Raw genomic sequence first — 57215 nt, forward strand, 5'->3', positions numbered from 1 at the left:
GTTCTTCTGGTACTCGACCCGGACGCCGCGCGCCAGGTTGGTGATCTTGGTGACCTTGCTGCCCGTGCGGATCTTCCCGTGCCCGATGGCCTTGGCCAGCGCGCGCGGGATCTGGTCCATGCCGCCGACCGGCTGGAACATCAGCATGGCCTGGCTGTAGCCGAACTCGAAGGAGAAGCGCAGCCCGACACCGCTGGCCAGGACCTCCGACAGCGACGGCACCGGGCCGAGGACCGTTCCGGACGTGTGCCCGGCGCCGGGGTTCACCGAGTAGCCGCGGCGCCCGTCGGTGCCCTCGTAGGCGAACCCGCCGGCCCGTCCCTTGATCGCCCCGAACGAGGTCAGGAACGAGATCAGCCGTTCCTTGTCGGTCGCGGTGAGCCGCTGGTCCAGCGCGCCCTGGTCGGTCGCCTTGGCCAGCAGTTCGGAGATGTAGCCGTACACGTCGGCCTTCGCGGTGCGCCACCGCACCGGGGCGGTCATGCCGGCCGACTCGTTGTAGATGTAGGCGTCGGCGTTGGAGTTGGTGAACACCTCCAGGGGCACGCCGAGCTCGCGGCAGTAGTCCATGGTGGTCATCCACTGCGCGATGCGCGCGGGCCCGGCGTTCATGTACTGGCCCTTGGAGAACCCGATGTGCTGGGTGGCGCCGCCGATCTCGGTCAGCTTGTCGCCGCCGCGCAGGGTGCGGTTGCGCCCGCCGACCCGGTCCTGCGCCTCCAGGATCGTCACGTCGTACCCGGCCTTGCCGAGCTCGTAGGCGGCGGTCAGTCCCGCGATGCCCGCGCCCAGCACGACGACCTTCGCCGCACCCCGGCCGCGCAGCGAGAAGTCCGACGGGCGCGGAGGCTGGAAGGGGGTCTTGGTCGCCGCCTCGGCGCTGGGCGCCAGGCCGAGCGCGCCCATGGTGGCGAACATCGCGCCGGCCCCTCCGGTGGCTCCGACCCGCGCGAGGAAGCTCCTGCGGCTGAACCCGGGCTCGTCCGATGCATTTCCGATCGCCAAGGAACACCTCCATTGATCTTGACGACCGGGAGTCTGAGATCACTACATTTCGGACACGGGATCGCCGGGTAAGGGTTGTGTTTCACAGCAGAACGTGGCGTTAGATAGTTGTTTCAACGTCCTCACAACGGATGTCCGGAACGCCCGATTTCGATAGGATGCTCGCCTCCGGCAGGCGCCCCGCCGCCGGTCACGGCCGGAAACCGTTCCGTCGCCCACCGCCTTGGACGCGCCGACGGCGGGTTAAGGCCACCGGCGCCGTGTGAAAACGGCGTTAAATGCGCAACGTGACCGTTCCGTCGCAGGTCAGCCTGGGGATAGCGTCATGGACTGTGCTGATCACTCCACACGAGCAGGAACGCCTGCTGATCCATGTGGCCGCCGGCGTGGCCCGCGATCGGCGGGCCCGCGGGCTGCGCCTCAACCATCCCGAGGCGACCGCGATCATCGCGGTGCACATCCTGGAGGGCGCCCGCGACGGGCGCACCGTGGCCGAGCTGATGGAGTCCGGCCGCACCGTCCTCACCCGTGACGACGTCATGGAGGGCGTCCCGGAACTCCTGGACTCGGTGCAGATCGAGGCGACGTTCCCCGACGGCACCAAGCTCGTCACCGTCCACAGGCCGATCCCATGATCCCCGGGGAGATCGTCGTCGGCGTGGAGCCGGTCGAGCTGAACCCCGGGCGTCCCCGGGTCACGGTCACGGTCGTGAACACCGGCGACCGGCCGATCCAGGTCGGCTCGCACTACCACTTCGCCGTGGCCAACCCCGCGCTGGACTTCGACCGTGACGCGGCGCGCGGCCACCGCCTCGACATCCCCGCCGGTACGGCCGTGCGGTTCGAGCCCGGCATCACCCGCGACGTCGACCTCGTCCCCCTGGCGGGCGCCCGAGTAGTCCCCGGCCTCCGCCTGAAAGGAGCCCCCGGTGAACCCGCGCCTGAGAGGAGCCCTCAGTGAACACTGAGCGGGCGGGCGGTGTCTGGACTGAGGAGCGCAGGGAGCGAGGAACGAGCGACCGAAGCGACGAGGGAAGACACCGCCCAAAACGCCCGCGAAGCGCCGAGCGAAGGCGAGGCAATGGACACTGAGCGCAGGAAGCGAGGAACGAGCGACCGAAGCGACGAAGGAAGACACCGCCCAAAACGCCCGCGAAGCGCCGAGCGAAGGCGAGGCAATGGACACTGAGCGCAGGAAGCGAGGAACGAGCGACCGAAGCGACGAAGGAAGACACCGCCTGAAGCGCCCGCGAAGCGCCGAGCGAAGGCGAGGCAATGGACACTGAGGCGAGGAGTACTCGGCTGTCGCGGGGGCGGTACGCCGCGTTGTACGGGCCCACTGTGGGGGATCGTGTGCGGCTGGCCGACACGGATCTGTTCATCGAGGTCACCGAGGATCGCAGTCGCGGGCCGGCGGGTGCCGGGGACGAGGCGGTGTTCGGGGGCGGCAAGGTGATCCGGGAGTCGATGGGCCAGGCGCGTGCGACGCGTGCCGAGGGTGCGCTCGATCTGGTCATCACCGGTGCGGTGGTGCTGGATCACTGGGGGATCGTCAAGGCCGACGTCGGTGTCAGGGACGGGCGGATCGTCGCGCTCGGCAAGGCGGGTAATCCGGACACGATGGACGGTGTCCATCCGGACCTGGTGATCGGGCCGTCCACCGAGGTGCTGGCGGGCAACGGCAAGATCCTGACGGCGGGCGCGGTGGATTCGCACGTCCATTTCATCTGCCCGCAACTGGTGGACACGGCGCTCGGCGCGGGGGTGACCACGCTGATCGGCGGCGGCACGGGCCCGGCGGAGGGGACGAAGGCGACCACCGTCGCGGGCACCTGGTACCTGCAGCGCATGCTGGAGGCGATGGACGGCCACCCGGTGAACGTGGCGCTGCTCGGCAAGGGCAACACCGTGTCGGAGGACGCCCTCTGGGAGCAGTTGCGCGCGGGGGCGTCGGGGTTCAAGCTGCACGAGGACTGGGGGTCCACGCCCGCCGCGATCGACGCTTGTCTGCGCGTGGCGGACGCGTCGGGCGTGCAGGTGGCGCTGCACAGCGACACCCTGAACGAGGCCGGGTACGTGGAGTCGACGCTGGAGGCCATCGGCGGCCGGTCGATCCACGCGTACCACACCGAGGGCGCCGGGGGCGGGCACGCGCCGGACATCATCACGGTGGCCTCGCACCCGAACGTGCTGCCGTCGTCCACCAACCCGACGAGGCCGCACACGGTGAACACGCTCGACGAGCACCTCGACATGCTGATGGTGTGCCATCACCTCAACCCGTCGGTGCCCGAGGATCTGGCGTTCGCCGAGTCCAGGATCAGGCCGACCACGATGGCGGCGGAGGACGTGCTGCACGACCTGGGCGCGATCTCGATGATCGGGTCGGACTCGCAGGCGATGGGGCGGATCGGCGAGACGGTGATCCGCACGTGGCAGACCGCGCACGCGATGAAGCGGCGCCGGGGCGACCTGGAGGGACCGGCCGACAACCTGCGCGCCCGCCGCTACGTCGCCAAGTACACGATCAACCCGGCGATCGCGCACGGTCTCGACGGCGAGGTCGGCTCGGTGGAGCCGGGCAAGCTGGCCGACCTGGTGCTGTGGGATCCGGCGTTCTTCGGGGTCCGGCCGCACGTGGTGGTGAAGGGCGGGATGATCGCGTGGGCGGCGATGGGGGACGCGAACGCGTCGATCCCGACGCCGCAGCCGGTGCTTCCGCGCCCGATGTTCGGCGCCGCCCCGCCGGTCGCCGCCGGGACGTCGCTGCACTTCGTGTCGCGGGCCGCGATCGAGGATGGGCTGGGCGGGAGGCTGGCGGTGCGGCGGGCGCTGGTGCCGGTCAAGGACACCCGCGGGCTCGGGAAGGACGCGATGCCGCTGAACGACGCGCTGCCGACGATCGAGGTGGATCCCGACACGTTCACCGTCGTGGTCGACGGCGAGGAGATCGAGCCCGCGCCGGCCGGTGAGCTGCCCATGGCCCAGCGCTACTTCCTCTTCTGACATGGAGTTGCCCGCCCGGCTGCTGCTGCTCGCCGACTCGCGGCTTCCGGCGGGCGGGCACGCGCACTCGGGCGGGCTGGAACCGGCCGTGACGGCGGGCGAGGTGAGGGACGTCGCGGGGCTGGCCGATTTCCTCCGGGGACGCCTGGCGACGGCGGGCCTGGTGTCGGCCGCCCTGGCCGCCGCCGCGTGCGCCCATGCCCGCGCCCCTGGCTGGGCGTGGGAACGGCTGGACGCGGAAGCGGACGCACGCACCCCTTCGCCCGCCCAGCGCAAGGCGTCCCGCGCGCAAGGCAGATCGCTTCTGCGCGTGGCGCGGCGCACCTGGCCACATCCGGCCCTGGACACCCTCGCCAACGCGTGCCGTGAGCCACCGCACCAGCCCCTCGTCCAGGGCGTGGCGACCGCGGCGGCGGGCGGCACGCCCGCGCAGGCCGCCGCCATCAGCGCGTACGGGGCGGTCACCGGCGCGGCATCGGCGGGCGTACGGCTGCTGGGTCTCGACCCGCTGGCCGTCCACGGGGTCCTGGCCGACCTCGCCCCGTCCATCGACGCCGTGGCGGGCCGGGCGTCGCGGCGGCCCGATGACTGGGCGGGGCTGCCGGCGCTCTCCGCGCCCGCCCTCGACCGGTTCGCCGAACTGCATCTGGGCGCCGACCTGCGCCTGTTCGAGTCCTGACGGAGGTTCACCATGGGGGCACACCATCACCACGACCCGCACCGGGAGGCGCCCGCGCGGGGCCGCGCGCTGCGGCTGGGCATCGGCGGTCCGGTCGGCAGCGGCAAGACGGCGCTGACCGCCGCGCTGTGCCGGGCGCTGCGCGACGAGTTCGAGCTGGCCGTGGTGACCAACGACATCTACACCACCGAGGACGCCGACTTCCTGCGCCGCGAGGCCGTGCTGGCCGCCGACCGGATCACCGCGGTGCGGACGGGCGCCTGCCCGCACACCGCCATCCGGGACGACATCTCCGCGAACCTCGACGCGGTGGAGGAGCTGGAGGAGCGGCACGGCCGGACGCTGGACCTGGTCATCGTCGAGAGCGGCGGCGACAACCTCACCGCGCTGTTCAGCCGGGGCCTGGCCGACGCGCAGATCTTCGTGCTGGACGTGGCGGGCGGCGACGACGTCCCGCGCAAGGGCGGCCTGGGCGTCGCGGCGGCCGACCTGCTGGTGGTCAACAAGACCGACCTGGCGCCGCTGGTCGGCAGCGACCTGGAGGTGATGGCGCGGGACGCCGCCCGTGTCCGCGACGGCGGGCCGGTGGCGTTCACCTCGTTGCGCGAGCGTCCCGACGCCCCCGAGGTGACCGGCTGGCTTCGTGGCGTGCTGCGCGAGTGGGCGGGCCACCAGACGGTGACCACATGACCCGGACCGCCTCCACCAGGGGTTACACCGCTCGGGCCGCGGTCACCGCCGAGCGCTCCCCGTCCGGCGGGACGCGGCTGACCCGGCTTCGCTCGGACGGGCCGCTGGCGTTGCGCGCCACGTCCGGCGGTGTGCATCTGGTGGGTGCGGCGGCGGGCCCGCTCGGCGGCGACGATCTCGAACTGGAACTCATCGTGCGGGCCGGTGCGCGCCTTTCGCTGCGCTCGGCCGCCACCTCGCTCGCGCTGCCCGGCGACGGCCCGTCCCGGATGACCGTACGGGCCGAAGTGGGCGCCGGTGGGCATCTGGACTACGCGCCCGAGCCGACGGTGGCCGCGGCCCGCTGCGACCATCGCGCCACGGCCCACATCACGCTCGCGCACGGGGCGACGCTGCGCTGGCGGGAGGAGCTGATCCTGGGACGCCACGGCGAAGAGCCGGGCCGTCATAGCAGCCGCATGGACGTCACCCTCGGCGGGACTCCCCTGCTCCGGCACGAGCTGTGCCTCGACGACCCTCACATCTACCGGGGCCGCGCCGTCCTCGGGGACGCCCGTGCCGTCGGAAGCGTCCTGCTGGTAGGCGGCGACCTCCCCCGCTCCGCGCGGACGGGGGAAGGACTGGCCGTGCTGCCCCTCGCCGGCCCCGGCGTGCTCATCACCGCGACGGCGCCCGACTCCGCCGTCCTCAGACGACGTCTCGCGGCGGTATGACCCGTTCGGTCACAATATGGCGGTGGATTTCGACGGGGTGGGCTGGCCTGGGGAGCTGCGGCCGTACCAGGAGAAGGCGCTGGGCAAGCTCGCCGACGCCTGGAACGAGGGCCGGTCCAGGGCCTGGGTGATGCTTCCGCCCGGCACCGGGAAGACCCTGGTGGGCCTGGAGGCGGCGCGCAGGCTCGGCCGGCGCACGGTGGTCCTCGTCCCCAACACCGCGATCCAGAACCAGTGGGTGGAGCACTGGCGGCGCTGCGGCGGCGAGGCGGGCACCGACCGCGACCTGCGGCACGCGGTCACCGTCCTGACCTACCAGTCCCTGGCGGTGTTCGACCCGGACGCCGAGACCGACGAGGAGGGGCGCACCAAGCAGCGCCAAGGCGGGCTGGTGCGGCTCCTGCACGACAACGGCCGCGCCCTGGTCACCGCGCTGCACGACGCGGGGCCGCTGACGCTGATCCTGGACGAGTGCCACCACCTGCTGGACGTCTGGGGACGCCTGCTCGCCGAGATCCTGAAGGAACTGCCCGACGCGCGCGTGATCGGCCTGACCGCCACCCCGCCGGAGTCGCTGACCCCCGACGAGTCCAAGCTGGTGGACGAGCTGTTCGGGGTCCCGATCCTCGGGGCGTCCATCCCGGCGATGGTGCGGCAGGGCTACCTCGCACCGTTCGCCGAGCTGGCCTGGCTGACCACGCCGACCGCCGTGGAGGCCGCCTACGTCGCCGGGGAGGCCGAGCGGTTCGCCGAGCTGACCGCGGGCCTGCTCGAACCCGGCTTCACCACGACCGGCCTGCTGGAATGGCTGGACGCCCGGATGGTCGACCGCACGTTCGTCCGCGGGCGCGACGGCGGCACGGCGGAGAGGAACACGGCGGAGGGCGGCACGGTGTCCTGGGCGCGGGTCGAGACGGCCGAGCCGAGGATCGCCGCCGCCGCGCTGCGGTTCCACCACGCCGGGCTGCTGGCGTTGCCGCCGGGCGCCCGGCTGCGCGAGGAACACCGGCACCCTCCGACCGCCGAGGACTGGGTGGCGCTGCTCAACGACTACGTCGTCCACTGCCTGCAACGCAGCGAGAAGGAGAAGGACCAGCGCGCGCTGGACGCCATCAAGCGCGCGCTGCCGGCCGTCGGCTACCAGCTGACCCGGCGCGGCATCCGGGCCGCCCGGTCGCCCGTGGACCGGGTGCTGGCGCGCAGCGCCGCCAAGACCCACGGGGCGGTGGAGATCGCCGCCTTGGAGGCGTCCGCGCTGGGCGCCCGGCTGCGCTGCCTGGTGCTGTGCGACCACGAACGCGCGGGCGCGACACTGCCCGCGCGGCTGCGCGACGTCCTGGACGAGGAGGCGGGGTCGGCGTGGCTGATGCTGCGCAGCCTGGTCGCCGATCCGCGCACCCGCGCGCTGTCCCCCATGCTGGTCACGGGACGCACGGTCGCCGCCGCCGAGGAGACCGCGCAGGCCTTCGTGCTGGAGCATCACGAGCGGGGGCTGGAGGTGGAGCCGGCGGGCGGCGGGATCGCGCTGATCACCGGGTCGTGGTCGTCGCGGGTGTGGGTCCGGCTGATCACGGCGTTCTTCGAGTCCGGCGGCTGCCAGGTCCTGGTGGGCACCCGGGGGCTGCTCGGCGAGGGCTGGGACGCCCGCGGCATCAACACGCTGATCGACCTGACCACGGCGACCACGCCCACCGCCGTCGTCCAGACGCGCGGGCGCGCGCTGCGGCTGGACCCGTCGTGGCCGGAGAAGTCCGCCAACACCTGGACGGTGGTGTGCGTGTCCGGCGAGCACCCCAAGGGAACGGCCGACTGGGACCGGTTCGTCCGCAAGCACAACGGCTACCTTGCGGCCGCGCCGAACGGCGAGATCGTGTCGGGCGTGGCGCATGTCGAGGCGTCGTTCTCCCCGTACGCGCCGCCCGACCCCGTCCCCGGCGAGGCGGTGCCGTACGCGCGGCTCAACCAGGCGATGCTCGAACGCGCCGAGAACAGAGCGGCGACGCGCGAGGCGTGGAGGCTCGGGACGCCGTTCCGTGACGAGCTCGTGCACACCCTGCGGATCCGTCCCGCCCGTTCCGCGGCGCTCGCCATCGGCGCGCCCGTCTCCACGATCGAGCCGGTGAAGCCGGAGGCCGTACCGGCGGCCGGCCTCACCACCGCCCGTCCCGAGCCGCTGCCCGAGCTGCGCCGGCCGAGGCGGCGGAGGGTGCCCGCCTTCCTCGCGGTCACGCTGCCGGTGACGGCGTGCTCCGCGCTCGCCACCCTGCCCTTCGGCGTCCAGGCGCCGCTGACCGCCGGGCTCATCGCCCTCGCCCTGCTCACATCCCTGGAGGGCCGGCGGCAGGCCCGCGGCCTGCGCGAGATCGTGGACTCCGTGCGGGCCAGGGACCGGGCGATCGAAGAGGCCGCGGACGCTATCGAGGCGCTGGCAGGCGAGCCGCCCATCACCTCCTTCGCCTACGCGGTCGCCGACGCGCTCCGCGCGGCCGGCCTGTCCCGGCGCGGCGCCGAGGGCGTCGCCGTGCATCCCGAGCCGGACGGCACGTACCGCTTCTCGCTCGCCGACGTGGACGCCGCCACCTCCGAACGGTTCGCGACGGCGCTGGACGAGGTCCTCGGGCCGATGGCCACGCCCCGCTACGTCGTGCCGCGCTATGTCGTCAACCCCAGGAGCGGCGGCGAACGGCTGGAGCGCGCCCGGCGCTGGACGGCGGGGTACGGGGAGGCCGACGGGGTCGTCTACCATTCCGTCCCGTCCGTCTTCGGCCAGAACCGGCGGCGGACCGACGCGTTCACCGAGGCGTGGAACACCTGGGTGTCCGGCGGAGAACCCCTGTTCACGCAGTCGCCCGAGGGTGAGGGCGTGCTCGCCACCCACCGCGGCGAGGATCCGCTGGAGGCCACGACCGTTCTCCGCGTGGCCTGGGACTGATCACCTGCCGTTCTTCGTTGGACAACGCTCTGGACAAACGGGCGGGAGCACGGTGAGATCAGTGGCCACAGTCACCCCGCCCCACCCAAGGTGGCCCCCGATGACGGATGTCGTACTCGATGGCGTGAGCAAGGTCTATCCCGGCGACCAGCACGCGGTGCGCGACGTGCATCTGCACATCCGCGAGGGCGAGCTGTTCGTGCTGCTCGGACCGTCCGGCTGCGGCAAGTCCACCATCCTCCGGATGATCGCGGGGCTGGAGGAGGTGAGCGAGGGCACGCTCTGGCTGAACGGCGGCGTCGCCAACGACCTGTCGCCGCGCGACCGCAACGTCGCGATGGTGTTCCAGGAGGGCGCCCTGTACCCGCACCGCACCGTCGGGGGCAACATGATGTTCCCGCTGGAGGTGTCGGGCAGCGACCGCGCCGAGGCGCGCGCGAAGGTGACCGAGCTGACCCGCGCGCTGGGCATCAGCTCGATGATCGACCGGATGCCGGGGACGCTGTCGGGCGGGCAGCGGCAGCGCGCCGCGATCGGCCGGGCGCTGATCCGCGAGCCGTCGCTGTTCCTGATGGACGAGCCGCTGTCGTCGCTGGACGCCGGGCTGCGCACCGAGCTGCGGCTGGAGATCGCCGCGCTGGTCCGCTCCACCGGCACCACCACGGTGTACGTCACGCACGACCAGGTCGAGGCGATGACGATGGCGGACAGGATCGCGGTGCTGCGCGACGGCGTGCTGGAGGACGTGGGCACCCCCGAGCAGATCTACCAGGACCCGGCCACGGTGTTCGTGGCGGCGTTCCTCAGCTCCCCGCCGATCAACCTGCTGCACGGCACCGCGTGGGCCGTCCAGGACCTCGGCGTCGTGCTCGAACTGGGCCCGCAGCGGCTGACCGTGCCGTGGAGCGATCCGCGCTCGCCGTCGCTGATCAGCCTGCACGGCCGCACGGTGCTCTGCGGGATCCGGCCGGACGCGCTGACCCCCGTCCGTGAGGGCACGCCGGGGCGGACGCTGACCGGCCGGGTGCGCGTCCTGGAGTTCCATGGGCACGACTGGCTCGCCTACGCGGAGGCGGGCATCCCGACGGTGGACGCCAACTCGGTCGGCGCGCGGCACAAGGTCGCCACGGTCGGCGCGGAACGTGCCGTCCCCGGCGGGCTCGGCGCCTTCGGGGGGCGGCTGCGGGGCCTGTTCGGGCGGGACGGGTCGCGCCTGGAGCCGCCGCCGGAGGAGGAGCACGAGGGCCACCACCGCCGCTCCGACCTGATCTTCACCAGCGGGACGTGGCGCCCGGACCGCGGCGAGGAGGTCCGGCTGGAGGTGGACCTGGACCGGATGCTGATCTTCCGGGAGGACGGCGTCCGGATCACCCCGCCGCGGCGGTGACCTCCACGGCCGCGTCCCCGTCCGCCATCTCCCCGGCGCAGTCCCCGTTCGCCGCGCTCGCGGCGCAGCCCGCGCCGCCGGTTCCGGCGAGCCCCTGGTAGAGGTCGATCTTCCAGCGGATGTGCCCCTGCTGCGTGCGCAGCCGCGCGATCTGCTCCTCCACCCTGCGGTCGTGCTCCCGCAGCAGCGCCAGCCGGTCGCGCAGCGTCCCGTCGCCGCCGCGCACCAGCTCGGCGTACCGCCGCATCTCGGCGATCGGCATTCCGGTGTCGCGCAGGCAGCGCAGCATGTGCAGCCACGCCAGGTCGTCCTCGCTGAACAGGCGGCGGCCGGAGGCGCTGCGCGCGATGCCCTCCAGCAGCCCGATCTTCTCGTAGTAGCGCAACGTGTCGATGCTGAAACCGCTCTTCTCGGCGGCCTGCCCAGGGGAATAGAAGGTCACGGCTCCTAGAGTGGCACCTGGAGCGCGCTCCAGGTCAAGGGCGCGGGCTTGACCTGGAGCGCGCTCCAGGTCGCAGAGTAGGGCACGACGCGACCGGATCACACGAAGGATCGTGCATGCGCATCGGACTACAGATTCCCAGCTTCACCTTTCCCGGCGGGACCGAGAAGATCGGCCCCACGTTCACCCGGATGGTCCGCGAGGCCGACCAGGGCGGCCTCGACTCCCTCTGGGTGATGGACCACTTCTTCCAGATCGGCGTGGTCGGCCGGCCCGAGGAGCCCATGCTGGAGGGCTACTCCGCGCTGTCCTACGCGGCGGCGATCACCGAGCGGATCACCCTCGGCACCCTGGTCACCGGGACCGTGTACCGGCACCCCGGGATCCTGGTGAAGACCGTGACGACGCTGGACGTGCTGTCGGGCGGGCGGGCCTGGCTCTCCATCGGCGCCGCCTGGAACGACGAGGAGTCGCGCGGCCTCGGCATCCCGTTCCCGCCGACGGCCGAGCGCTTCGAGCGCCTTGAGGAGACGCTGAAGATCGCTCTCCAGATGTGGAAGGGCGACGAGACCCCGTTCGAGGGCGCGCACTACCGGCTGGAACGCCCGCTCAACTCCCCGCCCGCGCTGCGGCGCCCGCACCCCCCGATCCTGATCGGCGGCGGTGGGGAGAAGAAGACGCTGCGGCTCGTCGCCAAGTACGCCGACGCCTGCAACCTCTTCGACGGCGACGAGCTGCCCCGGAAGCTGGAGGTGCTGCGCGAGCACTGCGAGCGCGAGGGACGCGACTACGCCGACATCCAGAAGACCGCGCTGTCGTTCATGGCGCCCGGCGACCCGTCGGTGGACCGCGCCGTGGACATCGCCGGGCGGCTGGCCGAGGCCGGCATCGAGCACGTCATCTTCTCCCAGGGCACCGGCCAGGACCTGCCGGGCCTGCTGAGCGAGGCCCGCCCCCAGATCGAGAAGATCATTCCCGCCGGCCGGTAGGGCCGCGGCACGGCCCGGCGTACCGCTACAGCTCCGCGGCCAGGGCGCGCATCCGGTTGATCTCGGCCTGGCGGCCAGACCCAGCCCGACTACTTCGATTTCGACTGATCGGGTGAGAGCAGAGGCCCCGGTGGGACGTCCACCGGGGCCTCCGCCTTCCGTCACACCGTGGTCGGTAACACCGTGGCGGGTCACACCGTGACCGGGGTGAACACCCACTTCCTGTACGACCAGTAGCGGAACGCCGAGGCCAGGCCGAGCCCGACCAGCAGCCCGATGTTGTAGGACAGGCCGCCGTGCAGGCCGAGGGTGTAGAAGGTGAAGCCGGTGCAGAGCGCCTGGATGCCGGTCCCGACGCCGTTCAGCCCGAAGAAGATGACGAACTCCTTGCCGGAGCCGTCGCTGTCGCGGTGCCGGAACGTCCAGTGCCGGTTGAGCAGGTAGGAGGTCACGGTCGACACCATCGTGGGGACGACCACGCTGGTGACCGGGCCCCCGTCCAGCCAGTGCCGCATCAGGTTGGCCCCCGCGATGGTGATCACGGTGCCGATGAAGCCCACGAACCCGAAGGTCGCAAGCTCGCGCACGAACCTCGGGAGGCGCCGGGACGCCCCGGACACCGGGACGGGCGACGCCGGGGCGGGCTCCGCCGGCTCGGCCTGCCCGGCCGTGGCGGGCTCGCCCGGGGCCGGCGGGACCGCTGCCGGCCGCTGCAAGGTGCTCACCCGCCCAGACCTTACCCGAACGTGAAAAACGGCAGACCCACCGGCCGATCTTTTACCCGCCCGCGCCCGAGCCGTGACGCCCGGGTTCAGCGGCCCGCCGTCGCGGTCGCCGCGGCCAGCAGCACGATGAGCCCGGCCAGGCCCACCGGGACCACCAGCGCCCAGGTGAGCCCCACGGCGCCGGCGATGAACCCGATGATCGGCGGCCCGGCCAGCAGGCCGGTGTAGCCGACCCCGACCACGCGGGACAGCCCGGTCGCGGCGGGCACGCCCGGCAGATTGCCCGCGGCGCTGAAGGTGATCGGGGCGACCGGCGCGACGCCCAGCCCGAACAGCGTGCACCCCAGAACGGCCATGGCGGGGTTCCCGGCCGCGAGCCCGGCCCCGAGCCCGAGTACGGCGGTCAGGGCGCCGGTCCGCAGCACGGCGACCGGCCCGAACCGCGCCACGAGCCGGTCGCCCGCCAGCCGGCCCACCGCCATCGCCACCGAGAACCCGGCGAAGCCGAGCCCCGCGACGCCGGGGTCGGCGCGCAGCGTCTCGCGCAGGTAGACGGCGCTCCAGTCGGCCATCGCGCCCTCGCCGACGAACGAGCACAACCCGATCACGCCCAGCAGCGCCAGCGCCCAGCGTCCCGCCCGTGCCCGCGAGGCGGCCTCCGGACGCTCGCCACCCGGGTCCGCGCCGGTCTGCGGGGTGTCCGCCTTCGCCCGCGGGCTGTCGGGCGGTGCGTCGGCGGACGGGCCGAGTAACCCGCGGCAGCCGGCGAACAGCAGCACCAGCAGCAGGACCGCCCAGACGCTCAGGTGAACCTCGACCGGGACGTCCAGATGCGCCGCGGCCGATCCGGCGAGGGCCGCGCCGAGCGTCCCGAGGCTGTACGAGGCGTGCAGCCCCGACATCAGCGGACGCGCGTACCGGCGCTCCACGATCACGCCTTGCGCGTTCATCCCCACGTCCATGAGCCCCAGCGTGGCGCCGATGAGGAAGAGCGAGCCGGTCAGGACGCCGAGGTTCCAGGACGCGCCCAGCGCCACCAGCGACAGCGCCGCCGCCGCGCCCGTCGCCAGCGTGACGGCGCGGCTGCCGAACCGCGCGACCGCCCACCCGGCCGACCGCACCGCCAGGACCACCCCGACCGGCGCCCCCAGCAGGGCGAGGCCCAGCGCGCCCTCGCTCAGCCCCAGTTCCTGCTTGATCTGCGGGATCCGTGCCACCCAGGCCGCCGTGATGAGACCGTGGATCAGGAACGCCACCGTCACCGCGACCCGCGCCCGGCGGGGCGCGTCGACCGTCTGCGTCACCACCCGGCCGACTCTACGCGGCCTACCGGGACAAGATCACCTGCTTTTTTAACCGGATTTCCCGGATTAGCCGGGCGCCGGACCGGCGCGGATCAGTGGACCAGATCGGCCAGCGGCACCTTCGGGTCGGCCAGCCGCGCCGCGTCCACCCGTTCGCCCGCCTTGATCAACGCCTGGATGTCGGAGGTCACGTCCCACACGTTCACGTTCATCCCCGCCGCGACCCGCCCGCCGGACAGCCAGAACGCCAGGTACTCGCCGCTCTCGGGCTCGCCGCGGAACACCACGTCGTCGTACTCCCCCGGGGTCGGCAGCCCCGACAGCTCCATGCCCAGCTCATACTGGTCGGTAAAGAAGTAGGGAAGCCGCTCGTAGCTGACGGCCTGCCCCAGCATCGACCGGGCCGCCGCCGGTCCCCCGTTGAGCGCGTTCGCCCAGTGCTCCACCCGGATCCGCTTGCCCAGCAGCGGGTGGTAGGCGCTGGCCACGTCGCCGGCCGCGAAGACGTCCGGGTCGGACGTGCGCAGCGACTGGTCCACCAGCACGCCGTCGGACACCTCCAGGCCCGCCGCCTCGGCCAGCTCGGTGTTGGGCCGGACTCCGATCCCCACGATCACCACGTCGGCGGGGATCTCCGCGCCGCCCGACGTCACCACCGCGGACACCTGTCCCGCGCCCCAGAACCCCGCCACCCCCTGGTCGAGCCGCAGGTTCACGCCGTGCGCCCGGTGCAGGTCGGCGAACAGCCCGCCCACCTCGGGGCCCAGCGAGGAGTGCAGCGGCGTCGGATCCGGCTCGATCACCGTCACCTCGTTGTTGTAGGCGCGGGCCGCCGCGGCCGTCTCCAGGCCGATCCATCCGGCACCGGCCACCACGATCCGCCGTCCGCCCGGCTCCAGCAGCTCCCGCAGCCGCGCCGAGTCCTCCATCGAGCGCAGGTAGTGGATCCCCTGGAGCTCCGAGCCGGGCACCGTCAGCCTGCGCGGGGACGCGCCGGTGGTCAGCAGCAGCTTGTCGTAGGACAGGCGGTCCCCGTCGTCCAGGTCCACCCGGTGCCCGATCCGGTCGATCGCGGTGGCGCGGACGCCGAGCCGCAGCTCGATCCCGTTCCGTTCGTACCAGCCGGCCTCGTGCACGTGGGCCTTGTCCCGCTCCTGCCTGCCCAGCAGGTAGTCCTTCGACAGCGGCGGCCGCTCGTACGGCCGCTCGTCCTCCTCCCCGATGAGGACGATCCGGCCGCCGAACCCCTCCTCCCGCAACGCCTCGGCGGCCTTCGCCCCCGCCAGGCTCGCACCGACGATGACGAAGGTCTCCCCGGACGGTGTCTGCTGGGACGGTGTCTCCTGGACCATGGCGACCTCCCGAAGCCCGCGGGTCTTTGCTTATCCCTACAGCGGCGTCCTAACCCGAGACAAGGGTCCCGAACCAAGCGCCGCGGCGGGACCCCGCGGATCAGACGCGGCCGCGCAGCAGGGCGTGGCGGTCGATGGCCGAGGTGTCGGTCAGCGACGCGATCTGGTCGACGATCGCGCGCAGGCGGGCGGCCTCGTCCGGGGCCTCGATGTAGGCGGCGCGGAAGGCCGGGTCGAGCGTGGCGGGGGCGCCCGCGCGCATCAGCTCCGCCAGTTCCAGGATCAGCTCGCGCTGGCGGGCCCGGACCTCCTCGTGGCTGATCCAGACGTAGTGGGCGGTGATGCCCTTGAGCAGCGCGCACTCCAGCCGCTGGGCGCGCGGGACGATCAGGTCGGCGGCGTACCTGGTGAGCGGGCGGTCGCCGTACACCGCGCGGGTGGCGTCCTCGGCGGCCAGGCAGAACCGGCCGATCAGCGTGCTGGTGAGGTTCTTCAGCGCGGCCAGGGTGCGCGGGGTGCCGTCGTAGTGGTCCGGCCAGAACGGCTCGGCCAGCAGGGCCGCGAAGCGCTCCTCCAGCTCGGGCAGCGTGGCGTCGTCGCAGTACAGCTTGATCGCGGTCTGCGCGACCAGCCTCCGCTCCCCGGGGTCGGCCAGGTGGTCGAAGTCGACGTGCCCCGCGACCAGGGCGTCCTCCAGGTCGTGGACGGAGTAGGCGACGTCGTCGCTCCAGTCCATCACCTGGGCCTCGAAGCACACCTTGTTCTCGGGGACGCCCTCCCGGGCCCACTGGGCGACGTCCAGGTCGTCCTGGTACACACCGAACGGTCCACCCCCGCCCGCGCGGGGAGAGGGGACCTGGGAGCAGTCCTTGGCCCATGGGTACTTCATCACGGCGTCGATGGCCGCGCGGGTGAGGTTGAGGCCGACGCTACGCCCGTACAGCGGCGGGCCCGCGGGGGCGAACGACTTGGGCTCCAGCCGGGTCAGCACCCGCAGGCTCTGCGCGTTGCCCTCGAAGCCGCCACAGCTCTGCGCGATGGCGTCCAGGGCGACCTCGCCGTTGTGCCCGAACGGGGGATGCCCGATGTCGTGCGCCAGGCAGGCCGTCTCCACCAGGTCGGGGTCGCAGCCCAGCGACTTGCCCAGCTCCCGTCCCACCTGGGCGCATTCGAGCGAGTGGGTGAGCCGGGTGCGCAGGCTCTGCACGCTGCCGGGCGCGTCCGAGCCCGGCGAGGCGACCTGCGTCTTGGCGGCCAGCCGGCGCAGCGCGGCGCTGTGCAGCACCCGCGCGCGGTCGCGCTCGAACGCGGTGCGGTCGCGGCGCTTGGGCGCCTCGGGAGCCCACCGTTCCTGGTCCCGTTCCGAATAACCCGTCATCCCCGTCATCATCCACCAGCGTAGGCGGCGCATCCGGATTCGCGCCGGGCGGCGGGCGGCGGCGACGCGATCAGGGGCCGCCGGTGCTGGACGGAACCGTCTTGATCGTCTCGCTGGGCGGCCTGACGCTCTTGCCGAACAGCACGTACGACAGGTAGCCGCCGGTCTCCCGGACGATGTAGTGGAACTGCGTCTCGCGGGTCTGGACGCTGGGGCCGCTGCGGGTCGGCGAGGCGGCCGCCTTGATCCCGCTGTCGCTCGCCATCCGCTTGGACCGCAGGCCGTGCCAGGGGTCGGTGACGATGATCCCGGTCTTCCAGCCGAGCCGGTCGTACTCGCGGCCGACCGCCCGCATGCTCTCCAGCGTGTCGTTGCCGACCGGCACCGCGACCACCCGGCTCTCCGGGACGCCGCCGCGCCGCACCAGCCAGCGCTTGCCCGCCTCGGCCTCGGTGAAGGCGTCGCCCTCCCGCTTGCCGCCCACGGTGACGATCGCCTTGGCCTTGCCCTCCCGGTAGAGGTCCAGGGCGTGCTGGAGGCGCCACTGGAGGGTGGGCGAGGGACGCCCGTTGTACTGGGCGGCGCCGAGCACGATGATCGCGTCCGAGCGCGGGGTCTCGTCCTGCCGCGCCTGGTACCACACCCGCCACGCCACGGTGAGCGGGGTGAGGACGGCGAAGGCGACCAGGCCGAGGACGACCAGCCAGGTGATCGACACCCAGCGCGGGCGGCGCCTCCTGCCGCCATCGGGCCGCCCGCCGGAGCCCCCGTCGTCGTCGCCGCTGTGACCGTCGCCCGCGCCGTCGCCGGCGAACACGCTCGGGCGGCCGGGCAGTCGCTCTTCCCTGGTCTTGTCCGCCGAGGTCCCGCCCGCTTCGGAGCCGCCCGCCGGACGCGCGCCGCGGCCCGGCTCCGGCGCCTCGAATTCCAACGTCATCGCGTTCGACACGTTAATTGAGATGCCCCGTGGAGGGCGGCGGGTTCTCCGCCACGAGACCGTTTCGAGTCACATTCCGGTACCCCGCGGTCCGCTCCCCTTCCCGGGGCCTACCCGCGCCCCGCCAGGATCGCGGCGCGTCCGGCCTCCAGCCGGGCCACCGGGATCCTGAACGGGGAGCAGGAGACGTAGTCCAGGCCGACCTCGTGGCAGAAGTGCACCGAGTCGGGGTCGCCACCGTGCTCGCCGCAGATGCCCAGGTGCAGATCGGGGCGGGTGCGCCGCCCCTCCTCCACGGCGATCCGCACCAGCCGCCCCACGCCCTCCACGTCCAGGGTCTCGAACGGCGACGCGCCGAAGATCCCCAGCTCCAGGTAGCGGGAGAAGAACGACGCCTCCACGTCGTCCCGGGAGAAGCCCCAGGTGGTCTGGGTGAGGTCGTTGGTGCCGAAGGAGAAGAACTCGGCGGCCTCGGCGATCCGCCCGGCGGTCAGCGCCGACCTGGGCAGCTCGATCATGGTGCCGATCAGCACCGGCACGTCCTCGCCGGTGGAGCGGGCGACCTGGTCGAGCACGCCGCGGGCCTCCTCGCGGATGGCCTCCAGCTCCTGGACGGCCCCCACCAGCGGGATCATGATCTCCGGGCGCGGGTCGCCGCCGGCCTTCCTGCGCCGCGCCGCGGCCTCGGCGATCGCCCGCACCTGCATCGCGAACAGACCCGGAATCGCCAAACCGAGCCGCACGCCGCGCAGTCCGAGCATAGGGTTCTGCTCGTGCAGGCGCCGGACGGCCTCCAGCAGCCTCCGGTCCTGCGGGTCGGCGCCGTCACCGGCCAGGGCGACCCTGACCGAGAGGTCGGTCAGGTCGGGGAGGAACTCGTGCAACGGGGGGTCGATCAGCCGGATCGTCACCGGCAGCCCGTCCATGGCCGCGAGGATCTCCTCGAAGTCGGCCCGCTGGAGGGGCTCCAGGGCGTCCAGCGCGGCGGTGCGCTCCTCCTCGGTCCCGGCCAGGATCAGCTTCTCCACGAGCTGCCGCCGGTCGCCGAGGAACATGTGCTCGGTGCGGCACAGCCCGATGCCCGTGGCGCCGAACCTGCGGGCCCTGGCGGAGTCCTCGGCGTTGTCGGCGTTGGCGCGCACCGTGAGCCTGGCCCGGGAGTCGGCGTGCTTCATGATCCGGTCCACGGCGGTGATCAGGTCGCCGCCCTCACCGTCCCCGAGCCGTCCCTCGAAGTACCGCACGACCGGGGAGTCCTCGACCGGCACCTCGCCGAGGTAGACCTCGCCGCTGCTGCCGTCGATGGAGATCACGTCGCCCTCGGTCACCACCACGCCGCCCGGGGCGGTGAAGCGCCGCTCCCTGACGTCCACCTCCAGCTCCTCGGCGCCGCACACGCAGGTCTTCCCCATGCCGCGGGCGACGACGGCGGCGTGGGAGGTCTTGCCGCCGCGGGAGGTCAGCACGCCCTTGGCGGCGACCATCCCGGGCAGGTCGTCGGGGTTGGTCTCGCGGCGGACCAGGATCACGTCCTCGCCCCGGGCGGCGGCCTCCTCGGCGGCGCCGGACGAGAACACCGCGACGCCGACGGCGGCGCCCGGAGAGGCGTTCATGCCCTTGGTCAGCCGCCGGGCGTCCTTCAGCGCGGCCTCGTCGAACCGGGGGAACATGAGCTGGGCGAGCTGGTCGCCGGTGACCCGCTCGGTGGCCTCGTCCAGGTCGATCAGGCCCTGGTCGAGGAGCTGGCAGGCGATCCGGAACGCCGCGGCGGCGGTGCGCTTGCCGACCCGGGTCTGGAGCATCCACAGCTTGCCGCGCTCGATCGTGAACTCGATGTCGCACATGTCGCGGTAGTGGTTCTCCAGCGTCTCCATGATCTCCAGGAGCCGGTGGTAGGAGGCCGCGTCGATCCGTTCCAGCTCGGCCAGCGGGACGGTGTTGCGGATGCCGGCGACCACGTCCTCGCCCTGCGCGTTCTGCAGGTAGTCGCCGTAGATCCCCTGCTCGCCGCTGGCGGGGTCACGGGTGAAGGCCACGCCCGTCCCCGAGTCCAGGCCCATGTTGCCGAAGACCATGGAGCACACGTTCACGGCGGTGCCCAGGTCGACCGGGATCCGCTCCTGGCGCCGGTACAGGACGGCGCGCGGCGCGTTCCAGGAGTCGAACACCGCCCTGATCGCCAGGTCGAGCTGCTCGCGCGGGTCGGTGGGGAAGCCGCGGCCCGCCCGCTCGCGGACGATGTCCTTGAACGTGCCGACCAGCGCCCGCAGGTCGGCGGCGTCCAGGTCGGAGTCGTCCTCGACGCCCTTGGCCCGCTTGGCGTCCTCGATGGCGTCCTCGAAGGGGTCGCCCTCCACGCCCAGGACGGTCTTGCCGAACATCTGGATGAGCCGCCGGTAGGAGTCCCAGGCGAACCGCTCGTCCCCGGACCGCGCCGCCAGGCCCTGGACGGAGTCGTCGTTGAGGCCGACGTTCAGGACGGTCTCCATCATGCCCGGCATGCTGAACCTGGCCCCGGACCGCACGCTGACCAGCAGCGGGTCGCCGGGGTCGCCGAGGCGCCTGCCCATCGCCGACTCCAGCGCGGACAGGTGCGCGCCGATCTCGTCCGTGAGGCCCTCGGGCAGGGTCCCGTGCTCCAGGTAGTGCCGGCACGCCTCGGTGGTGATCGTGAACCCGGGGGGCACCGGGAGGCCGAGGTTGGTCATCTCGGCGAGGTTCGCGCCCTTGCCCCCCAGCAGGTCCTTGAGATCCTTGTTTCCTTCGGTGAAGTCGAACACGAACTTGGGCACGGGGTCCTCCCTCACGTTCCGGCACCGCCCGGAAAGGACGGGTTCAAGGCCGCCGGGCCCTCCCGGGTGAGGGAGCCCGAGGCCCTGATGGCGGGACTGTACCCGCGTCGCCGAGCTTCGTTCGGCGCCCCCGGCGCCGATGGCCGTTCGCGCAGGTCAGATGGCTGAACTGGTCTATTCCAACTGGTCTACTCCACTACGGCCGACAGCGACATACCGGGCACAGTGCCAGGGGTCCCTGGCGTGCCCATGGGGATCGAGAGGGAAAGATGGAAAGGGAAAGAGGAGGTGAGGCCGTGAGGCCGATGGTCGCCGGTGGCCGGGCGGGGGAACCGTTCGCTCCGATCGCCGATTTCGGGTTCCTGTCCGACTGCGAGACGACCGCGCTGGTCGCCCCCAGCGGCAACATCGAGTGGATGTGCCTGCCCAAGATGGACTCGCCGAGCGTGTTCGGCTCCATCCTCGACCGCGACGCCGGCTACTTCCGGGTCGGCCCGGCCGGCGTGGAGGTCCCCGCGGCACAACGGTACATCCCCGGCACGATGGTCATGGAGACCACGTGGTGGGTGCACGGCGGCTGGCTGGTGGTGACCGACGCCCTGCTCATGGGGCCCTGGCACCACGAGACGGAACGGTCCCACACCCACCGGCGGGCCCCGACCGACTACGACGCCGACCACGTCCTGCTGCGGATGGTCCGGTGCGTCAACGGCCAGGTCCAGGTGCGGCTCGACTGCATGCCGATGTTCGACTACGGCCGGACCCCCGCGCCCTGGACGCACACCGGCGCGGGCTACCACGAGGCCGTCGCCGAGGGCAACGGGATCAACCTGCGCCTGACCACCGACATGAACGTGGGCTTCGAGGGCTCTCTGGCGACCGCCCGCACCCTCCTCAAGCAAGGGGAGGCGCGGTACGTCGCCTTGTCCTGGAGTGAGCACAAGCCGCCGCAGACCTACGACGAGGCCCGCGAGCGCCTCGTGTGGACCGTCCACCACTGGCAGCACTGGCTCGACCGTGGCCGCTTCCCCGACCATCCCTGGCGCGGCCACCTCCAGCGCAGCGCGCTCACCCTGAAGGGCCTCACCTACGCGCCCACGGGCGCGGTGGCCGCGGCGGCGACCACGTCCCTGCCGGAGTGCCCCGGCGGCGACCGCAACTGGGACTACCGCTACACGTGGATCCGCGACTCCACGATGGCGCTGTGGGCCTTTTACACCCTCGGGTACGACTGGGAGGCCAACGACTTCTTCTACTTCATCACCGACGTGGCCGAGGCCGCCGAGGGCCGCCTTCAGATCATGTACGGGCTGGACGGCCGCGCGGAGCTTCCCGAGTCCACCCTGGACCATCTCAGCGGCTACAACGACGCCCGTCCCGTGCGCATCGGCAACGAGGCGTACATGCAGGCCCAGCACGACGTGTGGGGCGCGATCATCGGCTCGATCTACCTGTTCGTGCGCAAGCGGGACCGGCTGGACGACCGGCTCTGGAAGATCGTGGTCAAGCAGGTCGAGGACGCGCTGGCCAACTGGCGCACCCCCGACTGCGGCATGTGGGAGGTGCGCGGCGAGCCGCAGCACTTCACCTCGTCCAAGGTCTTCTGCTGGGTGGCCGCGGACCGCGGCGCGCGGCTGGCCCGCATCCGCGGCGACCGCGAACGCGCCCAGCGCTGGCAGGAGGCCGCCGACGAGATCCACGCCGACGTGCTGGCCAACGCCCTGGACGAGCGCGGGGTGTTCGTCGCCCACTACGGCGCCACCGCGCTGGACGCCTCCGCGCTGCTGATCCCGTTGTTGGGCTTCCTGCCGCCCGACGACAAGCGGGTCAGGGAGACGGTGCTGGCCATCGCCGACGAGCTGTCCGAGGACGACCTGGTGCTGCGCTACCGGCCCGCCGAGACCGACGACGGCTTCCACTCCGACGAGGGCAGCTTCACCATCTGCTCGTTCTGGCTGGTCAGCACGCTGGTCATGATCGGCGAGGTGGAGCGGGCGCGGGCCCTGTGCGAGAAGCTGCTGTCGTACGCCAGCGCGCTCCAGCTGTACGCCGAGGAGATCGACCCGCACACCGGGCGCCAGCTCGGCAACTTCCCGCAGGCGTTCACCCACCTGGCCCTGATCAACGCGGTCATGCAGGTCATCAGGGCCGAGCAGGAGGAGAGCCGCCCGTCGCCCCTGGCCTGACCGCGGACGTCCGGGCCGCGTGAACGCGCGAGGGCCGTCCCCTCACCGTGCGGGAGGGGACGGCCCTCGGGCCGACGGGGCCTAGCAGCCGATGAGCTGGGCGGCGAGAAAGGACTCCACCTGCGCGATCGCGATGCGCTCCTGGCTCATGGTGTCGCGCTCCCTGACGGTCACCGCGTCGTCCTCCAGGGAGTCGAAGTCCACGGTGACGCAGAACGGGGTGCCGATCTCGTCCTGGCGGCGGTAGCGGCGGCCGATGGCGCCCGCGTCGTCGAACTCCACGTTCCAGTTGCGGCGCAGGGCGGCGGCCAGGTCGCGGGCCTTCGGCGACAGGTCGGCGTTGCGCGACAGCGGCAGCACCGCGACCTTGACCGGGGCGAGCCGCCGGTCGAGACGCATCACCGTGCGCTTCTCCATCTTGCCCTTGGCGTTGGGCGCCTCGTCCTCGGCGTAGGCGTCCAGCAGGAACGTCAGCGTGCAGCGGTCCACGCCGGCCGCGGGCTCGATCACGTACGGGACGAACCGCTCCCCCGCCTCCTGGTCGAAGAACGACAGGTCGGCGCCGGACGCCTTGGAGTGCGTGGTCAGGTCGTAGTCGGCGCGGTTGGCGATACCCTCCAGCTCGCCCCACTCCGAGCCGACGAAGTCGAACCGGTACTCGATGTCGACCGTCCGCTTGGAGTAGTGCGACAGCTTCTCCTGCGGGTGTTCGTAGAGCCGCAGGTTGTCCTTGCTGATGCCCAGGTCGGTGTACCAGCGCATCCGCTCGTCGATCCAGTACTGGTGCCACTCCTCGTCCGAGCCGGGGCGGACGAAGAACTCCATCTCCATCTGCTCGAACTCGCGGGTCCTGAAGATGAAGTTGCCGGGCGTGATCTCGTTGCGGAAGGACTTGCCGATCTGCCCGATGCCGAACGGCACCTTGCGGCGCGCCGACTGCTGCACGTTGAGGTAGTTGATGAAGATGCCCTGGGCGGTCTCGGGACGCAGGTAGGCCAGGCCGGACTCGTCCTCGACCGGGCCCAGGTAGGTCTTGAGCAGCCCGTTGAACATCCGCGGCTCGGTGAAGGAGCCCTTGACCCCGCAGTTGGGGCAGGTGATGTCGGCCAGGCCGCCCTGGGGCTGCTTCCCGTGCTTCTCGGCGTACGCCTCCTCCAGGTGGTCGGCCCGGAAGCGCTTGTGGCAGGACTGGCACTCGGTCAGCGGGTCGACGAACGCCTGGACGTGGCCGCTGGCCTCCCACACCTCGCGGGCCAGGATCACCGACGAGTCCAGCCCGACGATGTCCTCGCGGCCCTGCACCATCGACTTCCACCACTGGCGCTTGACGTTGTTCTTCAGCTCCACGCCCAGCGGCCCGTAGTCCCAGGAGGCGCGCAGCCCGCCGTAGATCTCACTCGACGGGTAGACGAGGCCCCGGCGTTTGGCGAGGTTGACGATCGTGTCCAACACGTCGGAACGGCGTGCCATGAGCATTCTCCATCCAACTGGCGGTCGGCGGGATGTATCCGTACGCCCGGCCACGCGGGTCGCGAGGAGCGGCGGGCCGCGGTGCGTGTGATCCCCGGTGTCATGCTGCCGCGGAGCGCCGTCACCCCGCGCGCTCCATGAGCGATCCCCAGCTTAGAGCACCTGCGGGGGCGCCCGTACGGGACGCGGCGGCACGGCGGGGTGGCCGCGCCGCCCCGGCCGGACGGCCGGTCAGTAGACGCGGCCGTCCACCTGGTTGCTGTCGATGTTGATCGTGACACCGCCGTGCGTCTCCTTGTGGCCGCCCCTGTACTGCTTGATACGGCGGTGCGGGCGCCACAGATCATCCGGGATCATCGGGTGGCCGTACAAGGCCGTCTTCCCGTCCCAATGCGCGAACCACAGCGCGGTGGGGCGGCGGATCCCCTTGGCCTTGGCCAGGTCGCGTACGACCGAGCTCACGCTGCCGTAGACGCCGGGCACGTACCGGAGGGCCTTGAGCTTCACGGTCCAGTTGTGGAGGAAGGTCATGACGGCCCTACGGCACGAGGTGCCGGCGGACCAGTAGTACTCCATGTCGTAGTAGATGGGCTTCCCCCGAGGTATGCCGAGGGCTTTGGCCTTGCGCACGGCGTCCACCGCGGCCTCGCGGCCCTGCCGGGCGGCGGACCGCCCAGTGAACCTCGGCTTGTACCGAGCGCAGGGCGCCTGCGGGCCGACATAGGTCGGGATGAGCCGGTATCCCATGCCGCGTACGGAGGTCACCCAGGAACGGGTCAGGTTGGGCTGGGCGCAGGCACGGGCGGCGCCGCCGATGTAGATGTTGCTGACCTTGAACGAGGGACGCCAGGCCCGCATCGCGTCCAGGGACGGGGCGGCGCAGGTGTCGAAGCCCTTGCCCTTGACCCAGGGCCGCTCCTGGTAACCCCCGTACTGCTCTGAGGGGTACCAGCCAGGGTCGCCCTCTTCGTCGCTCCAGCCCGGGAGGTAGCTCTCGATGTCGTCCGCAGGCGGCGGCGGGTACTCGACGCTGGTGGAACGGATGAGGCGCTGGAGGTCCTCGGGACTCTCCCCGTACCGGCCGTTGATCGTGACTCCGGCCTCCGGGACGGTCAGCCGTGTCTGGTGGTCCACCGCCGGGCGTACGGTATGGCGCGCCAGCCTGGCCGCGGCCCTCGCGGCGCCCCGCCGCCTCTCCGTGCCCCGGGACGCGGCCGGGGTGACGTGCAGGACGTCCTCCGCGCCCACGAGATGGGCGGGGCAGTCGGCCTGGGAGCCGGGCGAGCCGAGGTAGATCGCGCGCCGGTCGTACCGGACGCAGCGTTCCGGGTCACGGTCGAGGCGGTGGACCCGCCAGCCGTCCGGGACGGGGATCCGCAGCCCGCGGTAGGTGACCGTCCGCGGCGCCCCCGCGGCGGCGGTCAGCGTGGCGGTCGCGTCTCCCGCGGACCGCGCGGAGGTCGCCGCGGGACCGGTGAGGAACGGCGAGACCGCCACGATTCCGAGGATTCCCCCGAGTACCGGCCCATGGCGCATCACAGCTCTCCCCTACGTGATCATGACGAGAGAGTTGATCACCGGTGACCGGAGAGCGAAAACCCGCCTCAGAGCTTCTTTGACGACCGTTGACCGGCGGAACGACCGGCGGTGTCGCCGCCCTCCTCGGGGCGGGAGACGACGATCTCGTAGGCGCCGGGCTCGTCGACGGCCATGGCGGCGAGCGGGACGAACGCCGGCCGCACCTCGTGGCCGCCCAGGGCGCGGCGGTAGAAGCCCGCGCCCTCCCATTCGGTCACCAGAGCCCACAGGCCGGGGTCGTCGACGGTGCGGGCCAGCCGTCCCGACCGGTAGCCGGGGCTGGCGGCGAGCGCGTCCAGCACGGCGGTCATCCGCTCGGCGAAGCCGGCGGCCTCGGGCCCGGGAACCCGGTAGCGGGTTATCGCGATCACGTCTCCATCCTGGCACCGGCACCATCCTCGAGCGGACGGCGGCTACGTTGGGGCCCGTGAAGGGACGCGCGAACGTACCAGGCGGGGCGGGCCGCCCCCGCGGCCGGGAGAGGCAAGGGCAGACGCGGCACGAGGGGCTGCGCGGCGCGATCGAGCGCCGGAGCGCCGCGCCGCTGGTGTTCCTGGGCGGGCTGCCGCGCTGGCTCCTGCTGGTGGTGATCTGCGGGCTGCTGGTGGCCGGCATGGCCGGGACCGGCTGGGTGGGCGCGTCCGGGCTGCTGGTCCTGCTGGCCGTGCTGGCCTGGTTCGCCTACCTCAACTGGCCGGCGCTGGACGTGCGGGGACGGGCGCTGCGGCTGGCGGCGATGGTCGTCCTGGCGGCGTTCGCCGTGAGCCATCTGCTCTAGGCGACTCGTCCCGCTACCGCCTGATTTTGACAACGGTTTTCATTTTGGCCACACTTGGGGGGTGCTCACCATTCGCGTCCCTCGTGGTCCCCTCGGGTCCCCCCGCGCCCCGCGCGGCTCCGTCCGCGTCGCCGGGCTGGCCCTCACCGGGCTCGCCGTCCTGGGCGGGACGGCCGCCTGCGGCGGCTCCGGCACGTCCGGAGGGGGCGGCGGACGATCCGAGATCGTCGCCTCGTTCTATCCGATGGCCTGGGTGGCCGGTAAGGTCGCCGGTCCGGACGGCTCCGTCCGGACCCTCACCAAGCCGGGCATCGAGCCGCACGACCTCGAACTCACCCCCCGCCAGGTCGCCGACATCGGCAAGGCCGACTTCGCCGTCTACGTGAGAGGCGTGCAGCCCGCCGTGGACGACGCCGTCGCCGAGCACGCCAAGGACAAGTCCCTGGACGCCGCGACCGTGGTCAAGACCCTGCCGCCGCCGACCGGCGAGGAGGAGGAGCACGGGCACGGCGAGGAGGGCCACGCGGACGAGGAGCCCACCTTCGACCCGCACATCTGGCTCGACCCCAGCCGCCTGGCCACCGTGGCCACCGCGCTGGGCGACCGGCTCGCCGCCGCCGACCCGCCGCACGCCGCGGGCTACCGGTCCCGCGCCGCCGCGACCGCCGCCGAGCTGAACCGGCTGGACGAGGAGTTCCGGACCGGCCTGGCGTCCTGTACGCAGAAGACGATCGTGACCGCGCACGCCGCGTTCGGGTACCTCGCCGACCGGTACGGCCTGCGGCAGGTCTCCATCGCCGGGGTCGATCCGGCCGCCGAGCCCTCGCCGCGGCGGCTGGCCGAGCTGACCCACCAGGTCAAGGCGGCCAAGGCCACCACGATCTTCACCGAGACGCTGGTCAGCCCGCGGGTCGCCGAGGCGCTCGCCCGCTCGGCCGGGGTGCGGACCGCGGTGCTCGACCCGGTCGAGGGCGTCGCGCCCGGCTCCTCCGCCGACTACCTCTCGATCATGCGCAAGAATCTCGCCACCCTGAAGCCCGCACTTGGATGCTCATGAAGCCCTTTCTGCCCGATCTGCGCCCCGACGGGCCGCCCTTCGCGATGAGCGGCGGCGAAGTCCGTCTCGACGGCCGCGACGTGCTGCGCGGCATCGACCTGGTGGTCGCGCCCGGTGACCTGCTGGCCGTGCTCGGCCCCAACGGCGCCGGCAAGTCCACCCTGGTCAAGGCGCTGCTGGGGTTGCTGCCCCTGGCGGCTGGCCGTACCGAGATCTTCGGCGTCCCGCCGGCGCGGTTCCACGGCTGGCAGCGGATCGGGTACGTCCCGCAGCGGCTGCGCGTCGGGGGCGGGGTGCCCGCCACCGTCCGCGAGGTCGTGGCGTCCGGCCGGGTCGCCCGGCAGTCGCGCTGGCGCCCGTCCTCGGCCGCCGACCGGGCCGCGGTGGACCGCGCCCTGGAGATGGTCGGGCTCACGGGCCGCGCCCGCGACTCCGTCCACCAGCTGTCGGGCGGGCAGCAGCAGCGGGCGCTGATCGCACGCGCCCTCGCGGGCGAGCCCGACGTGTACGTGATGGACGAGCCCATGGCCGGGGTGGACGCGGCCAGCCAGGCGGCCCTGGCGGACACGCTGCGCGAGCTGGCCGCCGAGGGCCGGACCGTGGTGCTGGTGGCGCACGAGCTGGGCCCGATCGAGCCGCTGATCACCCGTACCGTCGTCCTGGACCACGGCCGTGTCGCCCGCGAGACGGGCCGCGCCACGGCGGGGAGCGTCGCGTGATGGCCGACATGCTCCAGTACGACTTCATGCGGATCGCGCTGGCGATGGCGGTGCTGATCGGGCTGGCCGCGCCGGCGATCGGCACGTTCATCGTCCAGCGCGGGCTGTCGCTGCTGGGCGACGGCATCGGGCACATCGCGCTGACCGGGATCGGGCTCGGGCTGCTGACCGGGTCCTCGCCGGTCCTGGTCGCGCTGGTGGTGTCGGTGCTGGGCGCGGTCGCGATCGAGGTGCTGCGGGAGCGCAGCCGCAGCGGCGCGGACGTGGCGCTGGCCCTGCTGTTCTACGGCGGGCTGGCGGGCGGCGTGATCCTCACCAACGCCCAGGGCGGCGGCGCGAGCCTCCAGTCCTACCTGTTCGGCTCGATCAGCAGCGTGTCGGCGACGGACCTGTACGTGGTGGCGGGCCTGGCGGCGGCGGTGCTGGGCGTGGTGGCGCTGTTCGGCCGGGAGCTGTTCCTGCTCTGCCAGGACGAGCAACTGGCCAGGGCGGCGGGCCTGCCCACCCGGTTCCTCAGCGTGCTGGTCGCCGCCACGGCCGCGGTCACGGTGGTGATCTCGATGCGCGCGATCGGGCTGCTGCTGGTCAGCGGGCTGATGATCGTCCCGGTGGCGGCCGCGCAGCAGCTCACCAGGGGATTCCGCGCCACGATGCTGCTGGCGATGGCGATCGGTGTACTGTCGGCGGTGTCCGGGCTCGCCGGGTCGTTCCAGTACGACCTGCCGCCCGGACCCTCGATCGTGCTGCTGGCGCTGGCGTTGTTCGTGATCGCGGTGATCGGGGGCGCGGTGCTGCGGCGCAGGCGCACGGTCGTCTCGCCCGCCGCTCCCGCGCGAGTGGAAGCCGAGGCGGAGGTGGTACGGGGATGACAACGACCCGCCGGAACGCGGTACGCGAGGCGCTGGCCTCCTGCGAGGGATTCCGCAGCGCCCAGGACATCTACGCCGACCTGAGGGCGGACGGCTCGAAGATCGGCCTCACCACCGTCTACCGGGCGCTCCAGGCGCTCAGCGACTCCGGCGAGGTGGACGTGCTCCGCACCGCCGAGGGCGAGGCCGTCTACCGCGCCTGCCGGTCCGAGGAGCACCACCACCACCTGGTGTGCCGCTCGTGCGGGCACACCATCGAGGTGGAGGGCCCGGCCGTGGAGAAGTGGGCGGAGGCCATCGCCGCCGAGCACGGGTTCGTCAACATCACCCACACCGTCGAGGTGTTCGGCACCTGCGGCGACTGCTCCCGCGCCGCGACCTGACCTTCCCGGCCGTTCCGGGCCCGATGCGCGACAATCGACCTCATGGCTACGACACGTATCGCGAACGCGCGCTGGGAAGGCCCGCTGATCGGCGGCCAGGGCCGGGTTTCGCTGGACTCCTCCAACATCGGCACCTTCGAGGTCACCTGGGCGTCCCGGGCCGAGCAGCCCGACGGGCGCACCAGCCCCGAGGAGATGATCGCCGGTGCCCACTCGACGTGCTACTCGATGGCCCTGTCGGCGGGCCTCGCCGGGGCGGGCACTCCCCCGGAGACCATCGACACCAAGGCCGAGGTGACCTTCCAGCCCGGCGAGGGCATCACCGGGATCCACCTGACCGTCCGCGCCTCCGTCCCGGGCATCTCCGCGTCCGACTTCGAGAAGGCCGCCCAGACCGCCAAGGAGAACTGCCCGGTCAGCAAGGCCCTGACCGGCACCAAGATCACCCTGGACGCCGCCCTGACCTGACCGCGCCCACACTGGGGGGTGCAGGGGGCGAAGCCCCCTGCCGGGGGTGTCGGGGGCAGAGCCCCTGACCGCGGCGAAAAGGCCGCGGCCCGAAGCGAGCCCTGCGAGCGTAGGGACGCGGCCGCCGCGTCCCCGGGGGGGGCGTGGGGGGTCGCCCCCCCACACGGTCACGCGTGGGGGGTTGCTCCCCCCACAGGATTCGGCAGTGCGCCTCCGTAACGGCGGTCTCGGGAGGCGTAGATCTCGCAGGCGTGCCAGAGGTGCCTGCGGTCGAAGTCGGGCCACAGGGTGTCGAGGAAGACCATTTCCGCGTAGGCCGACTGCCAGATGAGGAAGTTGGAGGTGCGCTGCTCGCCGGAGGAGCGCAGGAACAGGTCGACGTCGGGGATGCCGGGCTCGTCGAGGTAGCGGGCGAAGACCTTCTCGGTGATCTTGTCGGGGTTGAGGCGGCCGTCGCGGACGTCCCTGGCGATGGCCGCGGCGGCGTCGGCGATCTCGGCGCGGCCGCCGTAGTTCACGCAGAACTGGAGGGTCAGGACGTCGTTGTCGCGGGTCATCTCCTCGGCCGTCTCCAGCTCGCCGATCACGCTGCGCCAGAGCCGGGGGCGGCGGCCCGCCCAGCGCACCCGTACGCCCATCGCGTTGAGCTGGTCGCGGCGGCGCCGGATCACCTCCCGGTTGAAGCCCATGAGGAAGCGCACCTCGTCCGGTGAGCGCTTCCAGTTCTCGGTGGAGAACGCGTACGCCGACAGGTAGGGGATGCCCAGCTCGATCGCGCCCATGATCACGTCGAAGAGGGAGCTCTCCCCCATCTTGTGGCCTTCGGTGCGGGGCAGTCCCCGTTCCTTGGCCCAGCGGCCGTTGCCGTCCATCACGATGGCGACGTGCCGGGGCACCAGGTCGGCGGGGATCGCGGGCGGGCGCGCGCCGTCCTTGTGCGGTTCCGGGGGCTGAACGGCCCTTCTCAAACTGACTCCCTGTCGCTCGGGTCCGGGGTGCGGTCGCGGGCCTGCGCGGGATCCTCCCGCTCCACGTGCCGCAGGGATCTGATGCCGTGCTCCAGGTGCCATTGCAGGTAGGCCGCGACCAGGCCGCTGCACTCTACCCGGTGCCGGGGGTCGCTCCCGTCGGCGTACTCCCAGTCGCCCCGCAGCAGCGCCAGCATCAGCGCGAACGTCGGCGGGGCGGGGGTCGCGGCGCCGGGGCGGCGGCAGCGCGCGCAGACGGCGCCGCCCGCGGCGATCGCGAAGCCGCGCAGCCGGCCCCGGTCGCCGCACCGGCAGCACTCGTCGATCGCCGGTGCCCAGCCCGCCACCGACAGCGACCGCAGCAGGAACGCGTCCAGGACGAGCCGAGGGTCGTGGGACCGTTCGGCCAGCGTCCGCAGCCCGCCCACCAGCAGGAGGAACTGGCGCAGCGCCGGTTCGCCCTCCTCGGCGGTCAGCCGTTCCGCCGTCTCCAGCATCGCCGTCCCGGCCGTGTAGCGGGGGTAGTCGGTGACGAGCTGTTCCCCGTACGGCCGCAGCGTCTCGGCCTGGATGATCAGGTCCAGCGAGCGGCGCTCGTAGAACTGGAGGTCGACGTGGGTGAACGGCTCCAGCCGCGCCCCGAACCTGGATTTGGTCTTGCGCACTCCCTTGGCCGCCGCGCGGATCCGGCCGGAGCGGCGGGTGAGCACCGTGATGATGCGGTCGGCCTCGCCCAGCTTCTGGGTGCGCAGGACGATGCCCTCGTCGCGGTACAGGCTCACGTCCCCATTGTCCCGCATCCGCCGTGTGCGATCACCACGGCGCGGTGGCGGCCGGGTGGCGGAAAGGCCCATCCGTCGCACCCCGGCCCCTACCTCCCGAGAGCTGTCCATCACGGTATGTGACCGGAATTGGTCGTGAGAGTTGCGCGGAACCTGTGGCCTCGCTCACAACGAGCTGTCAGCGTGTTGGCATGAGATGCACCATCGTGCCCCCACACATGCTGGAAAGGGTCGCCGAAGCCGCCGAGAACCCGGCGCTGCGCGACCTCGCCCAGCGCTCTCTGGAAATCAGCATCGCGCAGCGTGACGCCCGTGTCTCCTTCGCGGCCGTGCCCCCGGCGCCCAGCGCGGACTTCACACCTGAACGAACCGTTCACAACGCCAAGAACCAGGAGCGGCTCCCCGGGGAGAAGGCCCGTGGGGAGGGCGATCCGGCCACCGGTGACGGCGCCGTGGACCAGTCCTACGACTGGCTGGGCGTGACCTTCGACTTCTTCGAGGCGGCCTACCGGCGCGACTCCATCGACGGCGGGGGGCTCCCGCTCGTCTCCACCGTCCACTACGGCCGCGACTACCAGAACGCCTTCTGGGACGGCCGGCAGATGGTCTACGGGGACGGCGACGGCGAGCTGTTCCTGGGCTTCACCGGCCCGCTCGACGTCACGGGGCACGAGCTGGTGCACGGCATCACGCAGTACACCGCCAAGCTGGAGTACCGGGACCAGCCGGGCGCGCTCAACGAGTCCGTGTCCGACGTCTTCGGCTCCTGCGTCAAGCAGTGGCATCTCGGTCAGACCGCCGACGAGGCCGACTGGCTGATCGGCCAGGGCCTGCTCGCCGAGGGCGTCAACGGCGTCGCGCTGCGGTCGCTGAAGGAGCCCGGCACCGCCTACGACGACCCGAGGCTCGGCAAGGACCCGCAGCCGGGTCACATGGACTCCTACAACCACACCCGGCGCGACAACGGCGGCGTCCACATCAACTCGGGCATTCCCAACCGCGCCTTCTACCTGGCGGCCACGGCGATCGGCGGCCATTCGTGGGAGAAGGCCGGACGGGTCTGGTACGAGACGCTGACCGGTGGCAAGATCTCCGCCACGACGGACTTCGCCGGGTTCGCCGCCGCCACCGTCGCCACGGCGACCGAGCTGTACGGGGGCGAGGCCGCGGAGACCCGCGCGATAAGGGACGCATGGACGGGGGTAGGCGTCCAGCAGTGAGCGCAGGCGCCGCCGCCGCGGCGCCTCACAGGTGACCGGGAGAGGGCGACCGGGAGAGACGGTGAAGGTGACAGTGGTTCGCAGCGGGGGGTTCGCGGGGATCGAGCAGCGCGGGCAGTCCGACAGCGCCACCGATCCCATGCTGGCCGGGCTGGTCGACCGGGTGGATCTGTCCGCCGTGCCGCCGCCCGGCCGGATCCCCGACCAGTTCCTGTACGACATCGACATCGACGGCGACACCACGACCGTCGGGGAGGCCCAGCTGAAGGGGCCGTTGAGGGAACTGGTCCATCACGTGCTGGGGCAGGCGCACTGAAAGCGTGTCATCGCACTGAGGGCGTGTCATCGCGGGGTCGCCCGCGATGACACGCCCTCGCGGGTTCATGATGCGCGCGCCACCCGGTTGACGGCCGACAGGATGGCCTTGAGGGACGCGGTGACGATGTTGCCGTCGATGCCCACACCCCAGACGGTGGTGCCCTCCACGTCGCACTCCACGTAGGCGGCGGCGCGGGCGTCGCCGCCGGCGCTCAGCGCGTGCTCGGCGTAGTCCAGCACCCGGACGTGGACGCCGACGGAGGCGAGGGCGGACTCGAACGCCGACACCGGGCCGTTGCCGACGCCCTCGATCTCGCGGATCTCGCCGTCGATCCGGACGTCGCAGCTCAGCATGTCCTTCTCGTCCACCCGGGAGGACGCGCGGTGCGCCAGAAGGCCGACCCGGGGGCCGTTGGACAGGAACTCCCGCTCGAAGATCTCCCACATCCGTTCGGGCGTGACCTCGCCGCCCTCGGTGTCGGTGTGCCGCTGCACCACCCGGGAGAACTCGATCTGCAACCGGCGGGGCAGGTCCAGCGCGTGCTCGGTCTTCATGATGTAGGCGACGCCGCCCTTGCCGGACTGGCTGTTGACGCGGATGACCGCCTCGTAGGTGCGGCCCACGTCCTTGGGGTCGATCGGCAGGTAGGGGACCTCCCAGCGGAACTCGTCCACCGGGACCCCGGCCGCCTCGGCGTCCCTGGCCAGGTGGTCGAACCCCTTGTTGATCGCGTCCTGGTGAGAGCCGGAGAAGGCGGTGTAGACCAGGTCGCCGCCGTAGGGGTGCCGCTCGTGCACCGGTAGCTGGTTGCAGTACTCGACGGTGCGGCGGATCTCGTCGATGTCGGAGAAGTCGATCTGCGGGTCCACGCCCTGCGTGAACAGGTTCAGGCCCAGCGTGACCAGGCAGACGTTGCCGGTGCGCTCGCCGTTGCCGAACAGGCAGCCCTCGATGCGGTCGGCGCCGGCCATGTACCCCAGCTCGGCCGCGGCCACCGCGGTGCCCCGGTCGTTGTGCGGGTGCAGGGACAGCACGATCGAGTCGCGGTGGGCCAGGTTGCGGTGCATCCACTCGATCTGGTCGGCGTAGATGTTCGGGGTGGCCATCTCGACGGTGGCCGGCAGGTTGATGACGACCTTCCAGTCCGGGGTCGGCTTCCACACGTCGTTGACCGCGTCGCACACCTCGACCGCGTACTCCAGCTCGGTGCCGGTGAACGACTCCGGCGAGTACTGGAAGAGGATCTCGGTGTCGCCCATGTCCTCGGCCAGCTTCGCGCACAGCTTGGCGCCCTCGACGGCGATCGCGGTGATCCCGTCCTTGTCCTGGCCGAACACCACGCGGCGCTGCAGCGTGCTGGTGGAGTTGTAGAGGTGGACGATGGCCTGCCTGGCGCCGCGTACCGACTCGAAGGTCCGCTCGATCAGCTCCGGCCTGGCCTGGGTCAGCACCTGGATCACCACGTCGTCCGGGATCAGGTCGTCCTCGATGATCTGCCGGATGAAGTCGTAGTCGGTCTGGCTGGCGGCGGGGAAGCCGACCTCGATCTCCTTGTAGCCCATCCGCACCAGGAGCTGGAACATCCTCAGCTTGCGGTGGGAGTCCATCGGGTCGATCAGCGCCTGGTTGCCGTCCCGCAGGTCGACCGCGCACCAGCGCGGGGCCTCGGTGATCACCTTGTCCGGCCAGGTGCGGTCCGTCAGCCTGATGGGGGAGAACGGGCGGTAGCGCTCGAACGGCATCCCGGACGGTTGCTGCTGCGGATACATGATGGTTGCGATTCCTCTGCTCGATCCCTGCGGCCGACGATCAACGTCGCGGAGCGAAGCCGTGCACGGAGAGGTCCCGCAGCGGGGGTGCCGACCGTTATGGGGCCCCGCTGCGGCCGCTAAGGAGGAGCAGCTCGCGCAGCACGGTCGTCAAGCTAACAGATCACGCGCCCGTCACGGAAACCCATCCCGCTATCTGAGACGATACGTGTCCTACGTCACACAGCCGTCACACAGCCGTCGACTCGCCATCGCGGACCCCGCGGCCCCGTCCGGGCGGCCACCGGGGACCAGGACGGAAAGGCAGGTCACACACCCCTCCAGTGCCTCGAACTCGCCGATGTCGACCGTGGTGACCCGCCAGCCGTCGGCCCGCAGGAGCTCCGCGGTGCGCGGCGCCGACGCGGCCATCAGCACGTGCTCCGGGCCGAGTATCACCATGTGGACGCCGGTCGGCTCGGGCACCACCCGCAGGTAGGGGACGACGGAGGTGTCCACATGGTCGGGCAGGCCGATCAGGGAGCCGTCCGGCAGCGCCGACATGGCCGACTTCAGGTGCAGCACGCCGTCCAGCGCGACGGGCACGACCCGCCGCCCGCCCAGCAGGTGCGCGAGCCGGCAGACGCCCTCCTCGTTGGTGCGGAGGCCGCGGCCCACGTAGACGGTGTCGCCCACCTGGAGGACGTCGCCGCCGTCCAGGGTGCCGGGCTCCTTGATCCGGTGCACCCGCAGCCCGAGGTCCCGGGCCGCCCGCTCGGCGCCGGGCAGCTCGGCGCGCCGTCGCGGCGCCCCCGACCGGCCGAGCACGGCCACGTCACCGGCCACCACCAGGGTGTCCTCCACGAACACCGCGTCAGGGCAGTCGTCAGCGGGTTCCACCTCGTGGATCGACCAGCCGGCGTCGCGTACGGCGTCCACGTACGCGGCGTGCTGGCGGCGCGCCAGCGCCACGTCGACCGGGCGGCGCTCGACATGGGTGACGATGCCGTCGGCGAGGCGCGGCCCGGGGCGCCTCACCAGCGCGATGCCGGACTCCCGCGGCCTCCCGCCGGGCGCCGGACCCGTCCTGTCGCCCATCGCGACGCTCCCGTCAGCAGGGGATTCGCGTGCACGGCCACTCTGATCGCACCGGAGGCGTCCCGCAACCCCGGCGGGCGGCCCGGCGTGTCAGCGCGCCGCGCCCTCCGCGGTGACGATCACACCGAGCGCGTGGGCGCGGGACATGCCCAGCAGGTCCGCGACCCGGTTCAGGGCCTGGCGTTCGGCGTCGCTCAGGGGTCCGTCGGCCAGCCCGACGCGGGCCGCCTGCGCCAGGAACCACTCCTTGGCCTCCGGTGTGAGCTGCGCGCCCGCCATGGAGACGCGCTGTTCGTGGTGGGCGGCGTCGGTTCCCAGGTCGGCGTCGAGGTCCCGGTCGCCGTACCCGTGCTCCCCGTACCCCTGGACGGCCTCGGCCGCCCGCGCCCGCGCAGCGGGGTTCGCCGCGCCACCGGCCCGCAGCACCAGCGCCGCGGCGGCGCGCATGCCCGCGGGCAGTGTCGCGGCCAGCTCCCGCGCGGTGGGCGCGTTCAGGACGTCGGTGGTGTACCGGGTCTTGCACGACCGGCACTCGACCACCTCGCCCACGCGCGTGAGCGGGATCACAGGGACGAAGAACAGGGTGAACCAGCGCCGTCCCGACCGGAGCCGGTACGGGCGGTCGCCGCCGTCGCGCGGGCAGTGGAAGGTCCCCTCGCCGACCGTGCGGAAGAACACCGACAGGCCGAAGATCAGAAACACCGGGACTCCCCCTCCGAAGCGGCCACCGCCCTCCAACCTACCGACCGATCCTCGCCGTCCGCGGACCGATCCTTGACGCGCGCACCGCCGTCCGGCCCGTCGCGGCGCCTACGCTGAGAACATGAGTGACGAGCAGGCTCCCGAGGGTGACCGGACGCGCGACCCGCGGACCCGCCCGGCGTTCCTTCCCCCTCTGGACGAGCAGGGCCGGTACGGGGGGTACCCGCCGCCCCCGTACCCCACGGGGTACGCGGCGCCGGCGGACCCGGCGGCGCACGGCTCCGCCTGGAACATCGGCGTGATCGTCGCCGGCGCGGTGCTGCTGGTCTCGGCCTTCCTGCCCTGGGCCCAGGCGCGGATCTCGATCGACCTGTTCGGCCGGGTGCTGACCCGCGACCTGGGCAGCGTGACCGGGCTGGAGGCCGACAACGTGGTCGTGGCCGTTCCGGTGCTGGCGATGATCTCGATCGCCATGGCGTTCTGGGGGATCATCGGCCGCGACACCCGCAGCTCCGCCTTGGCCGCGATACCGGGGGCGCTGTCGCTGCTGGTGTGCGGGCTGTTCGTGCTGCGCCTCGACCAGATCAAGGACCGGCTCGCCGCCGAGGAGCTGTCGGTCGGCTACGAGGTCGCCGTGATCATCGGCTGGTATCTGGCGGTGGCGATGTCGCTGCTGGTCATCGGGTTCAGCCTGGCCCGTCCCCTCACCCGCCGCCTCGCCTCCGTCCGCCCGCAGGAGGCCGTGCCCGCGTACGCCGCCGCCTTCCCCGCTCCGGACGCCGGCCACGATCCCGCACCCCCGGCGCACAGTGAGGCGCGGCCGGAGGCCCAGCCGCAGGCGCAGTGGCCGCAGGAGCAGTGGCCACAGGCTCAGCGGCCGCAGGAGCAACCCCAGAAGACCGGTGAGCAGGGGCAGTGGCCCGGCGCTCCGGGCGCCGGTCAGTCGTAGAAGCCGAGCCTGCGGAGCTGCTTGGGATCGCGCTGCCAGTCCTTGGCGACGCTGACGCGCAGGTCGAGGAAGACCTTCGTGCCCAGCAGCGCCTCGATCTGGGTACGGGCGCGGGTGCCCACGTCACGCAGCCGGGCGCCCTTGGTGCCGATGATGATCCCCTTCTGGCTGGGGCGCTCGACGAACAGGTGCGCGTACACGTCGATGAGGTCGTCGCGGCCCTCCCTGGGGGCCATCTCGTCCACCACCACGGCGATCGAGTGCGGCAGCTCGTCCCGGACGCCCTCCAGCGCGGCCTCCCTGATCAGTTCGGCGACCAGGATCTGCTCGGGCTCGTCGGTGAGGTCGCCCTCCGGGTAGAGGGGCGGTCCCTCGGGAAGGTGCCGGATCAGCAGGTCGCCGACCAGCTCGACCTGGAAGCCGCTCCGCGCCGAGCAGGGGACGATGTCGGCGTAGTCCCCCAGCCCGGACACCGCGGCGAGCTGCTCGGCGACCCGCTCCGGCGGGACCAGGTCGGTCTTGGTGACGATCGCCAGCACGGGTGTCTTCTTCACGTTGGCCAGCTCCCGGGCGATGAACCGGTCGCCGGGGCCGATGGGCTGGTCGGCGGGCACGCAGAAGCCGATCACGTCCACCTCGGTGAGGGTGGAGCGGACCAGGCTGTCCAGCCGCTCGCCCAGCAGGGTGCGGGGCTTGTGCAGGCCCGGCGTGTCCACCACGACGAGCTGGGCGTCCGGCCGGTGCACGATGCCGCGGATCGCCCTCCGGGTGGTCTGCGGGCGGCTGCTGGTGATCGCCACCTTGGTGCCGACCAGGGCGTTCATGAGGGTCGACTTGCCCACGTTGGGCCGCCCGAGGAAACAGGCGAACCCGGACCGGTACCCCCCGGCGGTCTTCTCTCCCGGCGTCGTCACAGCATCAATTGTCGCGTACCCGGCGGGACGGATCGTCCGGCGCGGGCATCTCAGGCCGCCGGAGTGCCCAGGGAACGCAGCGCGTCGCGGGCCAGGGCGGACCAGTGCGCGGAGCCGACCCGGTCCGCCACCCCGGCGGCGCGGCGGTAGTGGCCGGCGGCCTCGGCGGGACGTTCCAGGAACGCCGCCAGGTCGCCGAGGACGTGCGCGACCGGGCCGTAGGCGACACAGCCGGTCGCGGTCCCGGCGACGCGGTCGCGGTACTCCAGCAGGTCCTGGTACGTCCGTTCCGCCACGCGGCGGTCGGCGAGCGCGACGGCCCGGCGCCCGCGCAGGCTGAGGAGCAGGTCGTAGAAGTAGTCGTAGCGGACGCCCGCGGCGGCGTCCGCGACGACCCGCGCGGCCTCGCCGGGACGCCCGGCGCCGATCAGCGCGAGGCCGTAGATCTCGGCGGTGGCCCCGACGTGCCGCCAGCGTTCCCACATCCATCGGGCCTCGTCCACCAGTTCGCCCTCGCGGCCCTGCGCGAGCCGCCCGCAGAAGATCCCGAGCATGGCCATGCCGCGCTCGTTGTTCCAGACGGAGGTGTCCTCGAAGTGCGCCGCGACCGACCAGTAGGCCCGCTCCGCCTCGTCGAAGTCGCCGGTGAGGGCCCGGGTGAGCGGCTCGGACCAGCGGGCGATCTTGGCGAGCAGCGGCAGCCCGTACCGCTCGGCCAGCGCGATGCCCTCCCGCTGGTGCCGCCTGCCCGCCTCAAGGTCGAGCATGCCGATCGCGGCCTCCTGGAGTTGCAGGCGGGCCAGCACCTCGTACAGGCCCAGGCCGTGCTCGGTGGCGATGCCGAGCAGCTCGGTGGCGATGCCGTGCCGCTGGGTCAGCCCGCCGGCGCGGCGGTAGCTGTTGAGGAACCGGCCGTTGAGGGCGACCGCCAGCAGCTCGGGACGGCCGATCTCGCGCGCCAGCCGGACCGCCTCGGCGGACGCCTCGTCCCCGCGCTCGTCGCGCTCCCCCTCCAGCTCGATCGCCAGGCTGGTGAGCAGCCGGACCCGCGGCTCGCCCCCCGGCACCTCCGCCAGCGCCCGCTCGGCGATGTCGACCAGGTCCCAGTCGACCGTGCCGTACTCGCGGTTGGTCCACAGCGTCGGCACGTCGAAGCTGGTGATGACGCGGCTGATCAGCTCGATGTCGCCCAGCTCGCGGGCCGCGCGCAGGGCACGCCGCCTGCGCTCGCGCCCCTCGGCGACATCGCCCGCCAGCGCCTGCGAGCGGATCGCGGCCGACTCCAGCTCAAGCCGGTCACGCAGAGCCTCGCGGCCCTCGCCGCGCATCAGGTCGGCGGCGCGGATCCACAGGTCGGCGGCGACCCGGTGGGCGAAACGGGCCTCGGCGGCCTCGGCGGCCGGCCGCGCGTACCGGACGGCCCTGGCGGGGTCGGCGCGCGACTCCAGATGGTGGTGGGCGAGGGCGGCGACGTCGCCGGGACGGCGGCGTTCGAGCGCGTCCGCGACCCGCCCGTGCAGCCGGGTGCGCCGGGCGCGCGACAGGCCGGTGTACAGGGTGTCCCGGACGAGGGCATGCGCGAACCCGACCCGTCCAGGGCCCGGCTCGGTCAGCAACCCGGCGGCCAGACCCGCGTCGACCGCGTCCAGGACCGTGTCCTCGTCGCCCCCCGACACGTCGATGAGAACGTCGAGGTCGGCGTCGCGTCCCACGACCGCCGCGTGCCGCAGGACGTTCTGGACGGGCTCGGCCAGCCCGGCGATGCGGCGCCGCAGCACGTCGCCCACCCCGGCCGGGACGCGGCGGGCCGCGGCGGACACCCCCTCCGCCTCCAGCAGCCGTGCCGTCTCCCGGGTGAAGAACGGGTTCCCCCCGGTCCGCTCGGCGATCATCGCCAGCTCGGCGTCCCCGACCTCGACGGCGCAGGTGGCGCGGACCAGCGCGGCCACATCCTCGGCGGCCAGCCCGGTCAGCTCCAGCCGCAGCGGCTCCCGCCGGGCCAGCGCGGCGAGCGCGTCCGCCAGCCGCTCGGTCGCCTCCGGCGGCCGGAAGGTGCCCACCAACAGGACGGGACGGTCGCGCAGCCGGTCCGGAAGCGCCGTCAGCAGCGCGAGGGTCTCCTCGTCCGCCCAGTGCAGATCGTCCAGGACGAGCAGCAGCGGCGCGCCGCCCGCCGCGACCGTGGCCAGGTAGTCGCCGACGGCCAGATGGAGCCGGAACCTGCCGGTGGTCACGTCCGCGCCCTCGCCCGCCGGTGCGGTGTCGGTGAGCAGCGGGGCGAGCCGTCCCGCCAGGTCGCCGCCGGGCGGGACGGCGGCGGCCAGCCCGCGCAGCAGCTCGGCCCACGGCCAGGCGGCCGGGGCGCCGCCGGTCTCCGCGGCGCGGCCCCACGCGGCGGTCCAGCCCCGGTCCGCCAGCTCGCCCGCCAGGCGCTCGGCCAGGGCGGTCTTGCCCATGCCCGCGTCGCCGCCGATCAGGACGAGCCCGCACCGGCCCGCCGCCGCGTCCCGCGCCGCGTCGATCACCCGGTCCAGCTCGTCCCGCCGCCCGACGAACACCGTCCCAGGACGCGCCGGCCCGCGCCCGCGGGCGATCCGGAGGCGTGGCCGCGGCGCGCCGATGAGGCCCGGGTCCTGGGCGAGGATCCCGGCCTCCAGGCGGCGCAGCTCGGGCCCGGGATCCACCCCGAGCTCCTCGGCCAGCACCGTCCTCGCACCGCGCAGCGCGGCCAGCGCGTCGCCCTGGCGGCCCGTCCGGTAGAGGGCGAGGGCCAGCAGCCGCCAGGCTTCCTCGCGCAGCGGATTCGCCGCCGCGTGCGCCTCCAGGTCGGGCACGGCCTCCGCGGCGGCGCCCAGGCGCAGCATCGCCTCGGCGCGCCGCTCCGTCGCGATGCGCCGCCGCTCGTCCAGGCGGGACGCCTCGGTGACCGCCCACGGCAGGTCGGCGAACTCGGCGTACGCGGGTCCGCGCCACTCGTCCAGCGCCGCCTCCGCGCTTTCGCGGGCGCCCGCGGCGTCGTCCGCCGCCAGCCGCTCCGCCGACACGTCGACCAGCGACTCGAACCGCCAGGCGTCCACATCGTCGTCCACGAGCCGCAGCGCGTACCCCGGAGGCGCGGTGACCAGCACCCGCGCCGGCGTGCGCGGCGGCCGCCCCGGCTCCAGGGCGCGCCGCAGGTGCGACACGAACGACTGCAACCCCGCCGGGGCGCTGAGCGGCGCCTCCCCCGGCCACAGATCCTCGACCAGGCGGTCGGCCGGGACCATCGCGCCGCGCGCCGCCACAAGCCTGGCCAGCACCGAACGCTGACGGGGGCCGCCCAGATCGGCGAGGCCCCCGTCCACCCACACCTCGAAGGTGCCCAGTACCCGCACGCTCGCCATGTCCCGGCCAGCCTAAACCGGGACCCTCCCGAACCTTGGCCCACCCTTGGGACAGGAGGCGGGCGCGCACCGCGCCCCAGGTCAGGCCGGGCTCGGCTCGCGCTCCCTCTCCGGGGCCGCCGCGGGCTCGACACCGGCGCCGTGCGGTTCCAGGGTCGGCAGCAGCCGGTCGAGCGGGCGCGGCAGCCACCAGTTCGCCCGTCCCAGCAGGGCCATCGTGGCCGGGACGAGCACCAGCCGCACCACGGTGGCGTCCAGCGCGACCGCCACCGCCAGGCCCACGCCCATCTGCTTGACCACCAGCCCCGGATCCAGCGCGAACCCGAGGAACACCGCCACCATGATCAGCGCGGCGCTGGAGATCACCCGGCCGGTGACGGCCAGTCCCGTCGACACCGACGCCCGCGCGTTGCCCGTACGCAGCCACTCCTCACGCACCCGCGACAGCAGGAACACCTCGTAGTCCATCGACACGCCGAACAGCACCGCGAACATCAGCAGCAGGATGAAGCTGGACACCGGCACGCCGTGCGGCAACCCCAGCAGCTCCGCGCCCCACCCCCACTGGAAGATCGCCGTGAGCGCCCCGTACGCGGCGCCGATCGACAGCAGGTTCATCGCCGCCGCCTTCAACGGCGCCAGCAGCGAACGGAAGACGATCATCAGCATCACGAACGAGGTCGCCACCACGACCCCGATCACCGGCCACAGCCGCTCGTCCAGCACCCTGCTGAGATCCACGTACGCGGCGGTCAGCCCGGTGATCTCCGAGCCGGGCGGCAGCACGTCCGCGCGGACCCGGTCGACCAGGTCCACGACACGCTCGTCCTGCGGGCCATACGCGGGAGTGACCACCACCACCGCGGCGCTCCCGTCCGGCGACACCTGAGGCGGAGCGACCCCCACAACGCCCTCCGTCGCCGCCAGCCGCGCACGCAGACCGGCGATGTCGGGCGATTCGCGCAGGTCCACCGCCACCAGCAGCGGACCGTTCGCGCCCGGCCCGTACGCGTCGGCGACCAGATCGTACGCCTGCCGCGCGGTATTGGACTCCGGCTCGCTACTGGCGTCGCTGGGCCACGTGCGCATCCCCAGCGCCGGAGCCGCCAGCGTCAGCATCAGCGCCAGCGCGGCCAGCAGCCACGGCCACGGATGCCGCCCCACATGCTCCGCCCAGCGCCGCACCCGCGGCGACTCCGCCCGGATCGTGGCGCCCTCCGCCCGGTCACGCCTGCGCAGCACCCTGCGTCCCGCCAACCCCAGAACCGCGGGCAGCAACGTCACCGCACCGGCCACCGTCGCGGCCACCACGATCCCCGTCGCGAACCCCATCGTCATGAACACCGGAATCCGCGACAGCACCAGCCCGGACAGCGCCAGCAACACCGTGAACCCCGCGAACAGCACCGACAGCCCGGCCGTTGCATTGGCACGTCCCGCCGCCTCATGCACGGACAGCCCCTGCGCCAGCCCCTCCCGATGCCTCGTCAGGATGAACAGCGCGTAGTCGATACCGACACCCAGCCCCGTCATCACCGCCAGCGTCGGAGCCGTCGTCGCCACATTCGCGAACGCCGCCAGGATCGTGATCCCCAACACCCCGGCGCCGAGCCCCGCCAACGCCACCGCCAGCGGCAACCCCGCCGCCACCACCGAACCGAACGCCAGCAGCAGGATCACCAGCGCGGCGACCACCCCCACCACCTCGGCGACCCCGTCCGGCGCCGTCACGTTCTCCGGCACCTCCCCGCCGAACTCCACCTGGTTCCCGGCCCGTTCCAGACCGGCCGTGGCGCCCCGCAACCGCTCCAACGTCTCATCAGGCGCCAGATCGGTGACCAGCACGTCATACCGGACGGTGATCAGCGCGGTGGCCCCGTCCCGGCTCGGCACCGCCGGCTCCACCACACTCACATGCGGCAGCTTCGCAAGCTCCCGGCGCGCCCCCTCAAGCCCGGCCGGATCCACCCGGCCCTTACCGGCATGCACCACCACCCGCGCGTCCGCCCCCGACAACGCCGGGAACCGCTCGGTCAGCAGATCCGCCGCCCGCTGCGACCCCGTACCGGCCAGCGTGTAGTCATCCTGCAGCGACCCGCCGGCGACACCCGCCACACCGGCCACCGCCCCGATGACCAACACCCAGGCCACAACGAACCGCCAGGGCCGCAACGCCGCGGCCCGCCCCAGGCGGTAAAGCAATCGAGACATCGATTCCCCCAAAAGAAGCCACCCTTGACGCCCCCACCCTGATCGCTCCCACTTGTCACCAACTTGCGGAGAACTTGCAGAAGCGCACCATCGTGAGGGCTGTGACATATGTGGGGGGCGACCCCCACACCCCCCGATGCGGGCCCCGACACCCCTCGGGGCCTCGCCCCTGCTTGTCTTTGGGTTGCGGCTCGGTCGGCGCTGCTGGGAGGGCTTTAGGCTGGGGCCGTGAGCGAGATGAACCCCGAGGACACCAAGATCATCACCTTGGCCCGCTCGACCCGTGCCCGCGCCGGTGCCGCCGAGGGAGCCGCGGTACGGGACGAGACCGGCCGCACCTACGCCGCCGCCACCGTGGATTTGCCCTCACTCAAGCTATCCGCCCTCCAGGTGGCGGTCGCCATGGCCGTGTCCAGCGGCGCCGACGACCTGGAGGCCGCCGCGGTCGTCTCCACCGCCGACACCGTTCGCCCGGAGGACATCTCCGCCGTCCGCGACCTGGGCCCCAAGGCCCCCATCCTGCTGGCCGCCCAGGACGGAACCCTCAAGAAGACCCTCTGAGCCGATCCCACAGGAGACAAGGGGGCGTAGCCCCTACTACCCGGGTCAGCGGTCACCGCCGCGAGCTCCCGGGCGAGCGGCGGGGTCCGCTGACCCCGCACCGGGGGGTGTGGGGGGTCTCTCCCCCACAGTGACCAGCACAGTTCCGATGCGGTTGCGGCGGCCGGCGATGCTTTCGGCTCGTAGGGTCAATCCCGCGACCGTCGCGGTGGAGCCTTCGATCGGGACGCGGCCCAGGGCGTAGGCGAGGAGGCCGCCGACCGTTTCGACCTCTTCCACGTCGATGTCGACGTCGAACAGTTCGGCGAGGTCCTCGACGGGGAGGCGGGCCGTGACCCTGGCGGTGGTCCTGGCCTCGTCGAGCCATTCGACCCTGGGGGCCTCGACGTCGTATTCGTCGGCGATCTCGCCCACGATCTCCTCGAGGATGTCCTCGATGGTGACGAGGCCGGCGGTGCCCCCGTACTCGTCGATCACGATGGCGAGGTGGATCTGCCGGGCCTGCATCTCGCGGAGCAGTTCGTCGATGGGTTTGCTGTCGGGGACGTAGGTGGCGGGGCGCATCACGGATTCGACGGTCTCCACGGATTCGCCTTCGCGGTTCTCGTCGCTGCGCCGGACGATGTCCTTCAGGTACGCGATGCCGACGACGTCGTCCTCGTTCTCGCCGACGACGGGGATCCGGGAGAAGCCGCTGCGCAGGGCGAGTTTCAGCGCCTGCCGCAGGGTCTTGCCGCGTTCGATGAACACGATGTCGGTGCGCGGCACCATCACTTCGCGGACGAGCGTGTCGCCGAGCTCGAACACCGAGTGGATCATTTCCCGCTCGTCGGGTTCGATCAGGCTGCGCTGTTCGGCGAGGTCGACGAGGTCGCGCAGTTCCGCCTCGGACGCGAAGGGGCCTTCGCGGAATCCCTTGCCGGGGGTGAGGGCGTTGCCGAGGAGGATCAGCAGGCGCGGCAGCGGCCCGAACACGCGGGTGACCGGGTGGATCACGGCGGCGCCGGCGAGCGCCACCCGGTCGGCGTGCTGGAGGCCGAGGGTGCGCGGGGCCACCCCGACGACGACATAGCTGACCACGATCATGATCGCGGCGGCGGTGACGTAGGCGCGCCAGGTCTCGTCCAGCAGGGAGATGCACAGGTCCGCGACGATCACTGTGGCGATCAGCTCGCAGCTGATCCGCAGCAGCAGCACCATGTTGAGGTAGCGGGCCGGGTCGGCGACCACCTCGGCGAGCCGCTGCGCGCCGCGCCGTTCGGCGCGGACCAGCTCGTCGACCCGTACCCGCGACACGCGTGTCAGCGCCGCCTCGATCCCGGCCAGCAGCCCCGCCGTGATCACCAGCCCGACGGCCAGTGCGGGCAGCCAGCCCTGTGCCGAGCTCATCCCGTTCCCCCGGCGGGCGGGGACGCCGCCGGGCGCCCTTCGCTCATCGTCGCCCGCGTTTCTCCCGCCAGGAGCTCAGCAGGTCGTCCTGCAACCCGAACATCTCCTTGTGCTCCTCGGGTTCGGCGTGGTCGTAGCCCAGCAGGTGCAGGATGCCGTGCGTGCACAGCAGCTCCAGCTCCTCGTCGCGGCCGTGCCCGGCGGCGGCCGCCTGGCGTTCGGCCACCGGAGGGCACAGCACCACGTCGCCGAGCAGGGCGGGGTCGGGTTCGCCGTCCTCGTCGGCGCCGCCGGACATGTGGCCGGGCCGCAGCTCGTCCATGGGGAACGCCAGGACGTCGGTGGGGCCGGGCTCGCCCATCCACTTCTCGTGCAGTTCGCTCATCGCGGCCTCGTCGACCAGCAGCAGCGACAGCTCGGCCAGCGGGTGGACGCGCATGCCGTCCAGGACGTGCCGGGCGAGGTCGGCCAGCGCCTTCTCGTCGATCGGCGCGCCGGACTCGTTCAGCACCTCGATGCTCACCGGCGCCGCCCTTCGCCGTCGGTCATCTACCGCCCCCGCTTGCGGGACGAGCCGCCCCTCGCGCCACCCTGCTTGATCGCGGGCACCCGCTGGGCGTCGTAGCGGTTGTAGGCGTCCACGATGTCGGTCACCAGCCGGTGCCGGACGACGTCGTGGCTGCTGAGGCGGCAGAAGTGGATGTCCTCCACGCCGTCGAGGATGTCCTGGACGACGCGCAGCCCGCTCTGCTGCCCGCCGGGCAGGTCGACCTGGGTGACGTCGCCGGTCACCACCACCTTGGAGCCGAATCCCAGCCGGGTCAGGAACATCTTCATCTGTTCCGGCGAGGTGTTCTGTGCCTCGTCCAGGATGATGAACGAGTCGTTCAAGGTGTTGTGGGTGAGGAGGAAGTCCTCGGTGACGTAGAGGGAGTCGGCCGCCGCCACCTGGATGCACACGGCCTCGGCCCGGCCTTCGGGCTCGATGCCGTGAACGAAGCGCGTCGGCCGCCCGCCGCCCGCGGCACGGTAGTCGTCCAGCTTCCGCTGAAGCCGGAACGGCTCGATGTGCTCGGGCAACCGGATGACGAGGACATGGGCATCCCCGCGACGAGGCACGGACCGCCCGGACGCGGTGCCTGCCCGCTGGTGGACGATGCCGCCCAGGGACCTCACGAGGAAGGTGACGTCGTCTCGCAGCCGGGGGGAGACGGTCGTGTACTGGACCTTCCGGGTCCGCCCGCCCCGCCGGCCGGGACGGCCATTCGCGTCGAGCAGTCCTTGCAGGACCGCGAGCCGTACCTCCGCGGTGTTGTGCAGGTACGGCTCCGGGACGAACGTCTCCTCCGGCGCGAGTCCCTGGAGGCCGAGCCCGGCCATGACCGTCTCGACCGGGCGCTCGAGCACCATGGTCCGCCGCCCGTGAGCCGCCCGCTCCGGCCCGATGCCCGAGACGGCGTCCGGAGCCGGGCGTCCGGGCCGGCCGGACTCCGGAACGCTCCCCTCGCCGAGCGACGACCCCAGCGCGTACGGGTCCATCGGCACGTCCCGGGGCGGGAAGGCGACCGGGCCGCTCAGCAGCGGCAGCTCGTACCGGTGGTGGTGGCCCGCCCGGAGGTCGCCGATCATGTCCTTGGTCGTCAGCACGCGATGCGGCTTGCCGCGGCGGCGGTCGTCGCGGGTGCGCACCGCCCAGAGGTGGTCACCGGAGGCGAGGACCGAGGCCCCGTCCTGCGTCCCGACCCGGTAGATGTCCTTCTCGCCCTGCGGGTAGACGCCGATGACCGGGGTCGGCTCCCCGTTCGAGCCGATGACGAGGTCGCCGACCCGCAGGTCGCCGATGGGGCGGAATCCGTCGGGCGTGAGCACCTTGGTGAAGACCGGCTGGCTTCGTCCCCTCATGTAGGCCAGGGGCGCGACCTCGATCGTTCCCGCGGCCATCAGCTTGGGGATGGAGTCGGGATCGACCATGTCGTGCAGCGCGTCGTAGAGGGGCCGCAGGTACGGGTCGATCTTCTCGTAGAGCGTGCCGGGCAGGAAGCCGAGCCGCTCGCCCGCCTCGACCGCCGGGCGGGTGAGGATGATCCGGTTGACCTGCTTGTCCTGGAGGGCGCGGACGGCCTTGGCCATCGCCAGGTAGGTCTTGCCGGTGCCGGCCGGGCCGATGCCGAACACGATGGTGTGCTTGTCGATCGCGTCGACGTACCGCTTCTGGTTGAGCGTCTTGGGCCGGATCGTGCGCCCGCGGCTGGACAGCACGTCCAGGGTGAGCACCTCGGCCGGGCGCTCCTCGGTCTGGTTGCGCAGCATCGCCAGGCTGCGCTCCACGGCGTCCGGGGTGAGCTGGGTGCCGCTCTTGAGCAGATCGATCAGCTCGGAGAACAGCCGCGACACCAGCTCGGTCTCGGATTCGGCGCCGGTCACGGTGATCTCGTTGCCGCGGACGTGGATGTCGCTGTGGAACGCGCGCTCGATGACGTGCAGAAGTTCGTCCCGGGAGCCCAGCAGGCTCACCATCGAGTGGTCGTCCGGCACCACGATCTTGATCTGGGAGCGCGCGCCGGCCTGGCCGGGGCGTCCCGCGTGAGTTGATTCGACCATCAGCCGGGCCTTGCGGCCTCTGTGACCTGCCTTCTCTCGCTGTCGGTGTGTCCCGCGTCTGACCCTTCCAATGGTACTGGCCGCCTCCGGCGGAACGCCGCCGTATTTTCGCTCGCCGTGCCCCGTCCGCGACCGGCGAAACGGCGGCGCGCGTGTGGACGAGGACGGGCGGAGGTGCGGGGGGGATCAGCCGGGCGGCCAGTTCAGGCCGCGGCCGCCCAGGACGTGGGCGTGCACGTGGAACACCGTCTGGCCGGCCTGCGCGCCGGTGTTGAAGACGATGCGGTAGCCGGTGTCGGCCACTCCCTCGTCCACGGCCACCTGGCGGGCCTCCCGGAGCAGCTCGGCCAGCAACTCGGGGTCGGCGTCGGCCAGGTCGCCCACCGTCGCGTGGTGCTCGCGGGGGATGACCAGGACATGGGTCGGCGCCTGCGGGTTGATGTCGCGGAACGCGACCGTCCCCGCGGACTCGCGGACGATCTTGGCGGGCACGTCCGCTGAAACGATCTTGCAGAACAGGCAGTCGGTCATCGCTCTCCTCCCGCGACGTGCTGTCCGGAGATCCTAGCGGGGCGGCCCCCGCGCGACCTGCCGTGACCGGCGGGACGCGCCGTGAGCATCGTGCACAAAGGTGGCCGTGAGCATCGTGCACAAAGGTGATCGAGCCGTGTCCGGTTCCGACCCTGCCAGGGGCCCCGCTCGATTAGGGTGGTCAGCCCAGGCGTACCCCCGGCTCGTCGGCACAGCGCGCTCTCGCACGACCGGTCGGTCCGTCTTTCCAGCGGCCCGCCGGGACGACCGCCCGGAGCGAGCGGCCGGGGTGCGGTGAAGGCGGCGGACAGGTGACCCAGGAAGAGACAGCACGGCCTGCCCTTTCGTACGGGGCGTTCACGTGACCGAGGCAAGACAGCAGATGCCGTTTCGTAAACCCGACGACGAGGGCGCGCGTCCCATTGACGTGACCGAGACCCTCGTGGCCAGGGGCACGGCTGGGGCTGTTGCCGTGGCCTGGGACGCCGACCAGGCCGTGACCGCTCTGTACAGTGCCAACTACCGGTCGCTGGTACGGCTGGCGGCCATGCTGGTACGTGACTCGGGGACGGCCGAGGAGGTCGTGCAGGACGCGTTCGTCGCCATGCACGGCGGGTGGCGGCGGCTGCGCGACCCCGACAAGGCCCTGTCGTACCTGCGCCAGTCCGTGGTCAACCGGTCGCGCTCGGTGCTGCGGCATCGCGCCGTCGTGGAGAAGTACGCTCCGAAGGGGCTGCCGGACGCGCCGAGCGCGGAGGCCGGGGCCATCGGAGAGCTGGAGCGCTCCGCCGTGGTGGAGGCGCTGCACCGGCTTCCCACCCGCCAGCGCGAGGCGCTCGTGCTGCGCTACTACGCCGATCTGTCCGAAGCCGAGATCGCCAAGACGATGGGCATCTCCCGCGGCGCCGTCAAGAGCCACACGGCCCGCGGCATGGCCGCGCTACGCAATATCCTGGAGCAGTTCTCATGACCACCGACCCCCACGACGAGCACGGCGACATCCTCCGCCGCGCCCTGCACGCGGAGGCGGACAAGGTCATCCCGGGGGCGGACGGCCTGGAGAAGATCCGCGCCCGCATCGAGGAGCGCAGCAGGCCCAGGTTCGGCTGGGACTGGTTCACCGTCAACGCGGCGCGCCCCATCGTGGCCGTGGCGGTCGCCGTGGTCGTCACCTGCGTCGGCGTCACCGCCCCGCAGGCCATCGAGTTCATCCAGTCCACCGCGAACCACGGTCCCTCCGGCGATGACGGTGGCGGCAGCGCCCACGGCAGCGACGCCACGCGGGGCCTGCCACCCGACGTCCGGCCGACCGGCCCCACGCGGCCGAGCGGCGAGGGGGATCCGAGCACGGCGGGGTCGCCGTCGCCCGCGGCCTCGCCCGGGACCGAGGCCTGCGGCGCGCAGCCCCCGGCCACCGCCGCGTCGCCGTCACCGAGCGGCGCGCCCGAGGCGGGCGCCTCGGGGCAGGCCGCTCCCCCGTCCCAGCCGTGCCCGGCGACGACCCCTCCGCCGACGCCGCCGACCAGCACGTCCCCGGACCCCGGCGTCCCGACGGATCCGGATCCCGACCAGCCGACGGATCCGCCCACGACCGAGGCCCCGGCCGGTGGGGGCCAGTCGGCGGAGCAGCCCGCCGGTCAGTAGCCCGGCTCGCCCATGGCGGGGGGCGCTTACCAGCGGCCCGTGGCGGCCTGGAGGACGGAGAGGGCGGCCACGCCCGCCGTCGAGGTGCGCAGGACGGTCGGTCCCAGCCGGACGGCGCTCGCTCCCGCGGCGGTCAGGGCGGCCAGTTCGTCGTCGGTGATGCCGCCCTCGGGCCCGATCACCACGCAGATCTCCCCTGTGGAGGGCGGCGCGACGGCGCTCAGCGGGTCCTTCGCCCCCTCGTGCAGGACCAGACCGGCGCCCCCCGCCGCGACGGCCGCCGCGACCCGCCGTACGACCTCGGGGGTGGACGCCAGGCCGGGCACCTCGGGGAGCCGGCTCCGGCGGGCCTGCTTGGCGGCCTCGCGGGCGGCGCCGCGCCAGCGTCCCAGCGCCTTGTCGCGGCGTTCCGGACGCCACTGGGTGACGCAGCGCGCGGCGGCCCACGGCACGATCTCGTCCACCCCGGCCTCGGTCATGGTCTCCACGGCCAGCTCGCCGCGGTCGCCCTTGGGCAGTGCCTGGACGGCGACCAGCCTGGGCTCGGGCACCGGATCCGTGCGCCGGACGATCACCTCCACGGTGAGCGCGGCACGGTCGGCCGCGACGACGACGCACTCGGCCACCAGCCCGGCCCCGTCGGTGAGGTCGACGCGCTCACCGGGACGCAGCCGCTTCACCGTCGCCGCATGACGCCCCTCGGGGCCGTCCAGAACGACCCGGTCGCGTCCCAGGTCGGCCTCCCCGGCGAGGAACACCGGCGGGCTCATCCCACTCCCCCCGTCCGCGGGACCGGGCCGCTTGCAGGGCGCGGTCCTCCGGGCGCCGTCGTTCAGGCGCCGCCGTCCCGGCCCTCGCGGTAGGCGGCCCTGACATCCCTTCAGTGCTGGTTGAACACGTCCCTCAGGCGGGAGAAGACGTTGCGCTGGCCGGGCGCGAACTTGCCGGGCGGGCGTTCCTCGCCGCGCAGCTTGGCCAGGCGGCGCAGCAGCTCCTCCTGCTCGTCGTCGAGCCTGGACGGGGTCTCGACGTTCACATGGATCAGCAGGTCGCCGCGGCCGCTCTCGTTCAGGTGCCGGACGCCGCGGCCGTACAGGGTGATCACCTGGCCGGACTGGGTGCCGGGCTTGATGTCGACCTCCTCGGCGCCGTCCAGCGTCTCGATGGTCACGTTGGTGCCCAGCGCGGCGGCCGTCATCGGGATCTCCACCGTGCAGTGCAGGTCGTCGCCCTCCCGCTCGAAGATCGGGTGCGGCCGTTCCACGATCTCCAGGAACAGGTCGCCGGGCGGGCCGCCGCCGGGGCCGACCTCGCCCTCGCCCGCGAGCTGGATGTGGATGCCGTTCTCCACCCCCGCCGGGATCTTGACCTTGACGGTACGGCGGGTACGGACCCGGCCGTCGCCCGAGCACTCCTGGCACGGGGTGCGGATCACGCTGCCGAAGCCGCCGCACTGCGGGCACGGCCGGGCCGTCATGACCTGGCCGAGGAAGGAGCGCTGCACCTGCTGCACCTCGCCGCGGCCGTGGCAGGTGTCGCAGGTCTCCGGGTGGGTGCCGGGCGCACAGCCCGAACCGCCGCAGGTGGCGCAGATCACCGCGGTGTCGATGGACAGCTCGCGGGTCGTGCCGAACGCGGTCTCGCCGAGGTCGAGCTCGACCCGCAGCGTGGCGTTGCGGCCGCGGCGGGCGCGGCTGCGCGGGCCGCGCGAGGCGGTGGTACCGAAGAACGCGTCCATGATGTCGCTGAACGGGAAGCCCGCGGCGCCGAAGCCGCCGCCGGGGCCGCCGCCGGCGCCGCCCGACGCGAACGGGTCGGCGCCCAGGTCGTACATCTCGCGCTTCTTCGGGTCGGAGAGCACCTCGTAAGCCTGGGTGATCTCCTTGAACCGCTCCTGGGTCTCCGGGTCCGGGTTCACGTCCGGATGGAGCTCCCTGGCCAGCCGCCGATAGGCCTTCTTGACCTCGTCGGGGCTGGCGTCGCGGCGGACGCCCAGGGTCGCGTAGTAGTCGTTGGCCACTTACGACCCCGCCAGGATCTGTCCGACGTAGCGTGCCACTGCCCGTACCGCTCCCATCGTGCCGGGGTAGTCCATCCGTGTCGGCCCGAGCACTCCCAGCCGGGCCAGGGTCTTGTCGCCGACCCCGTAATCGGCGACGACCACCGAGGTCGAGCGAAGCCCCTCGTCGGGGTTCTCGGTGCCGATCCGCACCGTCACTGTAGAGGAGTCACCGGCCTCGCCCAGCAGCCTCATCAGCACCACCTGCTCCTCCAGCGCCTCCAGCACCTCCCGCAGGCTCTGTGAGAAGTCCACCGCGGCCAGGTTGGCGGCGCCGGCGAAGACGATCTTCTCATCGTTCTTCTCCACCAGGGTCTCCAGCAACACCGACAGCACCGCGGCCATGATCGGCCGGTCCTCCGGCTGCACCCGGTCCGGCAGGTCGGCGACGGCGGCGGGAACCTCCCCGAGCCCGCATCCGTCGAGGCACGTATTGAGCAACGCGCGAAGGTGGGCGATCGATTCCTCGGAGAGCTGGGCCGGGGTTTCGATCACCCGCTGCTCCACCCGCCCGGTGTTGGTGATCAGAACGAGCAGCAGCCGGTGCGCGGCGACCGGGACCAGTTCCACGTGCCGCACCGACGAGCGGGTGAGCGACGGGTACTGCACCACCGCCACCTGCCTGGTGAGCTGGGCGAGCAGCCGTACCGTCCGACTCACCACGTCGTCGAGGTCGTAGGCGCCGCTGAGGAACGTCTCGATCGCGCGGCGCTCCGCGCTCGACAGCGGCTTGATCGTCGACAGCCGGTCGACGAAGAGCCGGTACCCCTTGTCGGTGGGGACGCGGCCCGCGCTGGTATGCGGCTGGTGGATGTACCCCTGCTCCTCCAGGACGGCCATGTCGTTGCGGATGGTCGCCGGGGACACCCCGAGATTGTGCCGGTCGGCCAGGGCCTTGGAGCCGACCGGCTCGTTGGTGGAGACGTAGTCCTCGACAATGGCGCGGAGGACGGCGAGCTTCCTGTCGTCGAGCACTTGGCGGTCACCCCCCTGCCCCATTCCCGAGCCGTTCACGACTCGCTGGCACTCCGTTCTTCCGAGTGCCAAGTGTACGGCCCGCAGAGCCGTAATCGGAGTCCTCCCTGGGCGTCTTCCCCGCGGGGGTTCATGGAACCACGGAGCGGCCATTCACGGACACGGAGAGGCACCCGCCGGCGGAACCGCGGAGGGGGTGCCCGGCCCGCCCAGTAGAGTGCCGGACCGTGCGCAGCAAGGATTACGGCGACGACGTCCTGGCGGGGGACTGGAGGCGCCCCCGTAAGGGGACGATCCCCGAGATCGCCGCCGAGAACGGGCTCGTGGCGGAGGACCCGGACAGCGGCTTCTGCGGTGCGGTGGTCGGCTGTGACAAGTCCGGCGTGACCCTGGAAGACCGCTTCGGCAAGCGGCGGGTGTTCCCGCTGGCCAAGGCCGGGTTCCTGATCGACGGCAGGCCCGTGACGCTCGTCCGCCCGTCCGGTGGCGCCCCTGGCGGCGGCGCGTCCGGGCAGGGGGTGCGCCGGTCCGCCTCCGGGTCCATCGCGGTGCCGGGCCTGCGCGCACGGGTGGCCAAGAAGAGCCGCATCTACGTGGAGGGCGTCCACGACGCGGAGCTGGTCGAGAAGATCTGGGGCCATGACCTGCGCGTGGAGGGCGTCGTCGTGGAGTATCTGGAGGGCGTCGACGACCTTCCCGCCATCGTGGAAGGGTTCGGCCCTGGACCGGGACGTCGTCTAGGGGTGCTCGTCGACCATCTGGTGGAGGGCTCCAAGGAGAGCCGGATCGCCGCCCAGGTGTCCTCGCCTCACGTGCTCGTCACCGGCCATCCCTTCATCGACATCTGGGAGGCCGTCAAGCCTTCGGCGCTCGGAATCGCCGCCTGGCCGAGCGTCCCGCGCGGCGTACCGTGGAAGGAAGGGGTGCTCGCCGCATTGGGTTGGGGGGACGATGTGCGGGCCGGCTGGAAACGGATCCTCGGAGCCGTCTCGTCCTATACCGATCTGGAGCCCGCCCTTCTGGGCAGGGTCGAGGAACTTATCGATTTCGTCACCGTTCCGGAACAACTTTAGGTACCCGCTGCTGCGTCTAACCCTTGGCACGCTTAACCACGAAGCCATTGTCAGCTCCCCACGAACCGCCGTCGCCGCCAGCGAACAGGAGCACGCGATGTCGTACGGGCCCCCGGAGCAGCCTGGATATGGAGAGCCCCAGCCGGGCTACGGACAGCAGCAACCACCCCCGGGATACGGGCAGGACCCGTACGGCCAGGGCTACGGCCAGGCGCCCGGTTATGGGCAGGCCCCTGGGTACGGGCAGCCGGGCTATGGCCCCGCCTACGGCGGCCAGATGCAGCCTTACGGCCAGCCCGGGTACGGGACGACCTCGGACGAGCGCACCTGGGCACTGCTGGGGCACCTGGGGCAGTTCCTGATCGGGATCTTCGCCCCGCTGATCGTCTACCTGGTCAAGAAGGACGAGTCGGCGTTCCTACGCCATCACGGGGCGCAGGGCCTCAACCTGGGCATCACCCAGCTGATCTACCTCGTGATCAACCTGGTGCTGAGCGTGGTCACCTTCGGCCTCTGGCTGATCCCGACCTTCGTGGTGGGCATCATGCAGCTGGTGTTCCTGATCATGGCCGCGGTCGCCGGGAACCGGGGGGAGTGGTACCGCTTCCCGACCTTCATGGCCTGGCCCATGATCAAGTAGCCGCCGGGGCGCGGGTACGGGCGCTCAGGTGAGGTCGCGGACGACGGCGTCGGCGAGCAGGCGACCGCGCAGGGTCAGCACGGCGCGGCCCTTCGTCTCGAAGGGCCCGGGGTCGATGAGCCCGTCGCCGATCGCCCGCCGCACCGCCGCCTCGTCCAGCAGGTCGGCGGGGCAGCCGTCCGCCAGCCGCAACTCCAGCATGATGCGCTCGATGCGCCGGTCCTGGTCGTCCAGGACCTCGCGTGCGTGCGCGGGGGTGACCTTCTCGGCGAGGCGGGACGCGTAGGCGGCGGGATGCTTGACGTTCCACCAGCGCGTGCCCCCCACGTGGCTGTGGGCGCCGGGGCCGACGCCCCACCAGTCGGCGCCCGTCCAGTACAGGAGGTTGTGCCGGCATGAGGCTCCGGGGGACGAGGCCCAGTTGGATATCTCGTACCAGTGCAGGCCGTGGGCGCTGAGCAGTTCGTCGGCCATGAGGTAGCGGTCGGCCATCGCGTCGTCGTCGGGCGGGGTCAGTTCCCCTCTGCGTACCCGCGCGGCCAGGCGGGTGCCCTCTTCGACGATGAGCGCGTAGGCCGACACGTGATCGGGATTGGCCGCCAGAGCCGCCTCCAGGGACGCCCTCCAGTCGTCATCGCTCTCCCCTGGCGTGCCGTAGATCAGGTCCAGGTTGATGTGGTCGAAGCCCGCAGCGCGCGTCCACTCCACGACCTGGGGAACGCGGCCGGGGGTGTGGGTGCGGTCCAAGACGGCCAGGACGTGCTCGCGTGCGCTCTGCATCCCGTACGAGACCCGTGTGAACCCGCGCTCCCGCAGGCGGGCCAGGTACGGCTCGTCCACCGACTCGGGATTGGCCTCAGTGGTGATCTCCGCACTGGGCGCCAGCCCGAATTCGGCGTCGATGGCGTCCAGAATGCGCCCGAGGTCGTCCGGAGGCAGCAGCGTGGGGGTGCCCCCGCCCACGAAGACCGTCTCCACAGGGAGGTCCGTCGCGCCGAGGACACGCCTGGCCAGCCGCACTTCCTCTATGGCGGTGTCGGCGTACGAGTCGCGACTCGCGCCAGGCCCCAGCTCCGTGGCGGTGTAGGTGTTGAAGTCGCAGTAGCCACACCGCGTCACGCAGAACGGGACGTGCACGTAGAACGCGAACGGCCGCTCCCCCAAGCCCTCCAAAGCGCTCCGGGGCAGCGCACCATCAGCGGGTACGGGGTCGCCGTCGGGCAGTGTGGCGGGCATCCTCCAAGTCTGCCGCGCCCTTCCCCATGGTCGCGCCGAGCCGGTCCCACCCGTGCGGGGCCCGGTTCCGCCGCGTGTGTGGATAGGGTCGTCCGAATGGCTCATCACGAGACGCCGCCCGCGTACGGGAGGGTGCCCACGCGAGTCCTGCTGTGCGGCGACGCGAACGGCTGGCACTACACCGTTATGGACCAGCACGGGACCGTCATGGACGAGCACGGGCACGGACAGCGCGTCCCCTTGCGGGCATCGGGCGTCCTGTGGGAGAGCCCAAGCCGGCACGACCGCGATCCTGAGCCCCCGTGGTGGCGCCGGCACCTGGACGAGACGGCGCAGGCACTCCGCGACCACGTCGGGCAGGCGGTCACCGACC

At 72.5% G+C, this 57215-nt stretch carries 51 protein-coding genes and 3 pseudogenes (2 of these 54 running past the window's edge); 25 read left to right on the forward strand and 29 right to left on the reverse strand.

Annotated features, from left to right (window positions below):
* A protein-coding gene (locus QSK21_RS08475) for a flavin monoamine oxidase family protein (protein ID WP_285694817.1) crosses the window boundary here: on the reverse strand, positions 1-918 show its 5' portion. The gene continues 615 nt to the left of window position 1, outside the view; the window shows 918 of its 1533 coding nt (coding positions 1-918); it begins with the start codon at positions 916-918; the stop codon falls past the left edge of the window.
* Positions 919-1337: 419 nt separating this feature from the next.
* On the opposite strand from QSK21_RS08475, the gene QSK21_RS08480 reads away from it, so the two are divergent.
* From QSK21_RS08480 to QSK21_RS08515, 8 genes are all read left to right on the forward strand, one after another.
* Positions 1338-1640: an urease subunit gamma gene (locus tag QSK21_RS08480; protein WP_285694818.1), complete on the forward strand. Its 303-nt coding sequence runs from the start codon at positions 1338-1340 to the stop codon at positions 1638-1640.
* The gene (locus tag QSK21_RS08485) at positions 1637-1966 is read left to right on the forward strand and encodes an urease subunit beta (protein WP_285694819.1); all 330 of its coding nucleotides are present in this window, start codon (positions 1637-1639) and stop codon (positions 1964-1966) included. Before QSK21_RS08480 ends, QSK21_RS08485 begins: the two co-directional genes overlap by 4 nt.
* A 314-nt stretch (positions 1967-2280) precedes the next feature.
* On the forward strand, positions 2281-4011 hold the full coding sequence (locus QSK21_RS08490) for an urease subunit alpha (RefSeq protein WP_285694820.1): 1731 nt from the start codon (positions 2281-2283) through the stop codon (positions 4009-4011).
* A gap of 1 nt (position 4012) precedes the next feature.
* Positions 4013-4690 carry an urease accessory protein UreF gene (locus QSK21_RS08495; RefSeq protein WP_285694821.1) on the forward strand — a complete coding sequence of 226 codons (678 nt, stop codon included), beginning with the start codon at positions 4013-4015 and terminating at the stop codon, positions 4688-4690.
* 12 nt (positions 4691-4702) lie between these two features.
* Positions 4703-5380 (forward strand): urease accessory protein UreG, encoded by a 678-nt coding sequence (ureG, locus tag QSK21_RS08500; RefSeq protein ID WP_285694822.1) that lies wholly within the window; start codon positions 4703-4705, stop codon positions 5378-5380.
* Positions 5377-6093 carry an urease accessory protein UreD gene (locus tag QSK21_RS08505; RefSeq protein ID WP_285694823.1) on the forward strand — a complete coding sequence of 239 codons (717 nt, stop codon included), beginning with the start codon at positions 5377-5379 and terminating at the stop codon, positions 6091-6093. Before ureG ends, QSK21_RS08505 begins: the two co-directional genes overlap by 4 nt.
* A gap of 22 nt (positions 6094-6115) precedes the next feature.
* Positions 6116-9025, forward strand: a complete 2910-nt coding sequence (locus QSK21_RS08510) for a DEAD/DEAH box helicase family protein (protein ID WP_285694825.1) — start codon at positions 6116-6118, stop codon at positions 9023-9025.
* A 100-nt stretch (positions 9026-9125) separates the two neighbouring features.
* A complete protein-coding gene (locus tag QSK21_RS08515; RefSeq protein WP_285694826.1) occupies positions 9126-10412 on the forward strand; it encodes an ABC transporter ATP-binding protein in 1287 nt (428 codons plus the stop codon).
* Here QSK21_RS08515 and QSK21_RS08520 read toward each other — a convergent pair.
* Positions 10393-10854, reverse strand: coding sequence for a MerR family transcriptional regulator (locus tag QSK21_RS08520; RefSeq protein ID WP_285694827.1), 462 nt, complete (start codon positions 10852-10854; stop codon positions 10393-10395). The two genes, QSK21_RS08515 and QSK21_RS08520, sit on opposite strands and share 20 nt — an antisense overlap.
* A 116-nt stretch (positions 10855-10970) precedes the next feature.
* Between QSK21_RS08520 and QSK21_RS08525 the strand changes: the two genes are divergently transcribed.
* Positions 10971-11843: an LLM class F420-dependent oxidoreductase gene (locus tag QSK21_RS08525; protein WP_285694828.1), complete on the forward strand. Its 873-nt coding sequence runs from the start codon at positions 10971-10973 to the stop codon at positions 11841-11843.
* A 191-nt stretch (positions 11844-12034) separates the two neighbouring features.
* Here QSK21_RS08525 and QSK21_RS08530 read toward each other — a convergent pair whose 3' ends face one another.
* The 6 genes from QSK21_RS08530 to ppdK form a co-directional block, all read right to left on the reverse strand.
* Complete coding sequence (locus QSK21_RS08530) at positions 12035-12568, reverse strand: GtrA family protein (RefSeq protein ID WP_285694829.1); 534 nt, start codon at positions 12566-12568, stop codon at positions 12035-12037.
* Between the two features lie 86 nt (positions 12569-12654).
* Complete coding sequence (locus QSK21_RS08535) at positions 12655-13875, reverse strand: MFS transporter (RefSeq protein WP_285694830.1); 1221 nt, start codon at positions 13873-13875, stop codon at positions 12655-12657.
* A gap of 89 nt (positions 13876-13964) precedes the next feature.
* Positions 13965-15224, reverse strand: a complete 1260-nt coding sequence (locus QSK21_RS08540) for an NAD(P)/FAD-dependent oxidoreductase (RefSeq protein ID WP_285694831.1) — start codon at positions 15222-15224, stop codon at positions 13965-13967.
* 100 nt (positions 15225-15324) lie between these two features.
* A complete protein-coding gene (locus tag QSK21_RS08545; protein WP_285694832.1) occupies positions 15325-16602 on the reverse strand; it encodes a deoxyguanosinetriphosphate triphosphohydrolase in 1278 nt (425 codons plus the stop codon).
* Positions 16603-16672: 70 nt separating this feature from the next.
* Positions 16673-17539, reverse strand: a complete 867-nt coding sequence (locus tag QSK21_RS08550) for a YdcF family protein (RefSeq protein ID WP_285694833.1) — start codon at positions 17537-17539, stop codon at positions 16673-16675.
* A gap of 110 nt (positions 17540-17649) precedes the next feature.
* A complete protein-coding gene (ppdK, locus tag QSK21_RS08555; protein WP_285694834.1) occupies positions 17650-20331 on the reverse strand; it encodes a pyruvate, phosphate dikinase in 2682 nt (893 codons plus the stop codon).
* A 305-nt stretch (positions 20332-20636) separates the two neighbouring features.
* On the opposite strand from ppdK, the gene QSK21_RS08560 reads away from it, so the two are divergent.
* On the forward strand, positions 20637-22517 hold the full coding sequence (locus QSK21_RS08560) for a glycoside hydrolase family 15 protein (RefSeq protein WP_285695086.1): 1881 nt from the start codon (positions 20637-20639) through the stop codon (positions 22515-22517).
* A gap of 81 nt (positions 22518-22598) precedes the next feature.
* Here QSK21_RS08560 and QSK21_RS08565 read toward each other — a convergent pair whose 3' ends face one another.
* The 3 genes from QSK21_RS08565 to QSK21_RS08575 form a co-directional block, all read right to left on the reverse strand.
* Positions 22599-23987, reverse strand: coding sequence for a glycine--tRNA ligase (locus tag QSK21_RS08565; protein ID WP_285694835.1), 1389 nt, complete (start codon positions 23985-23987; stop codon positions 22599-22601).
* Positions 23988-24218: 231 nt separating this feature from the next.
* Positions 24219-25484, reverse strand: a complete 1266-nt coding sequence (locus QSK21_RS08570; RefSeq protein ID WP_285694836.1) for a DUF1906 domain-containing protein — start codon at positions 25482-25484, stop codon at positions 24219-24221.
* Positions 25485-25591: 107 nt separating this feature from the next.
* Complete coding sequence (locus QSK21_RS08575; RefSeq protein WP_285694837.1) at positions 25592-25936, reverse strand: antibiotic biosynthesis monooxygenase family protein; 345 nt, start codon at positions 25934-25936, stop codon at positions 25592-25594.
* 56 nt (positions 25937-25992) lie between these two features.
* Here QSK21_RS08575 and QSK21_RS08580 point away from each other — a divergent pair, with 56 nt between their 5' ends.
* From QSK21_RS08580 to QSK21_RS08605, 6 genes are all read left to right on the forward strand, one after another.
* Positions 25993-26343 (forward strand): DUF6703 family protein, encoded by a 351-nt coding sequence (locus QSK21_RS08580; RefSeq protein ID WP_285694840.1) that lies wholly within the window; start codon positions 25993-25995, stop codon positions 26341-26343.
* Between the two features lie 61 nt (positions 26344-26404).
* Positions 26405-27400: a metal ABC transporter substrate-binding protein gene (locus QSK21_RS08585; protein ID WP_285694841.1), complete on the forward strand. Its 996-nt coding sequence runs from the start codon at positions 26405-26407 to the stop codon at positions 27398-27400.
* Entirely contained in the window at positions 27397-28119 is a 723-nt protein-coding gene (locus QSK21_RS08590) for a metal ABC transporter ATP-binding protein (protein ID WP_502871528.1), read from the forward strand. Before QSK21_RS08585 ends, QSK21_RS08590 begins: the two co-directional genes overlap by 4 nt.
* On the forward strand, positions 28119-28988 hold the full coding sequence (locus QSK21_RS08595; RefSeq protein ID WP_285694843.1) for a metal ABC transporter permease: 870 nt from the start codon (positions 28119-28121) through the stop codon (positions 28986-28988). The genes QSK21_RS08590 and QSK21_RS08595 overlap by 1 nt, the downstream gene beginning before the upstream one ends.
* A complete protein-coding gene (locus tag QSK21_RS08600; protein ID WP_285694844.1) occupies positions 28985-29371 on the forward strand; it encodes a Fur family transcriptional regulator in 387 nt (128 codons plus the stop codon). The genes QSK21_RS08595 and QSK21_RS08600 overlap by 4 nt, the downstream gene beginning before the upstream one ends.
* A gap of 42 nt (positions 29372-29413) precedes the next feature.
* On the forward strand, positions 29414-29839 hold the full coding sequence (locus tag QSK21_RS08605; RefSeq protein WP_285694845.1) for an OsmC family protein: 426 nt from the start codon (positions 29414-29416) through the stop codon (positions 29837-29839).
* A gap of 167 nt (positions 29840-30006) precedes the next feature.
* Here the strand turns inward: QSK21_RS08605 and QSK21_RS08610 are convergent, their stop codons facing one another.
* Positions 30007-30807, reverse strand: coding sequence for an isoprenyl transferase (locus QSK21_RS08610; protein ID WP_285694846.1), 801 nt, complete (start codon positions 30805-30807; stop codon positions 30007-30009).
* Positions 30804-31589 carry a DNA repair protein RecO gene (gene recO / locus QSK21_RS08615; RefSeq protein WP_285694847.1) on the reverse strand — a complete coding sequence of 262 codons (786 nt, stop codon included), beginning with the start codon at positions 31587-31589 and terminating at the stop codon, positions 30804-30806. Before recO ends, QSK21_RS08610 begins: the two co-directional genes overlap by 4 nt.
* Positions 31590-31780: 191 nt before the next feature.
* Here recO and QSK21_RS08620 point away from each other — a divergent pair, with 191 nt between their 5' ends.
* Entirely contained in the window at positions 31781-32809 is a 1029-nt protein-coding gene (locus QSK21_RS08620; protein WP_285694848.1) for a M4 family metallopeptidase, read from the forward strand.
* Between the two features lie 61 nt (positions 32810-32870).
* A complete protein-coding gene (locus QSK21_RS08625; RefSeq protein ID WP_285694849.1) occupies positions 32871-33125 on the forward strand; it encodes a protealysin inhibitor emfourin in 255 nt (84 codons plus the stop codon).
* Between the two features lie 65 nt (positions 33126-33190).
* On the opposite strand, the gene leuA is transcribed toward QSK21_RS08625, so the two are convergent.
* From leuA to QSK21_RS08640, 3 genes are all read right to left on the reverse strand, one after another.
* The gene (gene leuA, locus QSK21_RS08630; protein WP_285694850.1) at positions 33191-34897 is read right to left on the reverse strand and encodes a 2-isopropylmalate synthase; all 1707 of its coding nucleotides are present in this window, start codon (positions 34895-34897) and stop codon (positions 33191-33193) included.
* 213 nt (positions 34898-35110) lie between these two features.
* Positions 35111-35974, reverse strand: a complete 864-nt coding sequence (gene ddaH / locus QSK21_RS08635; RefSeq protein WP_285694851.1) for a dimethylargininase — start codon at positions 35972-35974, stop codon at positions 35111-35113.
* A gap of 90 nt (positions 35975-36064) precedes the next feature.
* Entirely contained in the window at positions 36065-36676 is a 612-nt protein-coding gene (locus QSK21_RS08640) for a tellurite resistance TerB family protein (RefSeq protein WP_285694852.1), read from the reverse strand.
* A gap of 121 nt (positions 36677-36797) precedes the next feature.
* Here QSK21_RS08640 and QSK21_RS08645 point away from each other — a divergent pair, with 121 nt between their 5' ends.
* Positions 36798-37625 carry a hypothetical protein gene (locus QSK21_RS08645; RefSeq protein WP_285694853.1) on the forward strand — a complete coding sequence of 276 codons (828 nt, stop codon included), beginning with the start codon at positions 36798-36800 and terminating at the stop codon, positions 37623-37625.
* Here QSK21_RS08645 and era read toward each other — a convergent pair.
* The 4 genes and pseudogenes from era to QSK21_RS36355 all read right to left on the reverse strand — a co-directional run.
* Positions 37616-38539 (reverse strand): GTPase Era, encoded by a 924-nt coding sequence (era, locus tag QSK21_RS08650; protein WP_285694854.1) that lies wholly within the window; start codon positions 38537-38539, stop codon positions 37616-37618. The two genes, QSK21_RS08645 and era, sit on opposite strands and share 10 nt — an antisense overlap.
* 50 nt (positions 38540-38589) lie before the next feature.
* Complete coding sequence (locus tag QSK21_RS08655) at positions 38590-41922, reverse strand: ATP-binding protein (protein ID WP_285694855.1); 3333 nt, start codon at positions 41920-41922, stop codon at positions 38590-38592.
* 81 nt (positions 41923-42003) lie between these two features.
* Positions 42004-43041, reverse strand: a complete 1038-nt coding sequence (locus tag QSK21_RS36350; protein WP_502871531.1) for an MMPL family transporter — start codon at positions 43039-43041, stop codon at positions 42004-42006.
* A 42-nt stretch (positions 43042-43083) separates the two neighbouring features.
* Positions 43084-44241 (reverse strand): annotated as a pseudogene (locus QSK21_RS36355) (MMPL family transporter); the annotation flags it as partial.
* Positions 44242-44370: 129 nt separating this feature from the next.
* On the opposite strand from QSK21_RS36355, the gene QSK21_RS08665 reads away from it, so the two are divergent.
* The gene (locus QSK21_RS08665; RefSeq protein ID WP_285695090.1) at positions 44371-44694 is read left to right on the forward strand and encodes a cytidine deaminase-like protein; all 324 of its coding nucleotides are present in this window, start codon (positions 44371-44373) and stop codon (positions 44692-44694) included.
* A gap of 45 nt (positions 44695-44739) precedes the next feature.
* Here QSK21_RS08665 and QSK21_RS08670 read toward each other — a convergent pair whose 3' ends face one another.
* The 5 genes and pseudogenes from QSK21_RS08670 to QSK21_RS08690 all read right to left on the reverse strand — a co-directional run bounded on the left by QSK21_RS08670 (position 44740) and on the right by QSK21_RS08690 (position 49215).
* Positions 44740-46083, reverse strand: coding sequence for a hemolysin family protein (locus QSK21_RS08670; protein ID WP_285694857.1), 1344 nt, complete (start codon positions 46081-46083; stop codon positions 44740-44742).
* Between the two features lie 43 nt (positions 46084-46126).
* Positions 46127-46606, reverse strand: a complete 480-nt coding sequence (ybeY, locus tag QSK21_RS08675) for an rRNA maturation RNase YbeY (RefSeq protein WP_285694859.1) — start codon at positions 46604-46606, stop codon at positions 46127-46129.
* 26 nt (positions 46607-46632) lie between these two features.
* Positions 46633-46980: pseudogene (locus QSK21_RS08680) on the reverse strand (PhoH family protein); the annotation flags it as partial.
* 990 nt (positions 46981-47970) lie between these two features.
* Positions 47971-48684: pseudogene (locus QSK21_RS08685) on the reverse strand (PhoH family protein); the annotation flags it as partial.
* 186 nt (positions 48685-48870) lie between these two features.
* The gene (locus QSK21_RS08690) at positions 48871-49215 is read right to left on the reverse strand and encodes a histidine triad nucleotide-binding protein (RefSeq protein ID WP_285694860.1); all 345 of its coding nucleotides are present in this window, start codon (positions 49213-49215) and stop codon (positions 48871-48873) included.
* Positions 49216-49597: 382 nt separating this feature from the next.
* Here QSK21_RS08690 and QSK21_RS08695 point away from each other — a divergent pair, with 382 nt between their 5' ends.
* Together QSK21_RS08695 and QSK21_RS08700 are read left to right on the forward strand one after the other, a co-directional pair.
* Positions 49598-50185 (forward strand): SigE family RNA polymerase sigma factor, encoded by a 588-nt coding sequence (locus QSK21_RS08695; RefSeq protein WP_395106986.1) that lies wholly within the window; start codon positions 49598-49600, stop codon positions 50183-50185.
* Positions 50182-50859: a hypothetical protein gene (locus QSK21_RS08700; RefSeq protein WP_285694862.1), complete on the forward strand. Its 678-nt coding sequence runs from the start codon at positions 50182-50184 to the stop codon at positions 50857-50859. The genes QSK21_RS08695 and QSK21_RS08700 overlap by 4 nt, the downstream gene beginning before the upstream one ends.
* A 26-nt stretch (positions 50860-50885) precedes the next feature.
* Here the strand turns inward: QSK21_RS08700 and QSK21_RS08705 are convergent, their stop codons facing one another.
* The 3 genes from QSK21_RS08705 to hrcA form a co-directional block, all read right to left on the reverse strand.
* Complete coding sequence (locus QSK21_RS08705) at positions 50886-51629, reverse strand: 16S rRNA (uracil(1498)-N(3))-methyltransferase (RefSeq protein WP_285694863.1); 744 nt, start codon at positions 51627-51629, stop codon at positions 50886-50888.
* Between the two features lie 110 nt (positions 51630-51739).
* Positions 51740-52879, reverse strand: a complete 1140-nt coding sequence (gene dnaJ, locus QSK21_RS08710) for a molecular chaperone DnaJ (protein WP_285694864.1) — start codon at positions 52877-52879, stop codon at positions 51740-51742.
* Positions 52880-53893: a heat-inducible transcriptional repressor HrcA gene (gene hrcA, locus QSK21_RS08715; protein ID WP_285694865.1), complete on the reverse strand. Its 1014-nt coding sequence runs from the start codon at positions 53891-53893 to the stop codon at positions 52880-52882. It lies immediately after the preceding gene.
* A 227-nt stretch (positions 53894-54120) separates the two neighbouring features.
* Here hrcA and QSK21_RS08720 point away from each other — a divergent pair, with 227 nt between their 5' ends.
* Positions 54121-54966, forward strand: coding sequence for a DUF3097 domain-containing protein (locus QSK21_RS08720; protein WP_285694866.1), 846 nt, complete (start codon positions 54121-54123; stop codon positions 54964-54966).
* A gap of 97 nt (positions 54967-55063) precedes the next feature.
* Positions 55064-55606, forward strand: a complete 543-nt coding sequence (locus QSK21_RS08725) for a DUF4870 domain-containing protein (protein ID WP_285694867.1) — start codon at positions 55064-55066, stop codon at positions 55604-55606.
* A 24-nt stretch (positions 55607-55630) separates the two neighbouring features.
* Here the strand turns inward: QSK21_RS08725 and hemW are convergent, their stop codons facing one another.
* The gene (hemW, locus tag QSK21_RS08730; RefSeq protein ID WP_285694868.1) at positions 55631-56842 is read right to left on the reverse strand and encodes a radical SAM family heme chaperone HemW; all 1212 of its coding nucleotides are present in this window, start codon (positions 56840-56842) and stop codon (positions 55631-55633) included.
* A gap of 96 nt (positions 56843-56938) precedes the next feature.
* On the opposite strand from hemW, the gene QSK21_RS08735 reads away from it, so the two are divergent.
* On the forward strand, positions 56939-57215 hold the 5' end (the start) of the coding sequence (locus QSK21_RS08735) for a hypothetical protein (RefSeq protein WP_285694869.1). 542 nt of this gene lie beyond the right edge of the window; only the first 277 of its 819 coding nucleotides appear in the window; its start codon is at positions 56939-56941; its stop codon lies beyond the right edge, outside the window.

The sequence above is a fragment of the Actinomadura sp. NBRC 104412 genome (assembly GCF_030269515.1).
In the GTDB taxonomy this organism is placed as follows: Bacteria; Actinomycetota; Actinomycetes; order Streptosporangiales; family Streptosporangiaceae; genus Spirillospora.

Bases quoted from the DNA above. Each gene is read 5' to 3' on its own strand.
- QSK21_RS08485 (WP_285694819.1), top strand. From the start codon at position 1,637: ATGATCCCCGGGGAGATCGTCGTCGGCGTGGAGCCGGTCGAGCTGAAC.
- QSK21_RS08490 (WP_285694820.1), top strand. From the start codon at position 2,281: ATGGACACTGAGGCGAGGAGTACTCGGCTGTCGCGGGGGCGGTACGCC.
- QSK21_RS08495 (WP_285694821.1), top strand. From the start codon at position 4,013: ATGGAGTTGCCCGCCCGGCTGCTGCTGCTCGCCGACTCGCGGCTTCCG.
- ureG (WP_285694822.1), top strand. From the start codon at position 4,703: ATGGGGGCACACCATCACCACGACCCGCACCGGGAGGCGCCCGCGCGG.
- QSK21_RS08505 (WP_285694823.1), top strand. From the start codon at position 5,377: ATGACCCGGACCGCCTCCACCAGGGGTTACACCGCTCGGGCCGCGGTC.
- QSK21_RS08515 (WP_285694826.1), top strand. From the start codon at position 9,126: ATGACGGATGTCGTACTCGATGGCGTGAGCAAGGTCTATCCCGGCGAC.
- QSK21_RS08525 (WP_285694828.1), top strand. From the start codon at position 10,971: ATGCGCATCGGACTACAGATTCCCAGCTTCACCTTTCCCGGCGGGACC.
- QSK21_RS08540 (WP_285694831.1), bottom strand. From the start codon at position 15,224: ATGGTCCAGGAGACACCGTCCCAGCAGACACCGTCCGGGGAGACCTTC.
- QSK21_RS08545 (WP_285694832.1), bottom strand. From the start codon at position 16,602: ATGACGGGTTATTCGGAACGGGACCAGGAACGGTGGGCTCCCGAGGCG.
- QSK21_RS08550 (WP_285694833.1), bottom strand. From the start codon at position 17,539: ATGACGTTGGAATTCGAGGCGCCGGAGCCGGGCCGCGGCGCGCGTCCG.
- QSK21_RS08560 (WP_285695086.1), top strand. From the start codon at position 20,637: ATGGTCGCCGGTGGCCGGGCGGGGGAACCGTTCGCTCCGATCGCCGAT.
- QSK21_RS08565 (WP_285694835.1), bottom strand. From the start codon at position 23,987: ATGGCACGCCGTTCCGACGTGTTGGACACGATCGTCAACCTCGCCAAA.
- QSK21_RS08590 (WP_502871528.1), top strand. From the start codon at position 27,397: ATGAAGCCCTTTCTGCCCGATCTGCGCCCCGACGGGCCGCCCTTCGCG.
- QSK21_RS08595 (WP_285694843.1), top strand. From the start codon at position 28,119: ATGGCCGACATGCTCCAGTACGACTTCATGCGGATCGCGCTGGCGATG.
- QSK21_RS08600 (WP_285694844.1), top strand. From the start codon at position 28,985: ATGACAACGACCCGCCGGAACGCGGTACGCGAGGCGCTGGCCTCCTGC.
- QSK21_RS08605 (WP_285694845.1), top strand. From the start codon at position 29,414: ATGGCTACGACACGTATCGCGAACGCGCGCTGGGAAGGCCCGCTGATC.
- QSK21_RS08620 (WP_285694848.1), top strand. From the start codon at position 31,781: ATGAGATGCACCATCGTGCCCCCACACATGCTGGAAAGGGTCGCCGAA.
- leuA (WP_285694850.1), bottom strand. From the start codon at position 34,897: ATGTATCCGCAGCAGCAACCGTCCGGGATGCCGTTCGAGCGCTACCGC.
- ddaH (WP_285694851.1), bottom strand. From the start codon at position 35,974: ATGGGCGACAGGACGGGTCCGGCGCCCGGCGGGAGGCCGCGGGAGTCC.
- QSK21_RS08645 (WP_285694853.1), top strand. From the start codon at position 36,798: ATGAGTGACGAGCAGGCTCCCGAGGGTGACCGGACGCGCGACCCGCGG.
- QSK21_RS08655 (WP_285694855.1), bottom strand. From the start codon at position 41,922: ATGGCGAGCGTGCGGGTACTGGGCACCTTCGAGGTGTGGGTGGACGGG.
- QSK21_RS36350 (WP_502871531.1), bottom strand. From the start codon at position 43,041: ATGCTGACGCTGGCGGCTCCGGCGCTGGGGATGCGCACGTGGCCCAGC.
- QSK21_RS08665 (WP_285695090.1), top strand. From the start codon at position 44,371: ATGAACCCCGAGGACACCAAGATCATCACCTTGGCCCGCTCGACCCGT.
- QSK21_RS08670 (WP_285694857.1), bottom strand. From the start codon at position 46,083: ATGAGCTCGGCACAGGGCTGGCTGCCCGCACTGGCCGTCGGGCTGGTG.
- QSK21_RS08690 (WP_285694860.1), bottom strand. From the start codon at position 49,215: ATGACCGACTGCCTGTTCTGCAAGATCGTTTCAGCGGACGTGCCCGCC.
- QSK21_RS08695 (WP_395106986.1), top strand. From the start codon at position 49,598: ATGCCGTTTCGTAAACCCGACGACGAGGGCGCGCGTCCCATTGACGTG.
- QSK21_RS08700 (WP_285694862.1), top strand. From the start codon at position 50,182: ATGACCACCGACCCCCACGACGAGCACGGCGACATCCTCCGCCGCGCC.
- QSK21_RS08705 (WP_285694863.1), bottom strand. From the start codon at position 51,629: ATGAGCCCGCCGGTGTTCCTCGCCGGGGAGGCCGACCTGGGACGCGAC.
- QSK21_RS08725 (WP_285694867.1), top strand. From the start codon at position 55,064: ATGTCGTACGGGCCCCCGGAGCAGCCTGGATATGGAGAGCCCCAGCCG.
- hemW (WP_285694868.1), bottom strand. From the start codon at position 56,842: ATGCCCGCCACACTGCCCGACGGCGACCCCGTACCCGCTGATGGTGCG.